The organism is Polaromonas sp. OV174 (assembly GCF_900112285.1).
Classification (GTDB): domain Bacteria; phylum Pseudomonadota; class Gammaproteobacteria; order Burkholderiales; family Burkholderiaceae_C; genus Polaromonas.
On sequence record NZ_FOKZ01000005.1, the window covers coordinates 112,428 to 169,085 of the forward strand.

Sequence of the window (56,658 nt, forward strand, 5' to 3'; positions counted from 1 at the left end):
GCGGGTCTTGCACCAGGGCGCGGGCAATGGCCACGCGCTGCTGCATGCCGCCCGACAATTCGGAAGGCCGCTTGGCCATCGCATTCGCCAGGCCCACCGCGTCCAGCAGCTCGCGGGCTCGCGCCAGTTGCGGGGCGCTGACTCGGCCTTCGGTCATCAGCGCGGGCAGGGTCACGTTTTCCAGCGCCGTGAAGGCCGGCAACAGGTGGTGAAACTGAAAAACAAAGCCCAGGGTTGTGCGGCGCAGCATGGTCAGCTCTCGGTCGTCCAGCGCCTGCACTTCCTGGCCCTGCAGGCGATAACAGCCTGATGTGCTGCGCTCAAGCAGTCCGACGATGTTGAGCAAAGTGCTCTTGCCCGAACCCGAAGGGCCCATCAATGCGATGAACTCACCGCGCATCACTTGCAGCGTCACGCCGTGCAGCACCTCGGCCTCATTGGGCTGACCGACGTTATAGCTTTTGCGCACCTCGGCGAGCGCTATCAGCGGCTGTGAAGCATTGGCGGTCGTCATGTTCACAGCCTGATGGCTTGCGCCGGGTCCATGGCCGCCGCCCGCCGCGCCGGTGCAATCGCCGCCAGCACGCCGCACACGGTGGCCAGCCCCGCCACCTGCAGGGCCGTGCCCAGCTGCAAGGTGATGGCGAACAGCGGCAAGCCATCGGCGCCGCGCACCAGCGCCGTGAACAGCCAGATCAGCAGCACCGCCAGCAGCACGCCCAGCACGGAACCCAGCGCCCCCACCACGGCGCCCTGCAGCAGAAACACCCTGAGAATCTGGCCCCGGGTGGTGCCCATGGCGCGCAAAATACCGATCTCGCGACGTTTTTGCACCACCGACACCACCAGCACGCTGGCAATGCCCAGCACCACCACAATCAGGACAACGCCCCGTATCACTGCCGTGCTGACGGACTGGGCATTGAGTGCCGACACCAGCTGGGCGTTGCTTTCCTGCCAGCTCTCCACCTTGTAGGGCAGGCTCTGGCGCAAGACCCGTGCGGTGGCTTCGGCCGCCCAGACATCTCTTACCTGCAGATCCAACTCCGTGACGCCCCCGGGCAAGCCCAACAGGCTTTGCGCGGCGCGCAGCGGCACGATCACGGTGCGGCGGTTCAGGTCCTTGACGCCCAGATCCACCAGCGCCGTGACGCGCAAGGCATCGCTGACTGTGCCCGTGTTCACCGTCAGCCGGTCACCCACACGAATGCCCAGATCGCTGGCCAGCTCCCGGCCAATGATGGCCTCGCCCGGCGCCAGCCGCGCCGTCCCGCTGACCACCTTGCCGCGCAGGCCGACGATGCGGTCGTAGCGGTCCAGATCCACGCCCTGCAGCGCGATGGCCTGCGAGGCTTCGCCGCGCAGGGCCAGGCCGCCGCCCGACACCATGGGCGAGACCGTGAGCACATCCGCGCGCTGCTCCAGCACGGGCAGCAGCGCCTGCCAGTTGGCCACCGAACGCAAGCGCTGGGCTCTGGCCTGGGTGTCGGACAAGGTCGTGACGCCGGAGGCGGGCGTCCACGCGGGCGTCACCACGTCGTCAGGCGCCCGCAGGCTGATGTGGGCCTGCGCCCCCAATGTTTTGGCCAGGGTATTGCCCTGCAGGCCGGTGATCAGGGCCGAGATATAGGCAATGACGGCCACACCGGCCGCCACACCCACCACGATCAGCACGGTCTGCATTCGCCCTTCGCGCAGGAAGCGCCAGGCCACACGCATTTCAAATCCTAGCCATCCCGACATGGCCAGCCCGTCAACGCCCGATGGCGTTGGTCATGGTGGCCGCCGCGTCTTCCCGCGCTGCCCCCGATATGCCGGAGCTGGCGCGAAACGCTACTTCCCGGGGCCTGACCCGCGCACCGGCACGAAGTTCGTTGCCCAGCAGCACCGTATCGCCTTCGTGCAGTCCTTCCAGCACCTCAACCGCGCCCAGGGTGCGCAGGCCCAGGCTGACGGCCTGCTTGCGGGCGCGGCCATGGTCTGCCACCAGCACCGAGGCCGTGGCGCCCGCTGCCGTTTCCTGCAGCGCCGCCAATGGCAACACCAGGGTCTTGTCACGCCGGCCGGTTTCCACCTCGACCGACAAGGTCATGTCTTCTCGCAAAAAGGCGGGCGCCGCACCGGCGAGCGACAGCTTGACTTCGATCGCTCCGCGCTGGGCATCGACCGCCGGCGCAATCGACAAGACCTGCGCCGCAAAGGGCTGGCCGGCAAAGGCGTCAGCCACCACCGCCGCTGCCTGCCCGACTCGCAACTGGTCCAGAAAACGCTCGTCCACCTGCGCCACCAACTGGGTCGGACCGGCAAGGGCCAGACTCATCAGGGCCGCACCGGGTTGCACGATCTGCCCCGGCTCAACGCTACGCGACAACACGCGCGCAGCGGTGGGCGCCCGCACCGTCGCCTGCTCCAGGCGTACCTGCGCCGACTGGCTTGCGGCGCGTGCCTGTGCCAGCTGGGCTTGGGCCTGCACCACGTCGCTGCCCTGATCTTCATTAGCCCGAGCTTGGGCCTTCGCGCCCAGCAGCTGGGCTTGCGCCACATCGACGCTGCGGCGAACCTCGTCCAGCCTGGCGTCACTCAAAAACCCCTGAGCCACCAATTGCTGCGTGCGTTTGAGATCAGCATCGGCGGCTCGCACGCTGGCCTGCGCCTGTGCGACCTGGGCGCTGGCAGCCGTGCGCCCGGTGCTGCGCAGACCCACCACGCGGGCGGCGGCCTGACGCTCGGCGCCCTGCGCCTGGCCCAGCGCCGCCTGAAGCTCTGCGGTTTCAAGTTGCACCAGCACCTCGCCCTGCCGCACTTGCGCGCCTTCATCGACGACCACGGACGCCACGCGCCCCGTCACGGTGCTGCCCACGCTGACGCGCGACAAGGTGGCCACCCGGGCCGAGAACTGCAAGGTGCGAACCAGCGGCATGGATTGCAGCACTACGGCATCGACCTGCGGCGCGCGCCAAGCGCTCCAGGCCCACAACACCAGCAAGGCCAGCACCAGCCCAGCGCCCCCCCAAAGCCAGCGGCGCTTCATGAGCGGGGCCAGGGCGGGCATGACATGTTCCGGTTCAGAGTTCAAACAGGCCGCTTGCCGCCTGCGGCGGCGTCACGCCGAGGTGGCGATAAGCGGCCAGCGTGGCCACACGGCCGCGCGGCGTGCGCTGCAAAAAGCCTTGCTGAATCAGATAAGGCTCGATCACATCTTCAATCGTGCCGGGTTCCTCGCCAATGCTGGCGGCGATATTGTCCAGACCGACCGGGCCGCCGTCGAAACGGTGAATGATGGCCTCCAGAAATTTGCGGTCCATCACGTCAAAGCCCTGCGGATCCACATCCAGCATGGCCAGCGCCCGGTTGGCGATGTCCAGCGTGATCTGGCCGCTGCCCTTGACGTCGGCGTAATCGCGCACCCGGCGCAAGAGGCGGTTGGCAATGCGCGGCGTGCCGCGTGAACGGCGTGCGATTTCAAAGCCGCCCGCCTCGTCCATGGGTGCGTTGAGCAGGCCGGCACTGCGTTTGACGATACGGGCCAGCTCCTCGGGGGTGTAAAACTCCAGCCGGGCGACGATGCCAAAGCGGTCGCGCAGGGGATTGGTCAGCATGCCGGCACGCGTGGTGGCGCCCACCAGGGTGAAAGGCTGCAGATCGAGCTTGATGGAGCGCGCCGCCGGGCCTTCGCCAATCATGATATCTATCTGGTAGTCCTCCAGCGCCGGGTAGAGGATTTCCTCGACCACCGGGCTCATGCGATGGATTTCGTCGATGAACAGGACGTCGTTCTTTTCCAGGTTGGTCAGCAGCGCCGCCAGGTCTTTGGGCTTTTCCAGCACCGGCCCCGAGGTCGAGCGCATGTTCACGCCCAGCTCGTGCGCAATGATGTGCGACAGCGTGGTCTTGCCCAGGCCGGGCGGGCCGAACAGCAGCACGTGGTCGAGCGCCTCGCTGCGTTTCTTGGCAGCGCCTATGAAGATCTCAAGCTGCTCGCGCGCCTTGGTCTGGCCGACGTAGTCGTCAAACAGCTTGGGCCGCAGCGCCCGCTCGATCGCCTCTTCCTTGGGCGAGGCGGGCGCGGCCGACATCATGCGCCGCTCGGGCGTCAGGCCGGGCATGTCGAAGTCGTCGGTCTGTATGCTCATAGAGCCCCCACGCTTGTCACTGCGTGTACTGCGCTGCCCCCCGAGGGGGCCGCTGCGCCTGCGGTCCGGCGGAGCCGGTTCCGCGGCCCTGGCTGGCTTGAATTCAAGCTCAGCATATTTGTCGCTTCATGCAGGGCGATCATTTGGCCAAGGCCTTGAGCGCCAGCTTGATGCCGTCGCTCACGCCAATGTCCTTGGGCAAGGCCTTGAGCGCCAGCGCCGCGTCCTTGTCGCTATAGCCCAGCGCCACCAGCGCCTGCAGGATGTCGGATTGCGCGTCGTCGGCCACGCTGAGCGGCAGGCCCATGTCGGCGCCCAGCTTGCCCTTGAGCTCCAGCAGCAGCCGCTCGGCAGTTTTCTTGCCTATGCCGGGCACCTTGATGATGCGGCCGGCTTCCTGGCGCGTCACGGCCTGGGACAGGTCTTCCACGCTCATGCCGCTGAGCACGCTGAGCGCGGTGCGCGGGCCGACGCCAGTGATCTTGATGAGCTGGCGAAAGGCGGCGCGCTCGGCCGTGCTGCCAAAACCGTAGAGCAGTTGCGCGTCTTCGCGAACCACGAAATGCGTGAACAGGCTGATTTTTTCGCCCAGGCCCGGCAGGTTGTAAAAGGTGCTCATGGGCACCAGCACCTCATAGCCGACGCCATGGCAATCCACCAGGACTTCCGGTGGATTTTTTTCGGCCAGCTGGCCAGTAAGTCTTCCTATCATGGGCAAATCTTATCAGCCGGGTCACCGGCGCTATTTAGGCGGACAATTGCCTTCCGATTCATTTTTCTACCGCTTTTCAGGAAAACCCTCGCCTTGATTCTTCGCCACACCTTCACGCCGCCCAACAACACCCGCATGGCGCATCTTTGTGGGCCCATGGACAGCCACATACGCACCATAGAGGCGGGGCTGCAGGTGACTATTGCGCACCGTTTCGAGCAGTTCAAGATTGACGGCTCCAAGGTGCGGGCCACCCAGGCACTGGAAGTACTGCAGGCGCTGTATGAAATCGCCCAGCGCCCTATCGAGCCGGAAACCGTGCAACTGATGCTGGCCGGCGACATGGCGCTGAACTCGGTGGATGGGGGCATCTCGCTGACGACCCGCCGCGCCGACCTGCGCGCCCGCACCGCCAACCAGGGCACTTACCTGGAAAACATCGCCACGCACGACATCACTTTTGGCATTGGCCCGGCCGGCACCGGCAAAACTTATCTGGCGGTGGCCTGCGCCGTCGATGCACTGGAGCGCAGCACGGTGCAGCGCATCGTGCTGACGCGTCCGGCGGTCGAAGCCGGCGAGCGCCTGGGCTTTTTGCCCGGCGACCTGGCGCAAAAGGTCGACCCTTATCTGCGGCCGCTCTATGACGCACTGCACGAGCTGATGGGCTATGAGCGCGTGCAAAAAGCCTTTGAGCGCCAGCAGATTGAAATTGCGCCGCTGGCCTTCATGCGCGGCCGCACGCTCAACCACGCTTTCGTGATCCTGGACGAGGCGCAAAACACCACGCCCGAGCAGATGAAGATGTTCTTGACGCGCATAGGCTTTGGCAGCAAGGCGGTGGTGACCGGCGACGTGAGCCAGATTGACCTGCCCAAGACCCAGCTCAGCGGGCTGATAGATGCCGAGCGGGTGCTCAAACGCGTCAAAGGCATCGCCATTACCCGACTGACCAGCATTGACGTGGTGCGCCATCCGCTGGTGGCCCGCATTGTGGATGCCTACGACAAGCCGCAACAGGCCATCGAGGCCATCGAGGACATCCAGGAAACTACAAAATCAATAGCGCCTACCGCACGCCCATCAAGGGCAAAAAGCAAAAATGTCTCTTAATACCCTGAGTTTGTCTCTGCAGTTCGGCGGACTGGCCGACGCCGCAGCGCATCGCGCCGCACTGCCGCGCCACGGCGTCAGCCGCTGGATACGTCATGCCCTGCAAAGCGATGCCGAAATTACCGTGCGCATTGTCGATGCCGAGGAAGGCCAGACGCTGAACCGCGACTACCGGGGCAAGGACTACGCCACCAATGTGCTGACCTTTGACTACACGCAAGCCCCCTTTGTGACCGCCGACCTGGTGCTGTGCGCACCCGTGGTGGCCCAGGAGGCCAAAGACAGCAACAAGACCTTGCAGGCGCACTACGCCCATCTATTGATTCACGCCACGCTGCACGCCCAGGGCTACGACCATGAAACCAGCGAGCGGGACGCGCTGGAGATGGAGACGCTGGAGATTTTGTTGCTGGGCGCGTTGGGCTACGACAACCCTTACTAAGAGATTAGATACGGGCGGCTCGTTCACGGTTTCCAGCCTCAGGAGACGCACCATGCACACCCTTCATCAGCACCTGTTCAAAACCGAGCTGCAGGGACTGCGCCCGACCCAGATCACCGTGGGCTACGCCGAGGTCGAGCAAAAGCGCGGCCTGTGGAGCGGACTGGGCAAGGGCGAGCGGCAGAAATTCCTGGACAGCCACTGGTTTCCCGCGGTGCGCGGCCCCAAGGACAGCTTCTACATCGTCGACCATCACCACCTGGGACTGGCCCTGCTCGAAGAAGGCGTGAGCCAGTGTTTTGTGGTGCTGCTCAAGGACCTAGCGCTGCTGGCCAAGGACGAATTCTGGACCGTCATGGACCACCATCAATGGGTGCATCCCTACGACGCCAAGGGCAGGCGCCGCCCCGTTGCCGACCTGCCCAAGGCGCTGGGCGACTTGGCCGACGACCCTTACCGCAGCCTGGCCGGGGAGGTGCGCCACGCCGGCGGTTTTCCGAAAGACGCCACGCCCTTCGCCGAATTCCTCTGGGCCGATTTCTTTCGCCGCCGCATCAAGTCCTCGCAACTCCGGCGCGACCCGGATGTCGCCCTGCAGGCGGCGCTGACGCTGTGCCACGGCGCCGAGGCCGCCCACCTGCCGGGCTGGTCGGGCGCGGAGTCACCGGCCTCGGTGCTCCTTACCTGAGCCGGCCATGCAGGCCAGCCCCCCGGGGAAAGACGCGCACTGGGGCACGGAGCTGCTGGCCGGCATTTCAGTGGCCGGGGTGCTGCTGCCCGAAGCCGTGGCCTATGCGGCCATCGCGGGCGTGGAGCCCCTGCACGCGCTGCTGGCCACGCTGATTGGTCTGTGCGTCTACCCCTGCCTGGGCAGCAGCCGCTTTGCCATCGTCAGCCCCACCTCGTCGGCGGCGGCGGTGTTCGCCTCCGCCGTGGCGGTTGGCGGGCCGGCCATGGGCTACGCGCTGGTCGGCCTGACCGGCGCGCTCTTTCTGGTGGCCGCCGCGCTGCATGCGGGTTTTCTGGGCGCCTTCATCTCGCGTCCGGTGCTGCGCGGTTTCGCGTGGGCGCTGGGCTTGAGCATCATGATCAAGCAGCTGCCGCACATCGCCGGCCTGCCGGTTCAGGCATCGCAGGTCGGGCCACTGCTCTGGGAATTGCTGGGCCACGCCGCGCAATGGCACCGGGCCAGCGCGCTGCTGGGCACGGCGGCGCTGCTGCTGTGGCTGGCGCTGCATCACGGGCTGCGGCGCTGGCTGTTCGTGCCGACGTCCTTTCTGGTGCTGGGGCTGGGCGTGGCACTGTCGGCCCTGCTGGATCTGGGCGCGCAGGGCGTGGCGCGGGTTGGTGACATTGCCTGGCAGGCGCTGCCCTGGAGCTGGCCTAGCCTGGACAGCGCGCGCTGGCTGCATGCCATGGAGTTGGCGCCGGCCCTGCTGCTCATCCTGTTCGCCGAGTCCTGGGGTGCGGTGCGCTCGCTGGCGCTGCAAAACGGCGACCGTATCGACGCCAACCGCGAACTGCTGGCGCTGGGCGCGGCCAACCTGGCCAGCGGCCTAGTGCAAGGCCTGCCGGTGGGCGCGGGTTTTTCCGCCGCAGCCGCCAACCATGCGGCGGGCGGGCGCAGCAAATGGGCCGGCGTGGCCGCCGCGCTGGCGCTGGCCTTGCTGCTGTGGCTGGCGCGCCCCTGGCTGGCGCTGCTGCCCTTGCCGGTGCTGGCCGCCGTGGTAGTGGGCATACTCTCGCACAACTTCTGGCCACGCGCGGTGCTGACCTCGCTGCGCCTGGGGGGCGACGCCTGGCTGGCCCTGGTGGCGGCCGCGGGCGTCTTTGTGCTCGGCGTGCTGCCCGGCATGGTGCTGGCGGTGGCACTGTCGCTGCTGCTGGCGATACGGCGCTTTGCCCAGCCGCTGGTCACCGAGCTAGGCCTTCTGCCGGGCACACGCGACTACCTGGACCGGCGACGCCACCCTGAGACAACCGCAGTCGCCGGCACGCTCATCATGCGGCCCGAGGAGCCGCTGTTTTTCGCCAATGCCGAGCAGGTGCTTCAGTTCATCAGCCGGCGCGTTGACGCGACACAGGCCAGCACCGTCGTGCTCAGTCTGGAAGTCTGCGACGACCTGGATAGCACCGCCGTGGAGGCGCTGGCCGAATTTGCCGCCAGCCTGGCGCAGCGGGGCACGGCCCTGCTGCTGGCGCGCGTCAAGGACAGGCCGCGCGAAGCCTTGATGCGCATGGGCCTGACCGACGCAGCCGTGGGCGGCGTGGCCCTGTTCTGGAGCGTGGATGACGCGGCGCAGGCCGCTAGCTCACTTGCAGCGGAATCGTCACCGGCCCGTCATTGACCAGATGCACCTGCATGTCGGCGGCGAACTGCCCGGTGGCGACCTGTGGGTGCGTCGCTCGCGCCTGCGCCACAAAGTAATCGTAAAGCCGCCGCCCCTCATCGGGCGCCGCCGCCCGCGTGAAACTGGGGCGATTGCCGCCCGAGACATCCGCCGCCAGCGTGAACTGGCTGACGATCAGCAGACCGCCGCCGCAATCCTGCACGCTGCGATTCATCTTGCCGGCGTCGTCAGAAAAAATGCGCAACTTCAAAAGTTTGGCCAGCAGCTTGTCGGCCTGCACCTCGCTGTCGCCGCGTTCCGCGCAAACCAGAACCAGCAACCCGGCACCGATCTCGCCGACCACCTCGCCCCCCACCACCACGCGCGCCTGGCTCACCCGCTGAATCATGCTGATCAAATCAAATTCCCCTCATCAATAGGCGTGAAAAACCTCCGCCTGGACCTGAGGTCGCGTGCCGACGGAAAACTCACGCGGTGATTGTCAACGAAGCGGCGCCTAGCCTCGTGCAAGAATACGTTCATGCTCCAAGCATTGCGTCGTCATTGGCCGTGGATCCTGGCGTGGTGCGTCCTCACCCTGTTGGGCGGCTTGGCATTGGCGCGCCATGAAATGAACCGCTTGCGGGAGGACTTCGAAACCGACGCACGTATCGCCCATCGCCTGCTCAGCCAGCGCGTGGTGCAGCAAGATGCCGTCATGGCCACCTTGTCGCTGCTGCAGCCGGCCGAAGATGGCTCCCACCCGGAACAGCGGCTGGCGTCGGTGTATCCGCAAATCCTCGGCGTGCAAAGCCGCCAGCGCCATGCCAACTGGCCCAACGCGCAACTTCTGGCCGCCGAAACCCTGTCCCGCGCCTTGCGGCGCCCCGCCCTGGCCGGGGTGGATTTCGCCAGGGGCCGCTACCAGCTGGTGCTCGCGTCCGAGCCCGCCAGCTATGCGCTGGACATTGACCTGCGCAGCGCCGTGCCCTGGAGCGAATGGCCTATGGCCGCCGACAGCAGCCCGGTGCGCGTCACGCTGGAACACGAGGGCCAGACCTTCGTGATCCAGCCTGGCCGCCTGCGTGAAGGCGGCTGGCAGTTTGAGTTTCACAAGCATCTGGCGGCCGCCAGCCAGCCCTTCGACATGGTCGCCGTGCGGCAAGTGGGCATGGCCGATCTGCCCTGGGGCTGGATGTTGCTCTGGGGGCTCGCGGTAGCCGGGGCACTGGCGGCGCTGCTGGCCCTGCAGCGTCAGCGTGCAGAGCGCCGGCGCGCCGAAGAACTGCTGCGTCTGGGCCAGGTCGCGCGCCTCAACACCCTGGGCGAACTGGCTGCCGGCATGGCGCATGAGTTGAACCAGCCGCTGACCGCCGTACTGGCCAACACCCAGGCCGCCAGCCGACTGCTGGCCGACGACCCGCCCGATCTATCCACGGCACGCCACGCGATGGCCCAGGCCGCCCAGCAGGCACGCCGCGCCTCGGACGTGGTGACGCGTTTGCGCCGCGCAGTGGAGCGCCCCGACCTGTCCGCGCAGCAACAGGCCTTGAGCCTGCAAGATGCCGTGGACAATGCCCTTTATTTGCTGGAGCCCGAGCTCAAGCGCCGTGAAGTGGCGACGCTGGTGACGCCCTCAGCCATGCCGCCCATGGTGCAGGCCGAACCGGTGGCGCTGGAACAAATCATTCACAACTTGCTGATGAATGCGCTGCAAGCGCTGGAGCAGGTTCCCGCCGCCGAGCGGCAGCTGACTATCCGCCTGGTCACGGAGCGCCAACATGGCGTGCTGGTCATCACCGACAGCGGCGCTGGCATTGCGGCCGACGTATTGCCGCGCATCTTTGAACCCTTTTTTTCCACGCGCGACGGCGGCCTGGGGCTGGGCCTGAGCCTGTGCGAGACACTGGCCGCCAGCATGGGCGGCAGCCTCAGCGCCGCCCCTCACAGTCCGCGCGGCATGGCCTTTAGCCTCAGCCTGCCGCTGGCCAAAAACACCGCATGAACACCACCGCATCTCCGCTGTCGCCCCTGGTCCATCTGATCGACGACGATGAGGCGGTGCGCAACGGCCTGGCCCTGCTGATAAGCACCGTGGGCCTGCGCGTGCAACCCTGGGCCGATCCTCAGGCCTTTCTCGCACAGTTCGACCGGCAGTCGATAGGCGCCATCGTGCTGGATGTGCGCATGCCTGGCATCAGCGGCCTGACCGTGCTGGACACGCTGGCCGCCCAGGGCGTAGACCATCCGGTGATCATGCTGACCGGCCACGGTACGGTGGAGATGTGCAGGCGGGCCTTCAAATCCGGGGCGATGGAGTTTCTGGAAAAACCGGTCAACGACGAGCAGCTCATAGATGCGCTGCAAAAAGCCGTGCGCCAACATGTGAAATCGCGCGACCGGCGCCAGGCCGACCGCTCGGCGCGCGAACGCTACGCGCAACTGTCCGAGCGTGAACGCGAAGTGCTGGGCTTGATCGTGGCGGGGCTGACCAACAAGGAAATCGGCCGCGCCCTGGACCTGTCGCCACGCACGGTGGAAAGCCACCGCGCCAGCCTGTTTGCCAAGCTAGAAGCCGAGTCGCTGGCCCAGTTGATCCGGCAGTATGCGACGCTGGCAGACGAAGCCGACGGTCTATAGCGAGTCACCGAAAGCCAGTCCAAGCCGCGAAATAGCCTTCGCCAGACTGCAGGCGCCCCCTCGGGGGCAGTATTTCTACGGAGTCCGGCGCGTAGCCCTACGAATGGGCAAACCCAGCGCCATTTTTTAAAGTTCTCCCACGGTCGAATTTGAAGCCCCCACGCTTGCTACTTCGTGTGCCGCGCAGCAGCTAAACCGTTTCAACAAACCAACTTATGGAGAACACCCATGCGCAACATCATCAAGGTTTCCGCTCTTGCCCTGTCCCTGGTGGCCGCCGCTGCCAGCGCCCAGTCGGTTCGCATCGAGAAAAACATGTCTCTCGAACTGGCCAACCAGATCGCAGCCGCCAGCGTGGCAGCTTGTGCCGCCAACGGCTATGCCGTGGGTGTCACCGTGGTGGACCGCGCCGGCACCGTGCGTGCCGTGCAGCGTGCTGACAATGCCGGCCCGCACACCCTGGGCGCCAGCCTGCAAAAAGCCTTCACCTCGGCCTCGGCAAAAAACACCACGCTGGCCATGATGGAAGGCGCACAGAAGAACCCGGCGGCAGCCAACCTGGTTAACATCCCCGGCTATTTGCTGCTGGGCGGTGGCGTGCCCGTCAAGGTGGGCAACGAAGTCATAGGCGCAGTAGGCATAGGCGGCGCACCAGGCGGCCACCTCGACGAACAATGCGCGATGGTCGCACTCGACAAGGTCAAGGACCAGCTTAAGTAAGCACGGAACGCACAAGCTCTCCTCGAGGAGAACCCCATGCGTCGGAGCTCTCTTTATTCGTGGCGACCTCTTGCAGCGGCTGCCGCATTTGGCTTGGCGACGGTCATCGGCGGTCCGGCCATGGCGCAGACGGCGCCCAGCGCAGCTGAAGCGGCGGCCTATACGGGCTTGCATGCCGCAGCCCAAAAAGGTGACATGGCCAAGATCGAAAAGCTTGCCGCAGCCAGGGCCGAGCTCAACGCACGCGACGGCAATGGCCGCACGCCGCTGCATGTTGCCGCCTTTGCCAGGCAGCGCGACGCGATTCGTGCGCTGGTCAAGGCCGGTGCCGACATCAAGCTGCTGGACAAGGACAGGAACGACGGCGTGACGATTGCATCGGTGGCCGATGATGAAGAAACCCTGCGCGTGCTGCTCGCCTCGGGCGCCAGCGCGAAGCTGGTGACCAGCCGCTATGACGGCACCGCGCTGATTGCGGCGGCGCACCTGGGCCACGACGGCGTGGTGAAGCAGCTGATCGCCGCCGGCGCACCGCTGGACCACGTCAACAATCTGCACTGGACGGCCGTGATCGAGTCCGTCGTGCTGGGCAATGGCGGGCCGCGCCACCAGGAAACCTTGCGCGCGCTGATCAACGCAGGGGCAAGCCTGCAACTCAGCGACCGGCAAGGCAACACGCCCCTGCAGCTGGCAAAGTCACGCGGCTACCGTGAGATGGTGCAACTGCTGGAGCAGGCCGGCGCACGTTAGAGCCCGGGGTCCCAGGGCTTGCAAAGACCTCGCCAAGCCCGCTAAGGGTTGTTACCGGCGCGGCGGCCTGACGGCATCGCTACGATGACTTGCGCACGCTAGCGTTGCTGTGTGCGACTCAAACAACCCTGAGGAGATGACAACATGAATATTCACAAACGCGGCGCAGCCATCGTGCTCGGCGGCCTGCTCACCCTGGCGGCTGGTGGCCTTTTTGCGCAGGCCTCTGGCCTTACCCGTGTCATGGTCGGCAAGGCCGATGTATCCATGCCCGGGCGTGAGGCCGTGGTTGCCCGCGTGGACGTTGCGCCCGGCGCCAAGGCCGGCCGCCACACCCATCCCGGTGATGAAATCAGCTATGTACTGGAAGGCGAAGCCACGCTGCTGGTAGACGGGCAAGCCCCGCGCCAGGTCAAGGCGGGTGAGTCTTTTGTGGTGCCCGCCGGCGTGGTGCATGACGCACACAACAATGGTTCCAACCCTATCAAGCTGATCGGCGTGTATGTCGTTGAGAAGGGCAAACCGCTGGCAACGCCAGCATCCTGAGCATCGCGCCGGGGACCAGCGGCATGGGTGGGATGGTCGCCACCCATGCGCTGACGGATAGCCCGCGTCAGAAACCTTCACCAGCCGCGCGAATGCCGCCGGTGATCGTCAGCGAATCCACGGTGCCGTGCAGTTCAAGCGGGTTGATGCCGGGGCCATGGGTGGTCAGGCCACCCGCAATACTGACCTCGCGCGCCCAGGCGCCCGACTTAAAGCTCAGGGCGATGGCTGACAGCTTGACCACCACGCCCTTGACCAGTGAGTCACCGGTCCCTCCGAACGTTTCGATGCCGCGGTGCACCACGATGCTGCCCACCGGCTGGCTGATCTGCATGCCTACCGCGCCATCGGCATGGGTGACCACGCGGTCAAACTCGGCCGAATGCACCGTGCCAGCATAAACGTTGTAGCCGCGCGAGCCCTGGCCAAAGGTTTCTATGGGGGCGTTGACCACCAGCTCATTAACCGTGCCGAAGTTGACAAAACCAATGCCGCTGGGGCCGTAGGAGGTGATCTTGTCTTCGGCCACCCAGCTGTCCACCGAGCCCCAGTTGTCCAGCACCATGTCATTCTGGCCGTAGGTCGTCACCGGACCCAGGTTGTGCACGCTGTCCACGAAAGCGCCATAGACGGTGAACACGCCGCCGGAAATACGGTTGGCCACGCCCGGTGCGATGCCGCCATGGCTGTATACCGCGTCGGTTTCCAGCAGGCTGACCACCATGCGACCGCCCACGTCACCCGCACCGCTGACAAAAATACCACTGCCATGCACAGGCGCGCCGGCGCGGCCCGCCGACAGGCCCGTCAACTCGGCGGTGATGGTGACGGCTTTGTCGGGCTGCTGGTTCCACAGCGTGAAGGCGCCGGGAATCACTTCCACCCCAAAACCCGCGGGTCGCACCTCGTAGCCACGCGCATCGGCGGCCACAATGTCCACGTCATGCGCCTCGACATGACCGCCACGCACCTTGTCACGCGCCAGCAAGAGCACCACGCCATGCACGACCAGGCTTTGCAGCAGGAGACGGCCCAACTGGTCAACCCCGGTGTCGTTGAAGACCGCCCATTTGTCGATGTCAGTCACCAGTTCCAGGTTGTCCACGCAGTTGTCTGTCGACAACTGGAGCCCGTTCTGGCCGGCGACAAAACGCAGAGTGGTTTGCGGGTCCGCGCCTGTCAGGGTCTGGCCGGGTGAGAGGCGCAGCGTGGGCACATCGGCCAGGCTTTCGGTCACGGTGATGTGGCGGACACTGGTATCGGCGGCTGCTGCCAGTAAAGCGGCCGCAGTGGAAACCTGGCGATGTTGCTTGGTCATGGCAAACACTCCATTTTTCAGGCCCGGCGCTGGCAGCGCCGGCTAAACCTGAATTTTTGCCTGCCAGTATGAACCGGACTAAGGCGTTTTGCTTACGAAAGTGTCACGCGCGCAAACTTGCGTTTGCCGACCTGGACCACATAGGTCCCGGCATCGAGCTTGAGGGCCTTGTCGCTGATCACGCTGGAGTCGATCCGCACGCCGCCACCATCGATCAGACGGCTGGCTTCGCTGCCCGAAGGCGCCAGTCCGGCAGCCTTGAGCAGCGCGCCTATGCCCAGGGGCGCGCCCGACAGGGAGACTTCGGGGATCTCATCGGGCACGCCGCCCTTGCTGCGGTTGATGAAGTCCTGCTCGGCCGCATCGGCCGCGGCGGCCGAATGAAAACGTGCCGTGATTTCCTTGGCCAGAGCCACCTTGGCATCCTTGGGATTGCGCCCGCCGGCAACCTCGGCCTTCAGCGCGGCAATCTCGGCCTCGCTCCTGAAGGACAACAGGGTGTACCACTTCCACATCAGCACGTCGGAAACCGACAGCACCTTGGCAAACATGTTGTTGGCCTCTTCCGAGATACCAATGTAATTGTTCTTGCTCTTGGACATCTTTTCGATGCCATCCAGCCCCTCCAGCAGCGGCATAGTGAGTATGCACTGCGGCTCCTGGCCATACTCCTGCTGAAGATGACGACCCATCAGCAAGTTGAACTTCTGATCGGTGCCACCCAGTTCCAGGTCGCTTTTGAGCGCCACCGAGTCATAACCCTGCATCAGCGGGTAGAGAAACTCATGCACGCTGATGGACTGACCGGCCTTGAAGCGGTCATGAAAATCATTGCGCTCCATCATGCGGGCCACGGTGTAGCGCGAGGCCAGCTGGATCATGCCGCGCGCGCCCAGCGGATCGCACCATTCGCTGTTGTAGCGAATTTCTGTTTTGGCCGGATCCAGCACCAGGCTGGCCTGGCGGTAATAGGTTTCGGCGTTGACCTTGATCTGCTCGGGCGTGAGCGGCGGCCGCGTCGTGTTGCGGCCGGACGGGTCGCCTATCAGGCTGGTGAAATCACCAATCAGGAAGATCACCGTGTGGCCCAGATCCTGCAGCTGGCGCATTTTGTTCAGCACCACGGTGTGGCCGATGTGAATATCGGGCGCGGTGGGATCCAGCCCCAGCTTGATGCGCAGCGGCACACCGGTGGCCTCGCTGCGGGCCAATTTCTTGACCCAGTCCTCTTGGGGGATCAGCTCATCGCAGCCCCGCAGAGTGACGGCGAGAGCCGTCTTCACACCATCAGTCATAGGGGTATTTGTAACAAGCTCTTGATTCATAAGGGTTTTTCACATGTCGGGATCTTGTCCGACAGATATAATTACTGATTTTCTGTATCAGCTGGCCATTTTAGTTGGCCTGTCATTTGCTGATCAGTACCAGAATATTTTTGTCCGATGGCCCCTGCACCTAAGGGTGGGCTGGCTACCGGTGTCCTTATATCGCAGTCCGGCGCTTTTTGCGGCCCGATGCACTTTATTTGGGAATCCCGCTTTGCGCCTTTCCGGTCCACTCACCCTCTCTGGCCTGCTGTCCGCCCTTGCCGACAGCCTGCGCCGCCATCCCAAACGACTCACTACCAGCCTGGCCGTGCTGCTGCTAGGAACGGGCGTGACTGCCTTCGGCGTCGCCCCACTGGCGCCCGATGCGGCCGATTTGCCGGTTCATCAAATTCTGGAAAGCGTACAGCCGCTGCCCACGCAAGCCCAGACTGACACGCTCAGCGATTTCAGCTTCAATCTGTTTCGCACAGAAAGCACCCGCAGCAGCGACACCGCCGCCACCTTGCTCAAACGCCTGAATCTGGACGACACGAGCGCCGCCGCCTTTTTGCGCACCGACCCCAACGCCCAACTGATACTGGCTGGCCGCCCGGGAAAGAATGTCACGGTAGAGGCCAGCGACAGCCAGCAGTTGCTCAAACTCAGCATGCGCTGGCCCAGCGACGACGAGGCGCTGTTCAAACGCCTGGTGATAGAGCGCACCGCCACCGGCTTCAGCTCACGCATAGAGACAGCGCCCTATACCAGCTCGGCCCGCCTGGCCAGCGGCGCCATCCAGACCTCGCTCTTTGCCGCCACCGACGATGCCCGCATTCCCGATAGCGTGGGCGTGCAACTGGCCGAAATTTTCTCGGGCGACATCGATTTCCGCCGCGCTCTGCGCAAAGGCGACCGCTTCAATGTGGTTTACGAAACGCTGGAAGCCGACGGCGAAGCCTTGCGTACCGGCCGCGTGCTGTCGGCAGAATTTGTCAACGCCGGCAAGGCCTACCAGGCCATGTGGTTCCAGCCACCCGGCAAGGATGCGACCGGCGCTCCCAGCAAGGGCAGCTACTACACGCTGGACGGCCAAAGCCTGCGCCGCGCCTACCTGAGCTCGCCGGTCGAGTTCTCGCGCATCAGCAGCGGCTTTTCCATGCGCTTTCACCCCATTTTGCAAAAATGGCGCGCCCATCTGGGCACCGACTTTGCCGCCACCACCGGCACCCCTGCGCGCACCGTGGGCGACGGCGTGGTGGAATTTGCCGGCGTGCAAAACGGCTATGGCAACGTGATCTTCATCAAGCACCGCAGCGGCCACGAAACCGTCTACGCCCACCTGAGCAAGATCATGGTGCAGCGAGGCCAGAGTGTCAGCCAAGGCCAGACGGTCGGACTCGTCGGCTCGACCGGGTGGGCCACAGGCCCGCACCTGCATTTTGAATTCCGCGTCAACGGCACCCAGCAAGACCCCATGAGCATTGCCAAGCTGGGCGGCGACGCTTCGCCAGTGCCAAGCGCGGCCCTGCCGCAATTCAAGCAGCTCGCTGCTGGCGTCAAAAATCAGCTGCTGGCGGCAGCCAGCATCAACCAGACCCGGGCCGAGTAACGGCCCCCACGTTCGCTCACTTCGTGTAGCTCCCGCCCCCCGAGGGGGACGAAGCCGGTTCCGCGACCCCTACTGGTGGAAGATGCCCCTTGTCGAAGAGCCAGGGGAACAAGTAATTGGCGGCCACACTGCGGCAAAATAGCCGCATGCAGGATTACTACATTGGCCTGATGTCAGGCACCTCACTGGACGGCGCAGATGGCGTGCTGGTGGATTTTTCTAGCCCCACACTACGGCTGGTGGCCACCGCCAGCGAACCGTTCACCGATATCTTCCGGGCCGAACTGCTGGCGCTCAACACCCCCACACACAACGAGTTGCACCGGGCCGCCCTGGCCGGCCACCAGCTGGCAGCGGTCTATGCCCGCGTGGTTCACACACTGTTGCGCGAAGCCGCCGCGCAAGGCATTGCCGCCAGCCAGATTCAGGCCATAGGTGCGCACGGCCAAACCGTCAGGCACCAGCCCCAAAGAACTTCCGCAGACATGGCTGGCGTCGGCTACACGCTCCAGCTCAACAGTCCCGCCCTGCTGGCCGAACTGACCGGCCTGGACGTGGTGGCCGATTTCCGCAGCCGTGATGTCGCCGCCGGCGGTCAGGGTGCGCCGCTGGTGCCGGCCTTTCACCAGGGGGTTTTTGGCTGCGTCGATGCCAGCGTAGCGGTGCTGAACCTGGGCGGCATTTCCAACCTCAGCATCTTGCCCCGCGATCCGCGCTCGCCAGTGCTGGGCTTCGACTGCGGGCCGGGCAATGCCTTGATGGATGCCTGGTGCCAGCACCACACCGGTCAGCCCTTTGACGCGGGCGGCGCCTGGGCGGCCAGCGGCCAACTCCTGCCAGCACTGCTGGCCAGCTTGCTCGATGAGCCCTATTTTTCGCAGCCGATTCCCAAAAGCACCGGGCGCGACCTGTTCAGCCTGGCCTGGCTGGCAGAAAAACTGCGGCCCTTCGCCACGGAACGTCCGCAGGACATTCAAAATACACTGACAGAATTCACCTCCAGGGCATGTACAGCAAGCGTCAAAAGCTATGGAAAAGATAGCAAAGAACTGATCGTCTGCGGCGGCGGCGCATTTAACCAGCACCTCATGCAGCGCCTGCAAGCCGGCTTACCAGCACTTCGCGTCAGCAGCTCGGAGCAGCACGGCTTGCCGCCGCTACAAGTCGAAGCCGCCGCCTTTGCCTGGCTGGCGCGTCAAGCCGTCACACGCCAAGCCGGCAATCTGGCCAGCGTCACCGGTGCCGCCGGACCACGCGTGCTGGGTGCGCTCTACCCAGCCTGATGCCGGCTTGAAGCCGGCAGCTAGGCCTGGCCCGACGTCTCAGCCGACTCGGCTTTTTTCACCACCCTGACCTCGGGCGACAGCTGCCAGAAAATACCGGCCGAGGCCAGCGTGATCAGCCCCATGCAGGCAAAGGTAGCCTGAAAAGCGTGCAGTGTCTGAAGCGCTTCGGCGCTGCCAAAAAAACCGGTAAAACCCGCCAGCACCGCGCCCGCCGCAGCCACGCCCATACTCATGGCCAGCATTTGCACCATGGACAGCAGGCTGTTGCCGCTGCTGGCCATGTGGCTGTCCAGATCACGCAAGGTGACGGTGTTCATGGCCGTGAACTGCATGGAGTTGACGGCACCAAACAAGGCCAGTTGCACGATATGCAGCCACAAAGGCTGACTCGGTGCGACAAAGGCGAAGCTGGCCATCGTCAGCCCCACCAGCGCCGTGTTGGTGACCAGCACCCGGCGATAACCCAGGCGGGTAATCAGCGGCGTGGTGATGCGCTTGGTCAGCATGCTGGCCACCGCCACCGGCACCATCATCAGCCCCGCCTGCATGGGCGAGTAGTCCAGGCTGACCTGTAGCAGCAAGGGCACCAGAAACGGCATGCAGGAGCTGCCCAGGCGGGAAAACAGATTACCCAGCAGGCCTATGCTGAGCGTGGGAATGGAAAAAAGATGCGGGGAAAAAAGCGGATCCGGTCGCCTGGCCGCATGCAGCCAGTAGGCCGTCAGACTGGCCATACCAAACACCAGCAACACCAGCACGCTGGCCTGCTTGAGGCCCAGCCCCGACAGGCCATCGACCGCCAGAGACACCGCCACCATGCCAAAAGCCAGATACAGATAGCCCGCCAGGTCAAAGCGCGGCACCTTGAGACGGGGGTTGTCCTCCATGTAATACACGGTGGCGACGCAGCCCAGCAGTCCCACCGGAATGTTGATGAGAAACACCCAATGCCAGGTCGCCACCTCCACCAGCCAACCACCCAGGGTGGGGCCTATCAGCGGGCCGACCAAGCCAGGGATGGCAATAAAACTCATGGCCTGCAGGAAGCGCTCACGCGGAAAGGCGCGCAGCACCGCCAGCCGCCCTACCGGCAGCAGCAGCGCACCGCCCATGCCCTGCAGCACGCGCGCCGCCACCAGTTGAGCCAGGTTTTGTGACAGCGCGCAGGCGATGGAACCCAGCACAAACAGGCTAATGGCACAGATATACACCCGCCGCGTGCCAAAGCGGTCGGCAACCCAGCCGGAAGCGGGAATCAGCATGGCCATGGTCAGCGAATAAGCCACCACCACCGACTGCATGCGCAGCGGACTTTCGCCAAAGCTCCTGGCCATGGCGGGCAAGGTGGTGTTGACGATGGTGGCATCCAGGGTTTGCATGAAAAACCCGACCGCCACCAACCAGAGCAACATGCGCAGTGATTTTTCTTCTGCTGGCTTCATGGGAACCCGTGTGTAGAGTGGCAGTTTGTCCGTTATTGGAAAAGCGGGCAGCAAAAAGCCGCCTCCAAGGGCGGCTTTTTAAGAGGTCCAAGCCGGCTAGCTAACAAGGGCCTCAGGCCGAGAAACTGGAGCCGCAACCGCAGGTGCTGGTGGCATTGGGGTTCTTGATCACGAACTGCGCACCTTCAAGATCATCCTTGTAGTCAATCTCGGCGCCTATCAGGTATTGGTAACTCATGGCATCGATCAACAGCGACACGCCATTTTTGGTCATGGTGGTGTCGTCTTCGTTGGTGATCTCATCAAAGGTGAAGCCATACTGAAAGCCGGAGCAGCCTCCACCCTGCACAAACACACGCAGCTTCAGGTCAGGATTGCCCTCTTCGGCGATCAGCTCGGCCACTTTGGCGGCCGCGCTGTCGGTGAAAACAAAGGGGGCGGGCATCTCGGTCTGGATGTTTTCGGCAACTGCACTCATGGGGAACTCCGTTATTCAATACTCAATTAATAAATAGTACAGCAAATCGATCAACCATAAGAGCCATGCGTCTTAGGGCCAAATCAATGGTGAGCGCTTACCCACTTGATTTGCCAGCAGACTCCATGTTTTCAAGGTGCCAAGTTTAAAGTTGGCCTATTTTCCCGCAGAACGGGTCACGCCCATAAAAAAAAAGCCGCCAGGGCAAACCATGGCGACTTTTTTCGAGCAGAACAGCTCGGTAAGCGAAATTAACGCTTGCTGAACTGCTTGCGACGGCGAGCTGAACGGAAACCGACTTTTTTACGTTCGACTTCACGTGCATCGCGCGTAACAAAACCAGCCTGGCTCAGGGCCGGCTTGAGTGCTGCGTCATAGTCAATCAGCGCACGGGTAATGCCGTGACGCACTGCACCTGCCTGGCCGGACTCGCCGCCGCCGTGAACGTTGACCATGATGTCAAACGTTTCGACGTGGTTCGTCAGAAACAGGGGCTGGCGGCAGATCATGATCGAGGTTTGACGACCGAAGAACACCTGGATGTCCTTGTCGTTAACCGTGATCTTGCCAGTGCCTTTTTTCAGAAACACGCGGGCGACGCTGGATTTGCGACGGCCGGTGCCATTGTTCCATTCACCAATCATCTCAAGGCTCCTTAAATTTCCAGCACTTTAGGCTGTTGGGCGGTGTGCGGATGCTCTGCACCACCGTACACCTTGAGTTTCTTGATCATGGCGTAGCCGAGCGGGCCCTTGGGCAGCATGCCCTTGACGGCTTTTTCCAGGGCGCGGCCAGGAAACTTGCTTTGCATGTCACGGAAGCTGGTGGCAGTGATGCCGCCTGGATAACCGGAATGGCGATAGTAAATCTTGTCGGTCGATTTGGCACCGGTCACGCGCAGCTGGGCTGCGTTGATGATGACGATGAAGTCACCGGTATCGACGTGAGGCGTGTAAATGGCCTTGTGTTTGCCGCGCAAACGGAGAGCAACTTCGCTGGCTACTCGTCCGAGGACCTTGTCGGTCGCGTCAATCACAAACCACTCGTGCGTCACGTCAGCGGGTTTTGCGCTGAAGGTTTTCATGAGTTTCTCTTTTAACAAAGGGTTTGTCGGGCTCTTTTCCACGGTCGGCGTTCCTCTGATGAGAACCTCTTAGGTGGTGATTTACCCGCAAGTACCACCCGGAACAAGTCCGAAAAGCGCCTGGCAAGCAACTCTGCCGCGGAGCCGCTTGGCGCTGCAGAGCCTTGGATTATATGAAAAATCAAGGGCTTACGTCAATTCCCCTGCCTTATCCGCTGCAAGAAGGTACGATAGACCCATGTTTTCCTATCGCCACGCCTTCCACGCAGGCAATCACGCCGACGTTCTCAAGCACACCACGCTGATTGCGTTGATGAAGTATTTGACCCAAAAAGACACGGCGCTGACCGTGATAGACACCCACGCCGGTGCCGGCCTGTACCGGCTCGACGGTGATTACACCGAAACCAGCGGCGAGGCCCAGGAAGGTATCTTCAAGCTGCTTTCGGCATCAAAAACCACCGAAGCCCAAGCACCACGCCCATCATCAGCTACCAAAAAAGTAGCGTCCGCTACCACTTCCGACGCCAAGGTCACGCCCCCCGCCAACGGCTATGCCTGGGCACCGGCGCTGCAGGATTACCTGGACCTGTTGCGTGGACTGAACCCGCACTTCGCACAGACGGGCGACCCGGCGCATCTCAAAATTTACCCAGGCTCACCCTTTATTGAGCAGCAGTTCCTCAGCGGGCGCGACAAGCTCAAGCTGTTTGAGCTACACCCCACAGATTTCAAATCGCTGTCGGGCAACATTGAGCAACTCGGTGTGGGCCGCCAAGTGGCGGTCTCTCGTGAGGACGGCTTTGAAGCCCTCAAGACCTTTTTGCCGCCGCCGGCTCGCCGTGCCATGGTGCTGTGCGACCCAAGCTATGAAATGAAGAGCGACTACGGCCGCGTGGCCGTCTACATGGCCGACGCCGTCAAGCGCTTTGCCACCGGCACCTACGTGGTCTGGTATCCCATCATTCCGCGCCCCGAAGCGCACGATTTGCCACGCAAGCTCAAAACCCTGGCCGTCAAGGCCGGGCGCAGCTGGCTCAACGCCACCTTGACGGTGAAGTCGAGCAAGTTGACGACCGATACCGAAGGCGAAGTGGTCCGACCCGGCCTGCCCGCCAGCGGCATGTTCGTCATCAATCCGCCGCACACGCTGAAGGCCGAGTTGCAGGCCGCCCTGCCGCAAATGGTGGCGCTGCTTGGGCAGGACCGCAACGCCGGCTTCACGCTGGATCACGGCGGCTAAAGTAAAACGGCAGAACGGCGCACTGGGCGCCGTTTTCAATGATCCGGCACGCTCACAGGGCATGCCGGATTTTCCATGTCGGCCTTAATACTTCAGCGCGGTGCTCTTGCCCCAGAACACCCGGTAGGCAAAGATCGTGTAACCCACAATTACCGGCAACACCACCAGGGCGCCGACCAGGATGACGCCCATGGATTCGGGCGCAGAGGCCGACTGCCAGATCGTCAATTTGTCGATCACCAGCCACGGGAAGATGCTGTAGGCCAGGCCGTAAAACGCCAGCAGGAACACGCCCACCGTCGAGCCAAACGGCACCCAGACGCCGTATTCATTGCCCTGCGCCAGCCGCACCGGCAGGCGCTGCAGGCTGCGGAAAATGATCCAGAACAAAACCGCCGTGGCCACCGGAATCGGCAGCAGCAGCACGATGTTCGGAAACGAAAACCACTTGGCAAAAATGCTGGCGCTGACCAGCGGCGTGGCAATCGAAATCGCGGCTATGCCCGCCATGGTGAACCACAGGCTGGCGCGCGCCCAGCGCACCGCCCGCAGCTGCAACTCGCCTTCGGTCTTCATGATCAGCCAGCCCGCGCCCAGCAGACAATAAGCCGCCACCAGCGCCATGCCTATCACCGCGTTAAACACGATGTTCCAGGTGCCGGAGGCAAAGCCGGTGATCAGCGCGCCCAGCATGTAGCCTTGACTCCAGCCGGCCAGCAGCGAACCGCTGTAGAACAGCCGATTCCACAAAGGCTTGTGCGCCGCATGCGCCTTCACCCGGAAGTCAAACGCCACACCGCGCAGGGTCAGACCTATCAGCATCATGGCCACCGGCAAATACAGCGCGCCCAGGATGATGCCGTAGCCCTTGTGAAACACCGTGAGCAAGATACCGACGCCCAGCACCAGCCAGGTTTCATTGGCGTCCCAGAAGGGGCCTATGCTAGCCACCATGGTGTCCTTGTCCTCATCGCTGGCGCGGCGCATCAGCACACCCACGCCCAGGTCGTAGCCATCGAGGATCACATAAGCCAGCATCGCCAGGCCCATGACCACCAGAAACACAATCGGCATCCAGCCGGCGGCCTGCGTCAGATCGGGGGCGAGATCAAGCATGGGAGGCTCCTTCTTTTTCTGGATAGTTCAGAACATTGAGCTGGTCTTCCAGCCGCTCGCCCTGGGGTTTGGGCCGCGCCAGGTAAAACACCACCGAGATGTAGGCCACAAACAGCGACAGATACAGCGTGAGGTACAGCGCCAGCGTCAGCGCAATCCGCGGCGCCGGCACCTTGGAGGCCGCATCGGCCGCCGTCAGCACACCGCTCACCAGCCAGGGCTGGCGCCCTATCTCGGTGACGTACCAGCCGGCGACCAGCGCCACCCAGCCGGCAAAGGTCATGGCCACCAGCACCCGGGCGTGCCATACCGTCAAGTCACGGGTCTGGCCTTTCTTCCACGGTGCCAGTTGGAAAGTCGTGGCCCAGCTCACGGCCAGCATCAGCAGGCCAACCCCGACCATGATGCGAAAGGCCCAGAACACCGGGGCCACCGGCGGGTGTTTGCCTTCAAACTGGTCCAGGCCCTTGACCTCGCCGTCCCAGCTGTGCGTCAGGTACAGCGAGGCGAGTTTAGGGATGGCGATTTCATAACGGTTCTCTTTGGCTTTTTCGTCAGGCAAAGCAAACAGCACGGCGGGCACGCCTTTTTCGGTTTTCCAGATGCCCTCCATCGCGGCCAGCTTGGCCGGCTGATGTTCCAGGGTATTGAGGCCGTGCGCATCACCGGCCAGGATCTGCAGCGGAATCAGCACCGCCGCCAGATACACGCCGGTTTTCAGGCTGGCCATCACGTCGGCGCCGCGCTCCTGGCGCAACCAGCGATAGGCCGATATACCCGCGACTAGAAAGGCCACCGTCAGCCCCGAGGCCAGCAACATGTGCACCAGGCGGTAAGGAAACGAAGGATTGAAGATCACCTCAAACCAACTGGTGACATGGGCCTGACCGTTGATCATTTCAAAGCCGGCCGGCGTCTGCATCCACGAGTTGAGCGCCAGAATCCAGAACGCCGAAAGCGTGGTGCCACCGGCCACCAGCCAGGTCGCCACGGTGTGCGTGGTTTCACTGACGCGGGAACGCCCGAACAGCATCACGCCCAGCATGGTTGCCTCCAGAAAAAATGCCGTCAGCACCTCGTAGGCCAGCAGCGGCCCGGCGATGTTGCCCACCGTTTCCATGAAACCCGGCCAGTTGGTGCCGAACTGAAAACTCATGGTGATGCCGCTGACCACCCCCAGCGCAAAGGTCAGCGCGAAAATCTTGACCCAGAACTGGTAGGCATCCATCCAGTGCTGCTGCCCGGTCTTGACAAAGCGCAGCTTGAAAAACAGCAGCACCCAGCCCAGTGAGATACTGATCGTCGGAAACAGGATGTGAAAGGTGATGTTGGCCGCAAACTGGATGCGGGCCAACAGGAATGCGTCAAGACCATCCATCATTAACTCCTGTTGTCGTCGGGAAGTCGGGCCGGCTGCGCTGCCACTTTGGGGGGTGAACCCCGTCCTGTCAACCCAGCCTTGACCGTGCTGCTCACCTTGTCCTTGACTTCCAGCAGCTTTTGCACCTTGGCCCCCATCTTCATCAGGCTCACCAGGGTTGCCGAATCCATCTTCTGCACATCGGCCAGCCAGCCCGTCATCAGCTCGATCAGGTCATGCATCTGCTTCATGCGCGCCTGGGCGTGGATGTCGTCTTCATGAGCAGGCTGCGCCATCAGCGCATCACGCAGCATGGACAAGGTCGGATCAATCTCGCGCTTGCGCCGCTCCTCGGCCAAGGTGCGAAAGATGGCCCAGACGTCTTCAGGCGCCTGGAAATACTCGCGCCTGTCATTGGGCAGATGCTGCAGCCGCACCAGATTCCAGGACTGCAACTCCTTCAAGCCCATGCTGACATTGGAGCGCGAAAAAGCCAGCGCCTCGCCAATGTCATCGGCATTCAGGGCGCGCGGCGAGACATACAGCAGGGCGTAAATCTGGCCAACGGTGCGGTTGATGCCCCATCGGCTGCCCATTTCACCGAAATGCAGGACAAAACGCTGGGTCAGGGGGGCTAAGTTCATGGCGGCTCGCTTTTACTGAATTTTCAGGAATTACTGAAAGTATAGTAAGTTAAAGTTGATTGCAGCAGCCATGAAGGCTTGCCGCACCATGGCGTGAGGCTATTGCGGCCGCAGTCCGAAAACAGGGGAGAGCACCTACCCAACGAAAGATACCCATTGCGTGAGCAGCACCTAGACTCGGAACTGCCGGGTTTTGCAGCGCGGGGTTAGACCGCAGTGCTTGCGGTATAAATTACGTAAGCCACCTCGAGAGGTAACCGTCATGAGCTATCGCGCCTTGATCATCACAGCACTTACGGCGGTGTTCGTCACCGCGGCGAACGCGGATCCGATTGACCCCTGCTCGCTTCTCTCAGGCGCTGAGATGGCCGAACTAGGCTTATCGAAAGAGTCTGTGTCCTCCCGCGAGTCTCAGCCGGGTGGAGTGCAGGCTTGCAAGTATCAATTCCAATCTGCCGGTACCGGCTCTGACGGCATGGTGTCAATCATCCTCTCACAAGCGGAGCCCGACCGTGTCCGCCAAGTTCGCGTGCTGCAAGCCAAGGCGCAAGAAGAAAGCACACCGATGCAACAGCAAGCACGCGGTGAATACTTCCAGGACAAAGTCATGTGCAAGGTGGTTCTGGTGTCTCAACAGGAAACCAGCCAATGCCTCGGCACTTCAGAGCAGTCCGTTGTCGCTTTGGCAGTGTCGCGGCCAAACCTCACCAGTGAAGTGAGCTACCCTGCTTTGCAACTACGGATCATCGCCACATTGGTCTCACGCGTCACGTCGAAAGGTGGCTGACCCTTGCATGAGCAGTTCGGGCTGGGTCCACGCCTTGAAAAGCTTGTCGCGCGGGGCGGCAATCAGGCGGGTCCATACCAGCTCGGGGTACGAGGCGGGGGCGGCCGCTGGTTGGGTCAAAGCAGTCATGGGCAAACTGTCAATTTCATCCAAAATTTCGTCAAGCCGCAGTTTTTCGCTGGCAGCGCTGGTGAGCCGCGGCGCCTCGCCCTGCAAGGCGCCAGGCTCAACGCCTCGCCGGTTTGCGCTTGATGGCACGCGAGCGTTTTTTGACCACAGTCCGCTTGGACTTGACCACCTGTGGCGTGGACTCAGGCACCAGCAGCTCAACCTCTTTGACGCCCCCGTCCAGCATGCCCAGCTCTTCGGCAGCGGCGCGGCTCACATCAATCACCCGGCCCGCGGTAAACGGTCCGCGGTCATTGATGCGGACCTCGATTTCATGTCCGGTCGCCAGGCTGCGCACGCGCACCAGCGTGCCAAAGGGCAAGGTTTTGTGGGCCGCTGTCAGCGCGTACATGTCGTAGCGCTCGCCGCTGGCCGTGAGCCGGCCGTGAAAACCCGGGCCGTACCACGAAGCCTGGCCCTGCTCCAGCAGCTTGACGGCCTCGCCGCTCAGTTCGTATTGCTCTTTATTCGCGCTCTCATCCTGGGCCTGTGCAGCCGGGTCAGAGGCCGCTGGTCTAGGTTTGGCCGGTGTCTTGATGGCCGGCCTGGACTTGCTGGGCGCGGGCGGCGCAGCCGAAGCGTCGGGCGATGTCGGTACGGTCGGCGATGGCAAGGTGCTACAGCCGACCAGTACCGCCAGCAAGCTGGCGGTGAAACCGTATTTGATGGAGCGCCGCAACATCACACCCGCGCCTATGTTCAAGCCGGCGTCAGGCGCCGAATGATTTCGGTCGTCGCCGCCGCCTGATTCATCGTATAGAAATGAATCCCCGGCACGCCAGCCTGGCTCAGCTGCTCGCACAAGTCGGTGATCACGTCCAGGCCAAAGCTCTTGATGGAGGCCGTGTCGTCGCCAAAGCCCTGCAGGCGCAAGCGAATCCAGCGCGGAATTTCGGCGCCGCAGGCGTCGGAAAAGCGCATCAGCTGGGTCGAGCTGGTGATGGGCATGATACCGGGCACCACCGGCACGTCCAGGCCCATTTTTTGCACATCGTCGACAAAGCGGAAGTACGCATCGGCGTTGAAAAAATACTGGGTGATGGCCGAGTTGGCGCCGGCCCTGACCTTGGTGGCAAAGGCCTGCAGGTCGGCATCGGCCGACTTGGCCTGCGGGTGAATCTCGGGGTAGGCCGCCACTTCAATGTGAAAAGCGTTGCCGGTTTCGGCGCGGATAAAGGTCACCAGGTCGCTGGCGTAATGGAACTCACCGCCCATGCCGTAACCGCTGGGCAGGTCGCCGCGCAGCGCCACCAGGCGCTTCACGCCCATGGCCTGCAGCTGCGCCAGTTGCTGGCGCACCGTGGCTTTCGTCGCACCGACACAGGAAAAATGGCAGGCGGCAGACACGCCCTCTTCCAGAATTTCCTTGACGGTGCCGAACGTGCCTTCCTGGGTGGAGCCGCCGGCCCCAAAAGTCACCGAACAAAACTCGGGCTGGTGGGCGTACAGCGCCTGGCGGGTCTGTTGCAGCTTCTGTGCGCCTTCCGGCGTCTTGGGGGGGAAAAATTCAAAGCTGATCGGAAGATTCATCACGGGTCTCAATCCTTCTTCAGTTGTCTTCGCTATCTTTATCGCGGCGCTTGCTGCGGGCCGGGCCATGCTGGCCAGCATGTGCTGCTTCCGAGTCTTCGTGTGGCTCGCGCCAGGCTCTCAACTCGCTGCGGGGAATCCGTTTGCTCACCTTGCGGGCCGGCGCAGCGGCCAGTGGCTGGTCCTCGCCCGCTGTCTCCAGACTTTTTTTGGCCTGGATGAAAAACTCGCGATTGCCGTCGCCGCCGTCAATCGGCGAAGCCAGCCAGGCTTTGACTTCCAGCCCCAGGCCGGCGCAGGCATCGCGCAAGCGCTTTTCCACAAACTCAAACAGGGACGCGTCACGCACAATGCCGCCCTTGCCCACCTGACCAGGCTGCAACTCGAACTGCGGCTTGACCAGCATCAGCAAATCGCCGCCGGGCTTGAGCAGGCGCACCACGGCGGGCAGCACCAGGGTGAGCGAGATAAAGGACAGGTCACCGGTCAGGAAGTCAAAACCGGCTTCGATGGTGACTTCCTCCTGCGCCTCATCTTCATCATCAAAATCGCCGTCAGCGCCCATGTCATGGGCGTCACCAGCTATCAAATCAGCAGCAGTCATGGCGCGCGCATTGACGCCCTCTATGCAGACCACGCGAGCGTCCTCGCGCAGGCTGGCGTGCAGCTGGCCATGGCCCACATCCACGCCCACCACCTGAACGGCGCCGTGCTGCAGCAGGCAGTCGGTGAAGCCCCCGGTGGACTGGCCGATATCGAGGCAGCGCAAGCCGCTGACATCCAGGCCGGTGCTCTTGAGCGCGCCTTCGAGCTTGAGCCCGCCGCGTGAAATGTATTTGGCCTCGGTGTTGTCGAGCACCTGCACCTCGGCGGCATCAGGCAGTTCGTCACCGTTCTTGGCGACACGTTTCCACGCCGGCATCACATCGGTATCGACGAGCACGCGCCACTGCACCCCTGCGGCAATCAGGCGCTGGGCCTGCGAGCGGGTGGTGGCAAAGCCGTGTTCAACCAGAAATAAATCAGCGCGCAAAGGAAATCTCCAATTTTTGCCACGCCGCATCAGGCGGCGTGGCGAAGGGCTCAAGCGCCCATTAATAACGGTAGCTATTGGCCTTGTACGGACCGGCCTTGCTCACGCCGATGTAGGCGGCTTGCTCGTCGGTCAATTCGGACAACATGGCGCCGACCTTCTTCAGGTGCAGACGCGCCACTTTTTCGTCCAGATGCTTGGGCAAGACGTAAACCTTGCCGGCTTCGTATTCGGACTGCTTGGTGAACAGTTCGATCTGGGCGATGGTCTGGTTGGCAAAGCTGGACGACATGACAAAGCTGGGGTGACCGGTGCCGCAGCCCAGGTTCACCAGGCGGCCCTTGGCCAGCAAGATGATGCGTTTGCCGTCCGGGAAGATCACGTGATCGACTTGCGGCTTGATCTCTTCCCACTCGCATTTTTCCAGCGAAGCGATGTCGATTTCGTTGTCGAAGTGGCCGATGTTGCAGACGATGGCCTGGTCCTTCATGGCGGCCATGTGCTCGTAGCGGATCACGTCCTTGTTGCCGGTGGTGGTGACGAAAATATCGCACTTGTCGGCGGCGTATTCCATGGTCACGACCTTGTAGCCTTCCATCGCGGCCTGCAGGGCGTTGATCGGGTCGATCTCGGTGACCCAGACTTGCGCCGACAGCGCGCGCAGGGCCTGGGCCGAGCCCTTGCCCACGTCGCCGTAACCGGCCACGCAAGCGACCTTGCCGGCGATCATCACGTCGGTGGCGCGCTTGATGCCGTCCACCAGCGATTCGCGGCAGCCGTAGAGGTTGTCGAACTTGGACTTGGTGACCGAGTCGTTGACGTTGATGGCGCGCAGGGCCAGCGTGCCCTTGGCCGACATTTCATTCAAACGCAGCACGCCGGTGGTGGTTTCTTCCGTCACGCCGATGATGTTTTTCAGGCGGCGGCTGTACCAGGTCGGGTCTTGCGCCAGCTTGGCCTTGATGGAGTTGAACAGGCAGGTTTCTTCTTCGCTGCCGGGCTTGGAGATCAGGCTGGCATCGGTCTCGGCGCGGGTGCCCAGGTGCATCAGCAGGGTAGCATCGCCGCCGTCGTCCAGAATCATGTTCGGACCTTCTTCGGGCGTGCCTTTGGCGCCGCTGAATTCGAAGATGCGGTGGGTGTAGTCCCAGTAGTCGGCCAGGGTTTCGCCCTTGATGGCGAACACCGGCGTGCCGGTGGCGGCGATCGCGGCGGCGGCATGGTCTTGCGTCGAGAAGATGTTGCACGAGGCCCAGCGCACGTCGGCGCCCAGGGCTTTGAGGGTCTCGATCAGCACGCCGGTCTGGATCGTCATGTGCAGCGAGCCGGTGATACGCGCGCCCTTGAGCGGCTGAGCCTTGGCGAATTCTTCGCGGATGGCCATCAGGCCTGGCATTTCGGTTTCGGCGATCTTCAGTTCCTTGCGGCCCCAGGCGGCAAGGCCGATGTCGGCAATGATGGAATCGGTAGTGGGTTTCAGGACGGCGCTCATACGGTTCTCCAGATTTCAAACGTCAATTGGGCAATATCGCCACGGCACGTTGCTTTGAGGATCGGGGATGTCGTTCGGTCACCCGGCTTCTCAGCACATGCGGGTGAGCGTGGTTGCAAATGAAAGTCCTGAGCCTAGACCACATGTCGTGGGTTGCAACGCTCCTCAGGGACCCGCTATTGTACAGAAGCCGCCCAAAAGCCATCCGAAACCCGGCGCCGGGGGAAAAGTGGCGTGCGAAAATTCCCGCATGCAAGCACTGACTCACTGGCCACTGGAAGCCCGCCGCCGCATCACCGGCGTGTTGACCGACATCGACGACACCCTGACCACCGAGGGCGCCATCACGCCCGAGGCGCTGCAAGCCCTGGCCGCCCTGAAAGCGGCCGGTCTGCATGTCATCCCCATTACCGGCCGCCCGGTCGGCTGGAGCGAGCCCTTTGCCCTGGTCTGGCCGGTGGATGCCATCGTGGCGGAAAACGGCGCCGTCGCCCTGATTTCAAGCAAAAAAGGCCTGCAGCCCTTATCTGACGGGCGCAAGCAGCTATCAAGACGATATCAACAAGATGAAGCCACGCGTCTGGCCAACTACGCGCGCATGCAAGAGGTGGCGCAGCGCGTGACCCGCGAGGTGGCAGGCGCCGTGCTGGCCGAAGACAGCCCGGGGCGGGAAACCGACATTGCCATAGACCACAGCGAATTTGTGCAGCTGCCGCCCGAGCAGATCACCCAGGCGGTGCAGATCATGCGCAGCGAAGGCATGAACGCCACCGTCAGCTCCATCCACATCAACGGCTGGTTTGGCGCCCACAACAAACTCGAAGGCGCGCGCTGGATAGTGCGCGAGCTGCTGGGCCGCGAGCTGGACCAGGAAATGGAACAGTGGGTGTACGTGGGCGATTCGACCAACGACCAGCTTATGTTCCAGGCCTTTGCCAACTCGGTCGGGGTGGCCAATGTGCGGCGCTTCGAGGCACAGCTCAGCCACAAGCCGCGCTACATCACCGAGGGTGAGCGCGGCGCGGGTTTTGCCGAAGTGGCCGCTGCCGTGCTGGCGGCGCGCGCCGGCTAGCCGCGCATATTTCAGCGGGGCGTTCAAGTCATCTAGCCCCATCGCCCCTATAAAAAAGGGAAAAAGGGCGCAGATCGCTACTTATTCAATAGCCGTCGGCGCCCTCACTTTTCAGCTCACGCTCAGCGCTCAGACCAAAGCACTGGCTTCATCTTCCTGCGACGCACAGGCCACGATGGCGGCCACGTCGATGATGTACATCTGCCGCTGCGACTCATGCACGGAGTCTATGCAGACCTGCTGGCCGTCCCGGCTCCAGCGGGGGTGCAGGTCGCAACGGTTCTCCTTTTTCAGATCGGGCGTGGCGTAAAAGCTGCCCAGATCATGCCGCTGCCCGGTCTGCATGTCGAACAGGAAAAGAATGCGCTCGTGCGTCGTCGAGTCGGGATAGGTGTCGCTCAGCAGCCAGCGCTTGTTGACTGGCGAAAAGGTCATGTGGCCGTTCTCCACCAGCACGCCCTTGCCGACCACTTGCACCGCGCCCTTGCAGCGGTCCTCGTAGAGGTGGTAATGGATGCTGCCCTGGTGAGGGCCCCAGACGATGATGTGATCGTCGTCCTGCCAGAGCGGGTGCGAGATCTGGTACTCCGACTTTTCATAGTCGAAAGTGCCCACCGCGTTCGGGTCGAAATTATCTTGCAGCTGCGGCAGCGGGTGATCCGAACACTCGAGCAGACGCAAATCGGAGCCATCCGGGTTGACCGTGATCAGACGGTGCAGGAAACAGGTTTCGTCCTCGACCCGCTCGGTCCAGCGGTGCAACAACAGCACGCGCGAAGACGAGGGATTGATCTCGATGTGGCTGACCCAGTGGATGGCTTTATCCATGGATTTTTTGGGCTGGAAATCGCGCAAATTCTGGTAGCTCAGAATCAGCCGCGCCTGCCCCGTCGCCAGGTCCATGCAGTGGATGCCATCGTCCGCTGGCGCCAGCGGCACGGTGAATGGGCCACCGGCCTCGCTATAGCCGATGGTGGGATGGGTGATGAAGAGCCGGCGGTAATCCACGCACAGCGCGTAGCGGCTGTTGGGTGCCACCACATACACCGGCATGGGCAGGGTTCGGCTGCGGCCGGTCTCGACATCATGGATGGTCGAGCCCAGACCGGGATAGAAGGCGGCGGCATCGTCGCTGCGGCTGTTGTAGATCACCTGCCGGCCGGACGCGCCATCCAGCCATTGCAGCTGGCTGCCCATTTGCCAATTCCAGGCCGTGGTTTCACCCAGGCGGTGAAAGCGGTCCTGGTCTTGCAGGTCAAAAAAACCAATCCCGGCGCCCAGTTCGGGCGTCAGCCTGGCATCCATCACGGGCACCTGCTGCGCCAGCAGATAGCGGCCGCTGCGGTCCCAGGTGCTCTTGTTGTAGTAGCCAAAAAAATGATGCTGGCTGCCGCTGCCGACACGGCGGCAAGGACTGGCTGGCGCGCTCGCTTGCGCCCCCTGATGAATACTTAAAACCATTGATTCGATTCCTGCTGAGTCAACTTTCTAGCCAGCGGCTCATGCCGCTGGCGCACGTTCTTCAATCGGCCGTGAGCTGGCCCTGCTGGATGACCTTGTCCCAGCGTACTTTTTCTGCCACCACCAACTGTTTGGCCTGTTCTCGCGTGTTGGCCACGGGCGTCATGCCCAATTCCATCAGCCCCTTCTGGAACTCGGGCGTGGCGACAACTTTGCGGATGTCGGCGTTGAGCTTGTCGGCAATCGCATCGGGCACATTGGCACCGACCGCCACCGTGGTCCAGGACGTGGCGACAAAGGCCGGGAAGCCCGCCTCGGCCGCGGTAGGGACTTCCGGCAGTGCCGACGAGCGGGTCTTGCCCGTCACGGCCAGGGCCTTGAGCTTGCCGGCACGGATATTGGCCAGCGTGGTCGGCGGGTTCTCAAACATCAAATGAATCTGCCCGCCTATCAGGTCGTTCATGGCTGCGGAACTGCCCTTGTACGGGACATGCGTGAGCGGGGCATCGGCCGTCAGCTTGAACAGCTCGCCAATCATGTGTACCGAAGAGCCAACGCCCGCTGAGCCGAAATTCAGCGCTTTGGGATCCTTGCGTGCTTGCGCCACCAGTTGCTTCAGGTCAGTCGCCGGCAGGCCGGCGTTGGCCACCACGACATGCGGCATTTCTGCAAGCACGGTGATGATCTTGAAGTCGGTGGCCGGGTTGTAACCCAGCTTCTTGTAAACGCCATAGGTGGCGTGCAGCCCTATGGAGCCCAGCATCAAGGTGTAGCCATCTGGAGCGGCATCGACAACCGCCTTGCCGCCAATGTGACCACCGGCGCCGGGACGGTTCTCCACCACCACAGACTGCTTGTACAAGCGGCCCAGCCGGTCCGCCAGCATGCGGGCCTGCACGTCCGAGCTGCCGCCCGCCGTGAAGGGAACGATGATGCGGATCATCTTGCTGGGATAGTCCTGCTGGGCCTGCACGCCCGACATGGCGCTCATGCCGCAGGCCAGTGCCAGCGCTCCAAGCGCCATTCCCCTGCGGGACAACTGCTGTTTCATATATGTCTCCTATCGCTCATTGCTGTGTTGGTGGGTCGACGAATAGGGGCAGTTTAGAAGCCTAAAGGCATTCTGGAAAATTCTATTTCTTCGAGTATCTATGCATAAAAGATATACACTCGGCGCGCCTGCCCGCGGGGCAGCCACAGAGATTCCACGCATGTCACGCCCCCTGAACTTTCGCCAGATCGAAGCCTTTCGCGCCGTCATGCAGACCGGCACCACCACCGCGGCGGCAGCCATGCTTCACACCACCCAGCCATCGATCAGCCGCTTGCTGGCGCAAATACAAAGCGCCACGCAACTCAAGCTCTTTGATATCCAGAAAGGCCGGCTGCGACCGACGCAGGAAGCACGACAGCTGTTTGAGACGGTGCAGCGTCACTTCCTGGGACTGGACCGCATCGAGCAGAGCGTGGCCGTCATGCGCAAGTCGGGCACGGGCTCGCTGCGCCTGGGCTGCACCCCGGCACTGGGCCTGAGTGTGATGCCGCAGGTGGTGCAGGCGTTTTCGCGCCTTTATCCCGATGTGCACGTCAACCTGCAAACGATAGGCGCCCATGCCTTGCGCGAAGGTCTGCTGCATGGCCTGTACGACCTGGTGCTGACCACCACGCCAATAAGGGACCCACAGCTAAACGCCGCCATACTGCATCGTGGCAATGCCGTTTGCGTCATGCATCCCAAACACGCGCTGGCGCATAAAAGCAGCCTACATGTGCGCGATCTGCAAGACCAGGTGTTGCTGACCCTCAATGCCGACGACGAGATTTTTCTGCAGTTTCAACACACCATGCAGCAGCACGGCATAGAGGCGGCCGCAACGGTGGAGACCAGCTATTCCGTCACGATTTGCATGATGGCCATGCAAGGCACCGGCATAGGTATCGTCAATCCCTATGTGGCCTCGGTCTTCGAGCGCGACCTGCAAATTCTGCCCCTGAGCCCGCGCTGCCCGGTGGAGGTTTCCATGGCGTTTTCAGGGCAAACCGCACCGTCGGTGATCGCCGAACAATTCGCAACACTACTGAAAAACCATTTCCGCGATTTCGGGCGCCAAAAGGCCAAGCCGGCGCACTGAAACCGCCACGCCGCAAACGCAGCGCTGGCGGCCCAGGGAGCGGCTCAAGCTCAGCTGCGGCTCAACACGGGCGCCAGCGCCCGCCCGGTATGCGTGCCCAGCGCCACCACCGCTTCCGGCGGCGCCGAGGCCACCACCTGGCCGCCGGCATTGCCGCCGTCCGGCCCCAGATCAATCACCCAGTCGGCCTCGGCAATCACGTCCAGGTCGTGCTCGATGACGATGACACTGTGGCCGCCATTGACGAGACGGTGCAGCACATGGATCAGCTTTTCCACGTCGGCCATATGCAGACCTACCGTGGGTTCGTCCAGCACATAAAGCGTGTGCGGCGCTTTCTGGCCGCGCCGCGTGATGTCGTCACGCACCTTGCTGAGCTCGGTCACCAGCTTGATGCGCTGCGCCTCGCCGCCACTCAGTGTGGGTGAGGGCTGGCCCAGCGTGAGATAGCCCAGGCCGACATCCTTGAGCAATTGCAGCGGATGGCCGATGTTGGGCATGGACGCGAAAAACTCGACGGCTTCATCGACCTCCATTTTCAGCACATCGCCAATGCTTTTGCCGCGCCAGGTGACGGCCAGCGTTTCGGGATTGAAGCGCGCGCCGTGGCAGGTTTCGCACAGCACTTTCACGTCGGGCAAAAAGCTCATGCCTATGGTGCGCACGCCCGCGCCCTCGCAGGTCGGGCAGCGACCTTCGCCGGTATTGAAACTGAAACGCCCGGCGCTGTAGCCGCGCGCACGGGCTTCCAGCGTGTCGGCAAACAGCTTGCGAATCGTGTCCCAGAAACCGATGTAGGTGGCCGGGCAGGAGCGAGGTGTCTTGCCTATAGGGGTCTGGTCGACTTCAAGCACGCGGTCGACGCGCTCGTAGCCCTCTATGCGTTCGCAGCCAGTCCAGGCCGGGTGCTGACCCGCCTCGTCCGCGTCGCGCCCGGCCTTGGTCGAGCGCAGCATGACGCCGGCATGCACATTGCTCAGCAGCACGTCGCGCGCCAGCGTGGACTTGCCTGACCCCGACACCCCCGTCACCGCCACCAGGCGATGCAGCGGCACCGTGACAGTCACCTGTTTCAGGTTGTGCAGATCGGCCTTGACCACCGTCATCCACGAGGTGAAGGGGCTGGCGGCGGTAGGCGCTGCGTTGTGCAGCGCACTGGCGCTGGCGGCCGCTGCTTTCAGGGCCTGGGCCTTTAGCGTCGCCGCCTTCTGCTTGCCCGGCGCTTTGACCTCTGCGGCGACCGTTGCCGCCAGCACGGCAGCGGGCGCAGCGCCGCTGCGGGTTTCGCGGCGCAGCTGCAAGGGGTGAATCAGGGGATTGGCCAGGTATCGCCCGGTCAGGGAATCGGCCACCGTGGCCAGATGCTCCGCCGTGCCCTGCGCCACCAGCTGGCCGCCGCGCTTGCCGGCGCCTGGGCCTATATCAATGATGTTGTCGGCGCGGCGAATCGTGTCTTCGTCGTGCTCCACCACCACCAGGGTGTTGCCGCGCTCACTCAGCTTGCCCAGGGCACTGAGCAAAATCTGGTTGTCGCGCGGGTGCAAGCCTATGGTGGGCTCATCCAGCACATAGCAAACGCCTTGCAGATTGGAGCCCAACTGCGCCGCCAGCCGTATGCGCTGGGCCTCGCCGCCCGACAGGGTGGGCGCGCCGCGGTCCAGCGTGAGGTAGCCCAGGCCGACATCCTCCAAAAACTCCAGCCGGCTCTTGATTTCCGGGATCAGGTCGCGGGCAATGCCGGCCTCACGTCCGGCCAGCGCCAGCTGGTCAACCCAGCGGCGCACGTCGGTCACCGACAGGTGGGCAATGTCGGCAATTCCGACGCCCGCGAATTTGACGGCGCGCGCCTGCCCATTGAGACGGGTGCCCGCGCAGCCCGGGCAGACCTGATCCAGAATGTCGTCGGTTTCCGGCTCGCCAAAAGTCTGCTCGCGGCCCTTGTTGTCGTCGGCGCCCAGCACCGAATCGTCAAACACCTTGCGCTGCTCCTTGCTGAGCTTGACGCCCGTGCCCACGCAGTCCGGGCACCAGCCGTGCTTGCTGTTGTAGCTGAAAAGGCGCGGGTCCAGCTCGGGGTAAGAGGTGGCACAGACCGGGCAGGCCCGCTTGGTCGAGAAGGCCTCAAGCCGGCCAATCCCCAGGGTGCTGCGGCCGTCTTGCATGGCGGCCTTCAGGCCGTCCAGCGGCGCCAGCACATGCAGCACGCCCTTGCCATGCTCCAGCGCGGTGGCCAGGGCCTGGCGCAAGGCGGCCTCGTTCTCGGGTGTGACCTGCAGGTCGGCCACCGGCAGCTCGACCGTATGTTCCTTGAAGCGATCAATGCGCGGAAAGCCGGTGGTCGGCAAGAACTCGCCGTCGATGCGCAAATGGCTGTAGCCACGCGGCCGCGCCCAGTCGGCCAGCTCGGTGTAAACACCCTTGCGATTGATCACCAGCGGCGCCAGCAGGCCTATGTGCTGGCCGCGATAGTTTTTCAGCAGCTGCGCCGCAATGGCGTCCAGGCTTTGCGGCATGACGGCTGCGCCGTCCTTGGTGCAATGCTGTATGCCCAGCTTGACGTACAAGAGGCGCAGGAAGTGCCAGACCTCGGTGGTGGTGCCGACGGTGGACTTGCGGCCGCCGCGCGACAGGCGCTGCTCAATGGCCACCGTCGGAGGAATGCCGTAGACCGCGTCCACTTCAGGCCGGCCGGCCGGCTGCACAATGCTGCGCGCATAGGCATTGAGCGACTCCAGATAGCGGCGCTGCCCTTCGTTGAACAAGATGTCGAAGGCCAGCGTGGACTTGCCCGAGCCCGACACGCCGGTCACCACATTGAACTTGCCGCGCGGAATATCGACCGACAGGCTTTTGAGATTGTTTTCCTTGGCGTTGACGATCTGGATCAGATTGGAAAAAGCGGGCCGGGTCTTCCAGGCCTTGGGCCGTTGCTCTTCAACCTGACAGGTCTGGCCCATGGCCAGCTCGTACTCGCGCAGCGCCAGCGCCGTGTGCGAGCTCGGGTGCTGGCGCACCTCCTCGGGCGACCCTTCAGCCACCAGCAGGCCGCCGGCTTCACCGCCCTCGGGTCCCAGGTCAATCAGCCAGTCGGCCGAACGGATCACATCCAGGTTGTGCTCGATGATGATGAGCGAGTTGCCGGCTTCCAGCAGCTTGCGCAGCGCCCGCATGAGCTTGGCAATATCGTCAAAGTGCAGCCCGGTGGTGGGCTCATCAAACAGGAACAGCGTGCCGCGATTGGGCGACTTGAGCGCCAGCGCCTGCCCGTTGGCGCTGCGGCTTTTGCCAGCCGTTTTGCTGGCGCCGGCCAGAAAGCCCGCCAGCTTGAGCCGCTGGGCCTCGCCGCCCGACAGCGTGGGAACCGGCTGGCCCAGCTTCACATACTCCAGGCCCACATCGACGATCGGCTGCAGCGCCCGCAACACCTCGCGGTCTTGCGCAAACAGCTGCACGGCTTCGCTGACGGTCAGGTCGAGCACGTCGGACACATTGAGCAGCTTGGGCCTGAGCTGGCCTATGGCCTGGCGCTCGATGGTGACCTCCAGAATCTCGGGCCGATAGCGCTTGCCGTCGCAGTCGGGGCAGCGCAGATAGACGTCGCTGAGAAACTGCATTTCCACATGCTCGAAACCGGAGCCGCCACAGGTCGGGCAACGCCCGTCGCCGTTGTTGAAACTGAACTTTGATGCGGTATAGCTGCGCTGTTTGGCCAGCGGCGCCAGCGCAAACAGATCGCGCAAGGCATCCCAGGCGCCCACATAGCTGGCCGGGTTGGAACGCGCGGTCTTGCCTATCGGCGACTGGTCTACAAACACCACGTCGGTCAGGTGGTCTGCGCCCATCAGCCGGTCATGCACGCCCGGCGTTTCGGTGGCCTTGCCAAACTGCCGCAGCAATGCCGGCGCAAGAATGTCCTGCATCAAGGTCGATTTACCCGAGCCGCTGACGCCGGTGACGCAGACCAGGCGCTGCAGCGGAAACTCCACCGTCAAATTCTTCAGGTTGTGGTCGCGCGCGCCTTCCAGAATCAGGCGCGGTGTGCTGTCGGTCACCGGCCGCTTCAAGCCCATGCCGACCCGCTTGCGCGCGCCCAGGTAGGCGCCGGTCAAGGTATCGGCATGCCTGAGGTCGTCGGGCGTGCCGTCAAAGACGATCTGGCCGCCCTTCTCGCCCGGACCAGGGCCCATGTCTATCATGCGGTCGGCGGCCAGCATCACGGCCGGGTCGTGCTCGACCACCACCAGCGTGTTGCCGGCGTCGCGCAGCCTGTGCATGGCCTGCGTGATGCGGTTCATGTCGCGCGGGTGCAGGCCTATGGACGGCTCGTCGAGCACAAACAAGGTGTTGACCAGCGAGGTTCCCAGCGCAGTCGTCAGGTTGATGCGCTGCACCTCGCCGCCCGACAGCGTGCGGCTTTGCCGGTCCAGCGTGAGATAGCCGATGCCGACATCACAGAGGTATTTCACGCGGGTACGGATTTCCTCGAACAACGATTTCAAGGCCTGCTTCTCCGCGTCCTCACCCATCACATCGAGCGACAGGCTGCCGAAAAATTTCGCCAGTCTGTCTATGGGCAGTTGCATCAGGTCATGCACGCACAAGCCTGGCAGAGCCTGGAGTTGCGCACGGCTCCATTGCACGCCCACCGGCATGAAACGCTGCGCGGGCGGCAGCACCGCATCGGCGGCATCTTTGGAGCCCAGGCGCCAGAGCAGGGGTTCGAGCTTGAGGCGCGCGCTGCCGCAGGTCTCGCAGGGCGTGTAGCTGCGGTACTTGGACAGCAGCACACGGATGTGCATCTTGTAGGCCTTGCTTTCAAGATACTCAAAGAAGCGCTTGATGCCGAACCAGTGCTGATTCCATTTGCCGTTCCAGCTGGGTGAGCCGTTGATGACCCAGCCTTGCTGCTCGGGCGTGAGCTTGTACCAGGGCGTGTCGCGCGGAATACCGGCAGCTTCGGCATGGCGCATCAGGTCGTCTTGCGCTTCCTTCCAGGCCGGTGTCTGCATGGGCTTGACGGCACCGGCACGCAAGGTGAGCTTGTCATTGGGAATCACCAGCCCGTAGTCGACGCCAATGACGCGGCCAAAGCCGCGGCAGGTCTCACACGCCCCCATGGCCGAATTGAAGGAGAACAGCGATGGCGTGGGCTCGGTGTAGCGCAGGTCGCTGTCGGGACTGTGCAAGCCCGTCGAGAAGCGCCACATGTCGTCGGGCTCACCGCCGCCGTCGGCGCCTTGCTGCACATAGACATTCAAGCGGCCACCGCGTTTGAGCGCGGTTTCAATGGCTTCAATGACACGCGCTTTTTCCGCGCTGTGCAGACGAAAGCGGTCGGCTACCACATCCAGCAGCTTGTGCGGCCCGACCGGCGTGCTGATTTCACGTTCCGCGTGGATGCGCGTGAAGCCGCTGGCCGACAGCCACTGCGCCATCTGCTCCTCGCTGGTGTTGCCGGGAAGTTCGACCGGAAAAGTCACCACGACTCTTGGATCACTGGCGGCCGTGCGCGCCATCAACTCGGCGTAGATGGACTCTGGGCTGTCATGCCGCACCGCTTGTGCCGTCTGCTTGTCAAACAGCTGCGCCGCCCGCGCATAAAGCAGCTTCAGGTGATCATTCAACTCGGTCATGGTGCCCACAGTGGAGCGCGAGCTGCGCACCGGGTTGGTCTGGTCGATGGCAATGGCGGGCGGCACGCCCTCGACCTTGTCCACGGCCGGCTTGTCCATGCGGTCCAGAAACTGCCGGGCATAGGCAGAGAAGGTCTCGACATAGCGTCGCTGGCCCTCGGCAAACAGGGTGTCGAACACCAGCGAGGATTTTCCCGAACCGCTGGGCCCGGTGACCACCGTCATCTCGCCGGTACGTATGTCCAGGTCCAGGTTTTTGAGGTTGTGCTGACGCGCGCCGCGAATGCGGATAATTCCCTGGGCCATCGGTGAAGGTCTTTCCTGAAGAAGTCGAACATTCTAGGCAGAAGCACGACGGTTACCAGGTGTGGGGGTTAAGCCCCTGGGCGAGAACGCGCGCGGCGCCAGCGTGGCGCAAGTTTTCCCCAACAAGCGCGCCATCTCCCAGCCCCGGGCCAAGGAAGCCATGGAGCGGTCCAAAGCAAAAGGGAATAGTGGCGCCGGTCTGAAGACGACCCGGCAGCAAGCCTGAATTTCAGTCGTACAGAGCGCTTTCCAGCGCCTTGAATTTCTCGGCACCAACGGCTTCCTTGATTTTTGGCGCCAAATCCCGCAGCCTGGCAACATCCCCGGCGGCTTCAACCGCCAGATTGAGCCGAAAGCCACGCAGGCCCAACGCCGCGGTAAGCCTGATGGCTATGGGATAAGCCTTTGAGTATTGCGCCTGCGCATCTTTCTGCGGGGCTGGGGCTGCAATGCTTTCAGCGGGGCTGGACGCTGGCTGAGGCAGCGCTGCGGCAGAGTCCGCCAGCAGCCCCAGCGCCACCAGGTGGCTCACATCATCCGTCGTCACCCCCAAACCGGCGGTTGCCTTGAGTACGTCTTCGGTGCTGCGCTTGCCATCAAACATGATGAAGGCCGAACGCTGCCTGGGGCTTAGTGCGATAGAGCGGTTCTGCAAGGCGGCCTGGCCCAACTCCGTCTTGGAAAAAATCATTGGCTTGTCTCCATGAAATGCACTATCAGCGCGGCCTCAGGGTATGAGGTGGTTTTTCAGAGACGATTGTGGTTTTTGTTTTTTCGCTCCAGCCCCAATTTAACCCATTTCACGATCGCACTCATTCCAGGCAATGCCACAAGACGCATGACAAAAAAAGAGGCCGCCGGCCGGCGCCCGCCCCGACTCAGGTCGCGGGGCCGTATGCGACACCCACAGTGGCGACAGCCGGCGCATTCAGCTGCAAAGCACCATGCTTTTCACCGCCCATATCAATATCGCCGCCCTTGCTCAACAGCCACAGCGCAACCCCGGCAAACGCGATGAATCCGACAACAATTTTCCACATCTTCTTGCTCCAAAAAAAAAAGCCCTCGGCACATGATGACGAGGGCCCTAAAACTCTCACAAGGCCCGGATCGGGCCGTTACCTCCGCTAAATGACTTATCAGTCGTTGGCGTAGATGTCGACGTCCTTGGTTTCCTTGATGAACAAGGTACCGACCACGACGGTGATGCCGGCAATGATGATGGGGTACCACAAGCCGTTGTACATATTGCCGGTCTGCGCGACGATGGCAAAGGCTGTCGTTGGCAGCAGGCCGCCAAACCAGCCGTTGCCGATGTGATACGGCAGGCTCATGGAGGTGTAGCGGATACGGGTCGGGAACAATTCAACCAGCATGGCGGCAATCGGGCCGTACACCATGGTGACCAGCAACACCAGATAGAACAGGATGGCCGTCACCATGACTTTGTCCATCTTGGCTGGGTCGGCCTTGGTCGGATAACCGGCGATCTTCAGGTCGTCGGCCACCAGTTTCTTGAACTCGGCATCTTTCTTCTTGGCCTCATCGGCGCTCAAGCCCTTGGCGCTGTAGCCAGGAATGACCGTGTCGCCAATCTTGATGGTCGCCACAGTACCGGCGGGTGCAGCAACGTTGTCATAACTCACCGAAGCTCCTGCCAAAACCTGCTTGGCAATATCGCAAGAACTGGTGAACTTGGACGTGCCGGTTGGGTTGAACTGGAATGAGCACTCTTTCGGATCAGCCGTCACGATCACCTGGTTCTTGGCCTGCGCCGCAGCCAGGTCAGGATTGGCCGCCTTGGTCAGCGCGCCAAACACCGGGAAGTAGGTCAGCACGGCCAACAGGCAACCCGCCATGATGATGGGCTTGCGACCGATCTTGTCGGACAGTGTGCCGAACACCACGAAAAATGGCGTACCCAGAATCAGCGAGTAGGCCACCAGAATGTTGGCCGTAGGACCGTCCACCTTGAGGGCCTGGGTCAGGAAGAACAATGCGTAAAACTGGCCCGAATACCAGACCACAGCCTGGCCGGCGGTCAAACCGATCAGCGCCAGAATCACGATCTTCAGGTTTTTCCATTGACCAAAAGATTCGGACAAGGGCGCCTTGGAGGTCTTGCCCTCAGCCTTCATTTTCTGGAAAGCCGGCGACTCATTCATGGACAAGCGGATGTACACCGACACCGCCAGCAGCAAGATGGACACGATGAATGGAATGCGCCAGCCCCAGTCGGCAAAAGCAGCCTCGCCGATGGCGGTACGCACACCCAGAATGACCAGCAGGCTCAGAAACAGGCCCAGCGTGGCCGTGGTCTGAATCCAGGAGGTGTAAGCACCGCGCTTACCGTGAGGAGCGTGCTCCGCGACGTAAACTGCCGCCCCACCGTATTCACCGCCCAATGCCAAACCTTGCAACATGCGCAAAGCGATCAGGATCACCGGCGCTGCCACGCCGATGGAGGCGTAGCTTGGCAGCAGGCCGACGATGAAGGTCGACAAGCCCATGATCACGATGGTGACCAGGAAAGTGTATTTACGGCCAATCATGTCGCCCAGGCGCCCGAACACGAGTGCGCCAAAGGGTCGAACGATAAAGCCGGCAGCAAAAGCCAACAGCGCAAAAATGAAGGCTGAGCCGGAGTCCAGTCCGCTAAAGAACTGCTTGGCAATAATCGCCGCCAGTGAGCCGTAAAGGTAAAAGTCGTACCATTCAAATACGGTGCCTAGCGAGGAGGCGAAGATCACTTTCTTCTGCTCCGCTGTCATGGGTCTGTTATCGACTGCAATGGCCATGTCAATGTCTCCTTCGTTAATTTAGCTTGACCACCCAGAACAGGTGATAAGCCTCACTATCCCGGCCGGTGCTGACCCGGTTCTGACACTCAGCCAACAGCAGCTGACGCAAAACTGAATGTCAGCTTACAAACCAGGCATTAACCCTTAGTCATTTTTTTCCATTGCAATAAATCGGGGCCGCAGACTGCCCCTGCCCGCATTTTCAAGGCTCATAAACCGAGGGAAATTCCTTAGGAAATTTTCTGTTCGGGCGCACCAAGGCAGGTGCACTCCGCTGCAACAAGCGGCAAAAAAAAGCCTCAGGTCCGCTGAGCGCCCGTGCCCACCTGGGCTACGACCTGCCAGTCAGGGCCGTCAAACCAGGCATCGCCAAGCAGGTAGGCCCGCAGCATGGGCAAGGAATCCAGGCCCCAAAAATGTTTGTCATCGACCGCAAAAAAAGGCACGCCAAAAGCGCCGAGCGCTATGGCCTCTTCGGTATTTTTTTTCAGCTGCGCCTTCACTTCATCGCTTTGCAAGTCGCGTGCTGGGGCCAGCTTCTGCATCAGTGATTCAAGACGCTGGGCATCGGCGGCTTCGGCGCCGCCCCGCCAGACATGGCGAAAAATGCTTTCGCAGACATAGCGGTTGGGTGATCCAGGCATTGCCTCTTGGCTGCAGGCCAGCGCCAGCCGCAACAAGGGCAAGGGATTGAATGGGTGACTGGCCGGCATCTGCAGGGGAATGCCCTGCTGGTGAGCAAGCCACAACACATGGCGGTAAGTCCAGTCGCGCTTGGGCACGATCTCGGCCGGTCCCAGTTGGCCAAAATGTTTAAGCATGCCGGCAAACAGCAGCGGCTTATAGCTGACGCTGTAGCTCAGCCCCTTCAAGGCTTCAGGCAGGTGCTCAAACGCGAGATAGGCATAGGGCGATATGAAGTCAAGATAAAACGTGATGTGCTTCAGCTCGCCGGCCAATGCCGAGCTTGCCGGTGGCTGCTTCCCCATGCTTGTCACTCCTTCAATGCAGCCATGCGCTGCTCAATGACTTGCCAGATTTTCCGCTTGCTGGCGTCATCGGCCCGGCTCCAAATCGCGATCTCGTCACGGGTACGAAAGCAGCCCTCGCACAGCCCCGTCGTGGCGCTCATGCGGCAAATTGAAATGCAGGGTGATGGCACATCGGCCTCAGCGTCCAGCGTACGGGCGCGTAGCGTGACCAGGCTGATGGCGCGTTGCAGAGCGAGTTTTTCCTCATCGACAGCCAGCGCCAGATCGGCCACAGGCGCGCCCGTCAGGGTTTGCAGCTGCCGCGGCGACAGCTGGAACACCCCATGCGGATGCCCGGCCGCGGCCCATATTTCGTCAAAGCGAAACAGCGACTCGTCAATCAGCGTGACCGAAGGCGTGACATGGGCCAGCGGCGACACACCACCTATCGAAAAACCGGTACGGGCTTTGACAAACTCCGCATCGGCCCGGCCCAGCCGCTTGCCGTCAAGGCAGACCAGGGCCTCGACTTTTTTCTCATCCACCCGCTGGTCACCGGACGTGACGACCAGCACCGCCGCGTCATCGGACTTGCGGCGAAAAATAATGCTTTTGGCAATCTGGCCCACGGCGACACCCAGCACGTCCGCCGCCTGCTGTGCCGTGCGCGCGGCGTCATCGAGCATGACGGGCGCGTGGGCGTGGCCCTTGGCCTGCAATACAGCGGCGACACGCTGCACACCTTCAGGCAAGCTCTTCAACTCAGCCCCGCACACGGTTAAGACCCCCAGGCTTTTCACTTCGTGTCAGACGCTGCCCACCGAGGAGGCTAATTTTCCTTGGGGCGGCCCGGCGGAAAATTGTCATTCCGCTTATCGCTTTGCTTACAGCGCTCATCAATCCATCCTTTTGTTGAGCAAGGCCGTCGCGGCCCGGGAGTTGGGTTTGCGCTGCAGAAAATCGCTGATGAATTTTCCAGCGTCTATCAATTTTTCCAGATCAATACCGGTGTCTATTCCCATGCCGTGCAGCAGATAGACCACGTCCTCGGTGGCCACGTTTCCGGTCGCCCCCTTGGCATAGGGACAGCCGCCCAGTCCGGCGGATGAGGCGTCAAATTGCCACACGCCCATCTGCAAACTGGCCAAGGTGTTGGCCAGCGCCTGTCCATAGGTGTCGTGGAAATGACCGGAGACGTCATTGAGGTCGTAATGCTTGAGCGCCGCTTCCATGGCGCGCTGCACCTTGAGCGGCGTGCCCACGCCAATCGTATCGGCCACGCCGACATGCTGCACACCAATTTCCTTCATCAGGCGCGCCACCAGCTCGACCCTCTCGGGTGCGATCTCACCCTCGTAAGGACAGCCGACGGTGCATGAAATGGCGCCGCGCACATAAATGTTGTTGCTCCGGGCAGCCGCCACCACCGGCCGGAAGCGCTCAATGCTTTCGGCAATCGAGCAATTGATGTTGCGCTGGCTGAAAGCCTCGCTGGCCGCGCCAAAGACCACGATCTCGTCGGGCCACAGCGCACGATCCGGAGCGATCGCGGCCTCAAAGCCTTGTATATTGGGCGTGAGCACGGAGTAGCGCACGCCAGGTTTGCGCTGGATACCGGCCATGACCTCGGCGTTGTCGGCCATCTGCGGCACCCATTTGGGCGAGACAAAACTGGTGACTTCGATATCTAGCAGACCGGCATCCTGCAGGCGATGCACCAGTTCGATTTTGACGGCGGCGGGGACAGGGTCTTTCTCGTTCTGCAAACCGTCTCTGGGGCCGACATCAACGAGCTTGACTTTGGAGGGAAGTTTCATGGGCATCCTTCAGGAGATAGGGTGGTCGCGAGCCGGTGAGCGGTTGTCAAGCAAGCAGGGGCCGCGGAACCGGCTTCGCCGGGCCGCAGGCGCAGCGGCCCCCTCGGGGGGAAGGGAGTTACGCGAAGCGAACGACCGTGAGTTCAACATCAGTATCCTTGTTTCAAGTCAACCACACCGGCGATGCTGGCAAGGGCTGCGCCATCTTGAAGCGCCCGGATTTTCCCGGCGATCTGCGCAATGCTTTCCTCGCGCAGCGTGCGGGCCGAGGTATGCGGCGTCACGGTAATTTTTGGATGGGCCCAGAAAGGATGGGCCGCTGGCAAGGGCTCGGTGCGAAACACATCCAGCATGGCGCCCGCCACATGGCCGTTGTCCAGCAGCGCCAGCAAGTCATCGTCGACCAGATGGCGGCCGCGCGCCACGTTGATGACATAAGCCCCCGGCAGCAGGCGGGACAGCGTGTCATGCCGCATGATGTTTTCGGTGTCCGGCGTCAGCGGCAGCAGGCACACCAGAATGCGGGTCGCGGCCAGAAATTCCTTGAAGCCATCGTCACCCGAAAAGCACTGCACGCCGTCTATGGCTTTGGGCGAACGGCTCCAGCCCAACACAGGAAAGTCAAACTGGGCCAAAGTCTGGCTCACGCGTTCGCCCAGCACGCCCAGGCCCATCACGCCGATGGGGTAGTCCGTGCGCATTCGCGGCTTGCGGTAGGACCACTGACCCTGGGCAACATCAGCGTCGTAGCCATCGAACTCACGGAAATGGCGAATCACTGCATGAGAAACATATTCGGCCATTTGCACCGACATGCCGGCGTCATCCAGCCGCACCACCGGCACACCGGCCGGCAAGCGCAACTTCATCAAGGCATCGACGCCTGCGCCTATGTTGAAAACACCCTTGAGCCGGGTCTGCTCGTCAAAAAACGCCTGGGGCGGCGTCCAGACCACCGCGTAGTCTGCAGGCGCGGCCCCTTCAGACCAGGGTTCTACCGTCGCGCCGGGCAGTGCGGCGCGCAAGCCCTCCAGCCAGGGCTGGGCTTTGGTATCGGTACAACAAAAACTAATATTCATTCCATTCGATCCTGAGAAGTTCAAGCGCCTATTTTCAACAACTCGGAACCTTCCGTCACTTGGTCGCCAGGCGCGTAGAGCAACTCCAGTACCACGCCGTCGGCAGGCGCCGCGATGGTGTGCTCCATTTTCATGGCCTCCATCACCGCCAGCGGCTGGCCCTTGCTAACCTTGTCGCCCGCCTTGACGGCAAAGGAAACCACCTTGCCCGGCATGGGCGCCGTCAGGCGGCCGCCCTCGGCCTGGGTTTCGCCCGCATGCGCCAGCAAGTCAATCGCCGTGATCTGCGTCGCGCCGCGTGCCGCAAACACGTGATCCACCTCGCCTTGGGTAAAAACCGCCGCCGTCAGGCGCTGGCCGGCAAACTCGATATCAATGCCCTGCTCGCCTCTGGAGAAAACCAAGGGCCCAGACAGCTCGCCAACCTGCAATTGCAAAGTGCCGTCATGCCGATAAGTCAATGCCGCCTTGGCCGACTCGCCCCGGAATTCAAACTCAAAAGGCCGGACCGTGACACCATGCGTTTGCCAGCCGTCGCGGCGACTGAAAGGGTCTGTGCCTTCTCTGGCCTTTTCGTTCAGCAGCGTCTGCGCAATGGCACTGGCTGCCGCCAGCGGCAGGCCAATAGTCTCCTGCTTGAAGAGCAGCGCCTCTTCGCGCTGAATCAGCGCCGTGTCCAGATTGGCCTGGGCAAACGAGGGGCTGCGAACCACATGGCGCAAAAACTGCACGTTGGTGCTCAGGCCAACAATGCGGGTTTGCGCCAGCGCCTCGTCAAGCCTGGCCAGCGCCTCTTCACGCGTCTGTCCATGCACGATGAGCTTGGCCACCATGGAGTCGTAGAAGGGCGAGATGGTGTCACCTTCGCGCACGCCATCATCAATACGTACCGTGCCCCGTTCAAACGTGGCGCAGGACGGCTTCTGGTAGACATGCAGCGTACCGGTGGCGGGTAGAAAATTGTTGTCCGGGCTTTCGGCGCAGATACGCGCCTCTATGGCGTGGCCTTGGATAGACAGCTGCTCCTGCTTCAAAGGCAGCGCCTCGCCACTGGCCACGCGCAATTGCCATTCCACCAGGTCCAGCCCGGTGATGGCTTCGGTCACGGGATGCTCGACCTGCAGCCTTGTATTCATCTCCATGAAAAAGAAATTCATGGCTCCGCCTTCGCGCTGCTCAACGATGAATTCCACCGTGCCGGCACCCACGTAGTTGACGGCGCGCGCCGCTGCCACGGCGGCCTCGCCCATCTGCTGGCGCATGGCCTGGCTCATGCCAGGTGCTGGCGCTTCCTCCAGCACCTTCTGGTGGCGCCGCTGCACCGAGCAGTCGCGCTCAAACAGATAAACATAGTTGCCCAGCGTGTCGCCAAACACCTGGATTTCGATGTGCCGCGGGCGCTGCGCGTACTTTTCGACCAGCACCTTGTCGTTGCCAAAGCTGTTGATGGCTTCGCGTTGGCACGAGGCCAGCGCGGCCGCGAAGTCTTCTGACTTGTCCACCGCACGCATGCCCTTGCCGCCGCCGCCGGCGCTGGCCTTGATCAATACCGGATAACCGATGCGATCGGCCTCGCGCTGCAACAGTGCCGGTGACTGGTCACTGCCGTGATAGCCAGGCACCAACGGCACACCGGCTTTTTCCATCAATTGCTTGGACTCGGCCTTCAGGCCCATGGCCTTGATGGCGGAGGCCGGCGGGCCTATGAAGACCAACCCGGCATCAAGGCAGGCCTGGGCAAACTCCTCGTTCTCGCTCAAAAAACCGTAGCCGGGGTGAATTGCCTCGGCACCGCTGGCTTTGGCCGCCGCGATGATTTTTTCCCAGCGCAAATAACTGTCCTTGGGCGCGCTGCCGCCTATGTGAATGGCTTCATCGCAGAAACTCACATGCTTGGCGTTGACATCGGCATCCGAATACACGGCAACGGTTTTGATGGCCATGCGGCGGGCCGTGGCGGCGACACGGCAAGCGATCTCGCCCCTGTTTGCAATCAGTATTTTTTTAAACATGTTTGTCATTCTTTGAAAAAGGGGACTTCAGGGTAAAAGCGGGCGACAGGCCTGGATCGGACTTGCCGCTGAAAATGCGCGCCACGCGGGTAAAAAGCTGTTTCAAAAAGCGCCAGCAAACACGGATCAGCCAGACACTGAGCACCAGCATCACGACCAGCAGGGGAATAAAAATCAGGGGATGAGCCAGCGCCAGCCACAGGCCGGCCGGAACCAGGCTGTCTTCAACCAGAGAGGTGCCGACATTGGTAAAGGGCTCGGGCGAGGTATTGATGGCGGCGCGGGTCGTGGCCTTGGCGGCATGGCTGGTCGCGGCCAGCGTGCCACCAACCAAGGCGGCCACCAGCCCCATCGCGCTGCTGTCGGCACCAAACACACCGGCCGCCAGCGCCGCGCCGGCAGGCACGCGAATCACGGTATGAACCACATCCCACAGCGAATCCAAACCCGGAATCTTGTCGGCAAAAAACTCGACAAACACCATGAAACCGCTGGCGCCCAACACCACCGGGTTGGCTAGCAGATGCAGGCCTTGGGGCAAGGGAATCCAGCCCAGATAACCCGCCAGCCCGGTCAGAAAAACCACCAGGTACAAACGAACGCCGCTGGCCCAACCCAAAGCGCCGGCCAGGGCAATCAGCTGCGCGGTATCGAGTGTGTTCATAAAGCCCCCACGCTTTTGGCTACGCCGCTCTCCGAGAACACTTCGTGTAATACGCTGCGGCCCGGCGCGGCGCTCATGTGCGGGCTCACTTCAGCCTCCCAGCCAGGACGGCTTGCGCTTTTGCAGAAAGGACTGCACGCCTTCCCGGCCTTCGCTGCTGGTGCGAATGTCGGCAATGCCTTCGACGGTGCGACCTATGAGGGTTACATCGATGTCGCGGCCAGCCACTTCCTGCACCAGCATCTTGCAGCTGCGCACGGCGTTGGGGCTGGCGTTGACCAGGGCGTTCGTCAGCTCTGCCACCTTGGCATCGAGCTGGTCGGCGCTGACCACCTCATGCACGAAACCTATGCGCTGCGCTTCCTTCGCATCAAAGCGCTCGGCGGTCAAAAAGTAGCGGTGCGCCGCGCGCGCGCCCATGGCGCGAATCACATAAGGGCTGATGGTCGCCGGAATCAGCCCCAGCTTGACCTCGCTCAGGCAGTAGTTGGCCGTGTCCACGCTGACGGCCATGTCGCAGGCCGCCACCAGCCCCATGCCGCCGGCGTACACATCGCCCTGGATGCGGGCAATGGTGGGCTTGGGGCATTCATACATCACGCGCAGCATCTCGGCCAACTGCGCCGCGTCGGCCAGGTTTTCGGCGCGGCTGTAGTCGGCCATGCGGCGCATCCAGTTCAGGTCGGCGCCGGCGCAAAAGGCCGGGCCCTCGGCGGCCAGCACCACCGCGCGCACGTCGGCGCGGCTGGCGGCATCCTGGAAGGCGGCGGTGATTTCGGCAATCACCTCATCGTTGAAGGCATTGCGAACGTCGGGGCGGCTGAGCGTCAGCGTCAGCACGGCGCCTTGTTGAGTGGTGGTGAGTGCTGTCATGGCTTACATCCTGAACAGGCCGAATTTGGTCTCCGGAATCGGCGCGTTCTGCGATGCGCTCAAGCCCAGCGCCAGCACGCGGCGCGTGTCGGCCGGGTCAATCACGCCGTCGTCCCACAGGCGCGCGCTGGCGTAGTAAGGATGACCCTGATGCTCGTACTGGCTGCGAATCGGCGCCTTGAAGGCTTCTTCTTCGGAGGCAGACCAGGCGCCGCCCTTGGCTTCAATGCCGTCGCGCTTGACGGTGGCCAGCACGCCGGCGGCCTGGTCGCCGCCCATCACGCTGATGCGCGCGTTTGGCCACATCCACAGGAAACGCGGCGAGTAGGCGCGGCCGCACATGCCGTAGTTGCCGGCGCCAAAACTGCCGCCAATGATGATGGTGAACTTGGGAACCGCCGCCGTGGCCACCGCCGTGACCATCTTGGCGCCGTTGCGGGCAATGCCTTCGTTCTCGTATTTGCGGCCGACCATGAAGCCGGTGATGTTCTGCAGGAACACCAGCGGAATCTTGCGCTGGCAGCACAGCTCGATGAAGTGCGTGGCCTTGAGCGCCGACTCGCTGAACAAGATGCCGTTGTTGGCGATGATGCCGACCGGCATGCCTTCGATGTGGGCAAAGCCGCAGACCAGCGTGGTGCCGTAGCGCGACTTGAACTCGTCAAACTCGCTGCCGTCAACGATGCGGGCGATGATTTCGCGCACATCGAAAGGCTTGCGCACGTCCACAGGAATCACGCCATACAGTTCTTCTGCTGCAAATTCAGGAGCTACCGGCGCCCGTCCTGATTGGGCTGGAGGCTTGTTTCTATTCAAATTCTTGACGGAAGCGCGGGCCAGCGCCAAGGCATGCATGTCGTTTTGCGCCAGGTGATCGGCCACACCCGACAGCCGGGTATGCACGTCGCCGCCCCCTAAGTCTTCGGCCGTCACCACTTCGCCGGTAGCAGCCTTCACCAGCGGCGGGCCGCCGAGGAAAATCGTGCCCTGGTTTTTCACGATGATGGACTCGTCGCTCATGGCCGGCACGTAGGCGCCACCGGCCGTGCAACTGCCCATGACCACGGCGATTTGCGCCATGCCCTGGGCGCTCATATTGGCCTGGTTGTAGAAGATGCGGCCGAAGTGGTCGCGGTCGGGAAACACCTCGTCCTGGTTGGGCAGGTTGGCGCCGCCCGAGTCGACCAGGTAGACGCAGGGCAAGTTGTTTTGCTGGGCGATTTCCTGGGCGCGCAAATGCTTTTTAACGGTGAGCGGGTAGTAGGTGCCGCCCTTCACGGTGGCGTCGTTGCAGACGATCATGCAGTCCACGCCGCTGACCCGGCCTATGCCGGCAATCAGGCCGGCGCAGGGTGCATCGCCGTGGTACATGCCCAGCGCGGCCAGCGGCGCGACTTCCAGGAAGGGCGTACCAGGGTCCAGCAGCATCTGCACCCGGTCGCGCGGCAGCAGCTTGCCGCGCGCCACATGCTTGGCGCGGGCGGCTTCACCGCCGCCGGCGGCGGACTTGGCGAGCTGCACATGAAGATCGTCCACCAGCGCGCGCATGGCGCTGGCATTGGCCTGGAAGTCGGCGGAACGGGCGTTGAGTTGGGTGGTAAGCGTGGTCATTAATCCGTTTTCTTTCAGGCGGTTTTATCTTCTTCCAGCCCGAGCTGGTTTTTCATTTCGTCGCGAATCTTGAACTTCTGGATCTTGCCGGTCACCGTCATGGGGAAACCGGACACGAAGCGAATGTAGCGCGGCACCTTGTAGTGCGCAATCTTGCCCTTGCAGAAGTCGCGCACCTCGTCTTCGCTCAGCGTCTGCCCCGGTTTGATGACGATCCAGGCGCAGAGCTCCTCGCCGTAGCGCTTGTCGGGCAGGCCGACGACCTGCACGTCCTGCACCTTGGGGTGGCGGTAGAGAAACTCCTCGATCTCCCGCGGGTAGATGTTTTCGCCGCCGCGTATCACCATGTCCTTGATGCGGCCGACGATGTTGACGTAGCCTTCGCTGTCCATGGTGGCCAGGTCGCCGGTGTGCATCCAGCCGTCGGCGTCAATCGCCTCCTGCGTGCGGGGCGCGTCGTCCCAGTAGCCGTGCATGACCGAATAGCCGCGCGTGCAGAGTTCGCCCGACACGCCGGTCGCGACGATGTCGCCGCTCTCGGGATCTATGATTTTGATTTCCAGGTGCGGCTGCACCAGGCCGACGGTGGAGACGCGCTTGTCCAGCGGCGTGTCTATGGAGCTCTGGCAGCTGACCGGACTGGTTTCCGTCATGCCGTAGGCAATCGTGATCTGGCTCAGGTGCATCTGCTCCACCACGCGCTTCATGACCTCGGTCGGGCAGGGCGAGCCGGCCATGATGCCGGTGCGCAGCGTGGACAGGTCGAACTCCTTGAAGCGCGTGTGGTCCAGTTCGGCGATGAACATGGTGGGCACGCCGTGCAGGCCGGTGCATTTTTCTGCTTGCACGGTTTGCAACACGCTCAGTGCATCAAAACCGTCGTTCGGATAGACGATGGTGGCGCCATGCGTCAAACAGGCCAGGTTGCCCAGCACCATGCCAAAGCAGTGGTAGAGCGGCACCGGAATGCAAAGACGGTCGGCCGGCGTCAGCTTCATGGCCTCGCCTATGAAATAGCCGTTGTTCAGGATGTTGCGATGCGTCAGCGTCGCGCCCTTGGGGAAACCCGTGGTGCCGCTGGTGAACTGGATATTGATGGGGTCGCTCGCCTGGAGCGTGACGGCAATGGCGGCCAGCCGCGCATCGTCGGGGTCGCCGCTGGCCAGCAGGCTGGAGAAGCGCATCAATCCGGGCTGCTCCTCGCCCTGCCCGGCCTCGTCGATCCAGATGACGGTTTGCACATGCGGCAGCGCGCTGGATTCGAGCAGGCCAGCCTGGCCATGCGCCCACTCGGGCGCCAGCTCGCGCAGCATGCCCAGGTAGTCGCTGGTCTTAAAGCTCGCCATGCTGACCAGCGCCTTGCAGTTGACCTTATTCAGTGCGTACTCGACCTCGGCGGTGCGGTAGGCCGGGTTGATGTTGACCAGAATCAGGCCGACCTTGGCCGTGGCCAGTTGCAGCAGCAGCCATTCGGCATTGTTGTGCGACCAGATACCGACGCGCTCGCCGGGCTGCAGGCCCAGGCCCAGCAGCGCGCTGGCCAGGCGATTGGCCTCGCGCTGCAATTCACGGTAGCTGTAACGGCGGCCCTGATGAACACTGACCAGCGCCTCGTGCCCGGGCTGGTGCGCGGCAATGGCATCAAAAAAACCGCCCAGCGTCTGCTCTATCAGTGGCACATCGGTGCTGCCGCGCGCATAGCTGCGGCTGAGAGTGGGCGTTTCGGGACTGGCTGAGGATAGCTCGGCGCTCATGGTGGTCTCCTTGCGGCCGCCAGCTCGGGCGGATGTCACAGTATGGCGCACACCGGGTGATGCGGCGTCCTTTCGAGAGGCCACGAAGGTTGCAAATCGCGCCACCTACTGGCACACTTCACGCCATGTCAAGCGCCCCGCCCGCAGCCGCCGTCACACCCATAGCCTTTGTGCAGGCCATTGTTTTTGCGTATGAGAAGCGGGATATGAATCCAGCCAATGCACTGACACAGGCACAAATCGCGCCGTCTGCATTGCTCAATGCGTCCGCACGCATTACCGCCTGGCAGATGGAGCGCATCTCTGGGGCCGCCATGCAGGAACTGGACGACGAGGCGCTGGGCTGGTTCAGCCGGCGCCTGCCCTGGGGCAGCTATGGCATGCTGGCGCGCGCCTGCCTGAGCGCGCCCAGCCTGGGCGTGGCGCTCAAGCGCTGGTGCCGGCACCACGGGTTGATTACCGACGACATCACGCTCAAGCTGAGCACGACGGGCAACACGGCGCTGCTCACCATCGCCGAGCATCGCGACCTGGGGCGCTTGCGCGAGTTCTGCCTGGTGTCAGTGCTGCGCAACATCCTGGGCCTGGCCTGCTGGCTGATCGACTCGCGCATTCCGCTGCAGGGCGCGCAGTTTCCCTTTGCCGCGCCGCCGCACCAGAGCGCCTACGGCGTGCTGTTTTCAGGCACCACGGCGTTTGATGCCGCGCCGGCCGGCCTGCGCTTTGACACCCGCTACCTGGCCTTGCCGCTGCGGCGTGATGAGAAGGCGCTGCAGCAGATGCTGCAGCGCGCCTTGCGGCTCACGGTGCTGCCTTACCGGCGCGATCGGCTGCTGGTGCAGCGCGTGCGCCAGGCGCTGGCCAGCCATCCGGCGCAAACCCATAACGCCGATGCGCTGGCGGCGCTGCTGCATGTCTCGCCGCGCACGCTGCACCGCCAGCTAAAGGAAGAAGGCGCCTCGCTGCAGACGCTGAAAGACGAAGTACGGCGCCAGCGCGCGCTGGACCTGCTGCTGCGCACCAGCCGCCCGATCAAGCAAGTCGCCGAGGCCGCCGGCTTTCAGAACGAAAAAAGCTTTATGCGCGCCTTCAAGGGCTGGACCGGCCAGTCACCGGCGGAGCTCAGGCAGGGCAAGCCGCCGCTGGCCTGATCGGTCCCTTTTCCAAACCGGCCAACAGGCAGGCGCAC

Annotated in this window: 52 protein-coding genes and 1 riboswitch (1 of these 53 cut by a window edge); of the genes, 17 read left to right on the forward strand and 35 right to left on the reverse strand. The window is 62.8% G+C overall.

Going from position 1 to position 56,658, the window contains the following annotated elements; genetic code table 11:
* From BM160_RS06570 to ruvA, 5 genes are all read right to left on the reverse strand, one after another.
* On the reverse strand, positions 1 to 514 hold the 5' portion of the coding sequence (locus BM160_RS06570; protein WP_092002397.1) for an ABC transporter ATP-binding protein. 221 nt of this gene lie to the left of the window's left edge; 514 of the gene's 735 nt are visible here — the first part of the coding sequence; it begins with the start codon at positions 512 to 514; the stop codon falls past the left edge of the window.
* 2 nt (positions 515 to 516) lie between these two features.
* Complete coding sequence (locus BM160_RS06575) at positions 517 to 1,719, reverse strand: ABC transporter permease (RefSeq protein ID WP_255368700.1); 1,203 nt, start codon at positions 1,717 to 1,719, stop codon at positions 517 to 519.
* 34 nt (positions 1,720 to 1,753) lie between these two features.
* Positions 1,754 to 3,052 (reverse strand): efflux RND transporter periplasmic adaptor subunit, encoded by a 1,299-nt coding sequence (locus BM160_RS06580; RefSeq protein ID WP_092002403.1) that lies wholly within the window; start codon positions 3,050 to 3,052, stop codon positions 1,754 to 1,756.
* A 13-nt stretch (positions 3,053 to 3,065) separates the two neighbouring features.
* Positions 3,066 to 4,133 (reverse strand): Holliday junction branch migration DNA helicase RuvB, encoded by a 1,068-nt coding sequence (ruvB, locus tag BM160_RS06585; protein ID WP_092002406.1) that lies wholly within the window; start codon positions 4,131 to 4,133, stop codon positions 3,066 to 3,068.
* Between the two features lie 139 nt (positions 4,134 to 4,272).
* Complete coding sequence (gene ruvA / locus BM160_RS06590) at positions 4,273 to 4,845, reverse strand: Holliday junction branch migration protein RuvA (protein WP_092002409.1); 573 nt, start codon at positions 4,843 to 4,845, stop codon at positions 4,273 to 4,275.
* 93 nt (positions 4,846 to 4,938) lie between these two features.
* Here ruvA and BM160_RS06595 point away from each other — a divergent pair, with 93 nt between their 5' ends.
* From BM160_RS06595 to BM160_RS06610, 4 genes are read left to right on the forward strand one after another with little or no spacing between them, the layout of a single operon-like run.
* Positions 4,939 to 5,958, forward strand: coding sequence for a PhoH family protein (locus BM160_RS06595; protein ID WP_177218941.1), 1,020 nt, complete (start codon positions 4,939 to 4,941; stop codon positions 5,956 to 5,958).
* Positions 5,948 to 6,400 carry an rRNA maturation RNase YbeY gene (gene ybeY / locus BM160_RS06600; protein ID WP_092002415.1) on the forward strand — a complete coding sequence of 151 codons (453 nt, stop codon included), beginning with the start codon at positions 5,948 to 5,950 and terminating at the stop codon, positions 6,398 to 6,400. Before BM160_RS06595 ends, ybeY begins: the two co-directional genes overlap by 11 nt.
* Before the next feature lie 52 nt (positions 6,401 to 6,452).
* Positions 6,453 to 7,088: a ParB-like protein gene (locus BM160_RS06605; RefSeq protein WP_092002417.1), complete on the forward strand. Its 636-nt coding sequence runs from the start codon at positions 6,453 to 6,455 to the stop codon at positions 7,086 to 7,088.
* 7 nt (positions 7,089 to 7,095) lie between these two features.
* Positions 7,096 to 8,748 (forward strand): SulP family inorganic anion transporter, encoded by a 1,653-nt coding sequence (locus tag BM160_RS06610; protein ID WP_092002420.1) that lies wholly within the window; start codon positions 7,096 to 7,098, stop codon positions 8,746 to 8,748.
* On the opposite strand, the gene dtd is transcribed toward BM160_RS06610, so the two are convergent.
* Positions 8,708 to 9,148 carry a D-aminoacyl-tRNA deacylase gene (dtd, locus tag BM160_RS06615; RefSeq protein WP_092002423.1) on the reverse strand — a complete coding sequence of 147 codons (441 nt, stop codon included), beginning with the start codon at positions 9,146 to 9,148 and terminating at the stop codon, positions 8,708 to 8,710. The genes BM160_RS06610 and dtd overlap by 41 nt on opposite strands.
* A gap of 123 nt (positions 9,149 to 9,271) precedes the next feature.
* Between dtd and BM160_RS06620 the strand changes: the two genes are divergently transcribed.
* From BM160_RS06620 to BM160_RS06640, 5 genes are all read left to right on the forward strand, one after another.
* Complete coding sequence (locus BM160_RS06620; RefSeq protein ID WP_092002426.1) at positions 9,272 to 10,735, forward strand: sensor histidine kinase; 1,464 nt, start codon at positions 9,272 to 9,274, stop codon at positions 10,733 to 10,735.
* The gene (locus tag BM160_RS06625) at positions 10,732 to 11,370 is read left to right on the forward strand and encodes a response regulator transcription factor (RefSeq protein WP_092002428.1); all 639 of its coding nucleotides are present in this window, start codon (positions 10,732 to 10,734) and stop codon (positions 11,368 to 11,370) included. Before BM160_RS06620 ends, BM160_RS06625 begins: the two co-directional genes overlap by 4 nt.
* 228 nt (positions 11,371 to 11,598) lie before the next feature.
* Positions 11,599 to 12,090: a GlcG/HbpS family heme-binding protein gene (locus BM160_RS06630; RefSeq protein WP_092002431.1), complete on the forward strand. Its 492-nt coding sequence runs from the start codon at positions 11,599 to 11,601 to the stop codon at positions 12,088 to 12,090.
* Positions 12,091 to 12,126: 36 nt separating this feature from the next.
* Positions 12,127 to 12,840, forward strand: a complete 714-nt coding sequence (locus BM160_RS06635; protein ID WP_177218942.1) for an ankyrin repeat domain-containing protein — start codon at positions 12,127 to 12,129, stop codon at positions 12,838 to 12,840.
* 144 nt (positions 12,841 to 12,984) lie between these two features.
* Complete coding sequence (locus BM160_RS06640) at positions 12,985 to 13,386, forward strand: cupin domain-containing protein (RefSeq protein WP_092002434.1); 402 nt, start codon at positions 12,985 to 12,987, stop codon at positions 13,384 to 13,386.
* Positions 13,387 to 13,453: 67 nt separating this feature from the next.
* On the opposite strand, the gene BM160_RS06645 is transcribed toward BM160_RS06640, so the two are convergent.
* Both BM160_RS06645 and tyrS read right to left on the reverse strand, forming a co-directional pair.
* Positions 13,454 to 14,704: a hypothetical protein gene (locus BM160_RS06645; RefSeq protein ID WP_143093195.1), complete on the reverse strand. Its 1,251-nt coding sequence runs from the start codon at positions 14,702 to 14,704 to the stop codon at positions 13,454 to 13,456.
* A gap of 92 nt (positions 14,705 to 14,796) precedes the next feature.
* The gene (tyrS, locus tag BM160_RS06650) at positions 14,797 to 16,029 is read right to left on the reverse strand and encodes a tyrosine--tRNA ligase (RefSeq protein WP_092002440.1); all 1,233 of its coding nucleotides are present in this window, start codon (positions 16,027 to 16,029) and stop codon (positions 14,797 to 14,799) included.
* A gap of 214 nt (positions 16,030 to 16,243) precedes the next feature.
* On the opposite strand from tyrS, the gene BM160_RS06655 reads away from it, so the two are divergent.
* Entirely contained in the window at positions 16,244 to 17,620 is a 1,377-nt protein-coding gene (locus tag BM160_RS06655; protein ID WP_092002443.1) for a M23 family metallopeptidase, read from the forward strand.
* A gap of 146 nt (positions 17,621 to 17,766) precedes the next feature.
* Positions 17,767 to 18,903 carry an anhydro-N-acetylmuramic acid kinase gene (locus BM160_RS06660; RefSeq protein WP_092002645.1) on the forward strand — a complete coding sequence of 379 codons (1,137 nt, stop codon included), beginning with the start codon at positions 17,767 to 17,769 and terminating at the stop codon, positions 18,901 to 18,903.
* A 20-nt stretch (positions 18,904 to 18,923) separates the two neighbouring features.
* On the opposite strand, the gene mdtD is transcribed toward BM160_RS06660, so the two are convergent.
* The 4 genes from mdtD to rplM form a co-directional block, all read right to left on the reverse strand.
* Positions 18,924 to 20,348, reverse strand: a complete 1,425-nt coding sequence (gene mdtD, locus BM160_RS06665; RefSeq protein WP_092002446.1) for a multidrug transporter subunit MdtD — start codon at positions 20,346 to 20,348, stop codon at positions 18,924 to 18,926.
* 112 nt (positions 20,349 to 20,460) lie between these two features.
* Positions 20,461 to 20,826: an iron-sulfur cluster insertion protein ErpA gene (erpA, locus tag BM160_RS06670; RefSeq protein ID WP_092002449.1), complete on the reverse strand. Its 366-nt coding sequence runs from the start codon at positions 20,824 to 20,826 to the stop codon at positions 20,461 to 20,463.
* Positions 20,827 to 21,077: 251 nt separating this feature from the next.
* A complete protein-coding gene (rpsI, locus tag BM160_RS06675) occupies positions 21,078 to 21,470 on the reverse strand; it encodes a 30S ribosomal protein S9 (RefSeq protein ID WP_092002452.1) in 393 nt (130 codons plus the stop codon).
* A gap of 11 nt (positions 21,471 to 21,481) precedes the next feature.
* Positions 21,482 to 21,910, reverse strand: a complete 429-nt coding sequence (gene rplM, locus BM160_RS06680) for a 50S ribosomal protein L13 (protein ID WP_092002455.1) — start codon at positions 21,908 to 21,910, stop codon at positions 21,482 to 21,484.
* A 238-nt stretch (positions 21,911 to 22,148) separates the two neighbouring features.
* On the opposite strand from rplM, the gene BM160_RS06685 reads away from it, so the two are divergent.
* Positions 22,149 to 23,153, forward strand: coding sequence for a 23S rRNA (adenine(2030)-N(6))-methyltransferase RlmJ (locus tag BM160_RS06685; protein ID WP_092002458.1), 1,005 nt, complete (start codon positions 22,149 to 22,151; stop codon positions 23,151 to 23,153).
* A gap of 84 nt (positions 23,154 to 23,237) precedes the next feature.
* Here the strand turns inward: BM160_RS06685 and BM160_RS06690 are convergent, their stop codons facing one another.
* The 3 genes from BM160_RS06690 to BM160_RS06700 are packed head-to-tail and all read right to left on the reverse strand — an operon-like array spanning position 23,238 to position 26,273.
* Positions 23,238 to 24,269, reverse strand: a complete 1,032-nt coding sequence (locus BM160_RS06690; protein ID WP_092002461.1) for a cytochrome d ubiquinol oxidase subunit II — start codon at positions 24,267 to 24,269, stop codon at positions 23,238 to 23,240.
* Entirely contained in the window at positions 24,262 to 25,647 is a 1,386-nt protein-coding gene (locus BM160_RS06695) for a cytochrome ubiquinol oxidase subunit I (protein ID WP_092002464.1), read from the reverse strand. The genes BM160_RS06690 and BM160_RS06695 overlap by 8 nt, the downstream gene beginning before the upstream one ends.
* Before the next feature lie 2 nt (positions 25,648 to 25,649).
* Positions 25,650 to 26,273, reverse strand: coding sequence for a GbsR/MarR family transcriptional regulator (locus tag BM160_RS06700; protein ID WP_092002466.1), 624 nt, complete (start codon positions 26,271 to 26,273; stop codon positions 25,650 to 25,652).
* A gap of 262 nt (positions 26,274 to 26,535) precedes the next feature.
* Between BM160_RS06700 and BM160_RS06705 the strand changes: the two genes are divergently transcribed.
* Positions 26,536 to 27,060 carry a hypothetical protein gene (locus BM160_RS06705; RefSeq protein ID WP_092002469.1) on the forward strand — a complete coding sequence of 175 codons (525 nt, stop codon included), beginning with the start codon at positions 26,536 to 26,538 and terminating at the stop codon, positions 27,058 to 27,060.
* On the opposite strand, the gene BM160_RS22155 is transcribed toward BM160_RS06705, so the two are convergent.
* From BM160_RS22155 to ahcY, 5 genes are all read right to left on the reverse strand, one after another.
* Positions 27,034 to 27,189, reverse strand: a complete 156-nt coding sequence (locus tag BM160_RS22155) for a hypothetical protein (RefSeq protein WP_218156593.1) — start codon at positions 27,187 to 27,189, stop codon at positions 27,034 to 27,036. The genes BM160_RS06705 and BM160_RS22155 overlap by 27 nt on opposite strands.
* Positions 27,190 to 27,286: 97 nt before the next feature.
* Positions 27,287 to 27,931: a septal ring lytic transglycosylase RlpA family protein gene (locus tag BM160_RS06715; RefSeq protein WP_255368702.1), complete on the reverse strand. Its 645-nt coding sequence runs from the start codon at positions 27,929 to 27,931 to the stop codon at positions 27,287 to 27,289.
* Entirely contained in the window at positions 27,928 to 28,758 is an 831-nt protein-coding gene (metF, locus tag BM160_RS06720) for a methylenetetrahydrofolate reductase [NAD(P)H] (protein WP_092002478.1), read from the reverse strand. Before metF ends, BM160_RS06715 begins: the two co-directional genes overlap by 4 nt.
* A gap of 19 nt (positions 28,759 to 28,777) precedes the next feature.
* The gene (locus tag BM160_RS06725; protein WP_092002481.1) at positions 28,778 to 29,791 is read right to left on the reverse strand and encodes a TlyA family RNA methyltransferase; all 1,014 of its coding nucleotides are present in this window, start codon (positions 29,789 to 29,791) and stop codon (positions 28,778 to 28,780) included.
* 61 nt (positions 29,792 to 29,852) lie between these two features.
* The gene (gene ahcY, locus BM160_RS06730) at positions 29,853 to 31,283 is read right to left on the reverse strand and encodes an adenosylhomocysteinase (protein ID WP_092002486.1); all 1,431 of its coding nucleotides are present in this window, start codon (positions 31,281 to 31,283) and stop codon (positions 29,853 to 29,855) included.
* A gap of 98 nt (positions 31,284 to 31,381) precedes the next feature.
* Positions 31,382 to 31,456: riboswitch (S-adenosyl-L-homocysteine riboswitch) on the reverse strand.
* A gap of 77 nt (positions 31,457 to 31,533) precedes the next feature.
* Here ahcY and BM160_RS06735 point away from each other — a divergent pair.
* On the forward strand, positions 31,534 to 32,355 hold the full coding sequence (locus tag BM160_RS06735) for an HAD-IIB family hydrolase (RefSeq protein WP_092002489.1): 822 nt from the start codon (positions 31,534 to 31,536) through the stop codon (positions 32,353 to 32,355).
* Between the two features lie 129 nt (positions 32,356 to 32,484).
* On the opposite strand, the gene BM160_RS06740 is transcribed toward BM160_RS06735, so the two are convergent.
* On the reverse strand, positions 32,485 to 33,816 hold the full coding sequence (locus tag BM160_RS06740; RefSeq protein ID WP_092002491.1) for a hypothetical protein: 1,332 nt from the start codon (positions 33,814 to 33,816) through the stop codon (positions 32,485 to 32,487).
* 61 nt (positions 33,817 to 33,877) lie between these two features.
* Positions 33,878 to 34,867, reverse strand: a complete 990-nt coding sequence (locus BM160_RS06745) for a Bug family tripartite tricarboxylate transporter substrate binding protein (RefSeq protein WP_092002493.1) — start codon at positions 34,865 to 34,867, stop codon at positions 33,878 to 33,880.
* A 160-nt stretch (positions 34,868 to 35,027) separates the two neighbouring features.
* Here BM160_RS06745 and BM160_RS06750 point away from each other — a divergent pair, with 160 nt between their 5' ends.
* A complete protein-coding gene (locus tag BM160_RS06750; protein WP_092002495.1) occupies positions 35,028 to 35,948 on the forward strand; it encodes a LysR substrate-binding domain-containing protein in 921 nt (306 codons plus the stop codon).
* Positions 35,949 to 35,998: 50 nt separating this feature from the next.
* Here the strand turns inward: BM160_RS06750 and uvrA are convergent, their stop codons facing one another.
* Positions 35,999 to 41,887 carry an excinuclease ABC subunit UvrA gene (uvrA, locus tag BM160_RS06755; RefSeq protein ID WP_092002498.1) on the reverse strand — a complete coding sequence of 1,963 codons (5,889 nt, stop codon included), beginning with the start codon at positions 41,885 to 41,887 and terminating at the stop codon, positions 35,999 to 36,001.
* 61 nt (positions 41,888 to 41,948) lie between these two features.
* Between uvrA and BM160_RS22550 the strand changes: the two genes are divergently transcribed.
* A complete protein-coding gene (locus tag BM160_RS22550; RefSeq protein ID WP_177218943.1) occupies positions 41,949 to 42,113 on the forward strand; it encodes a hypothetical protein in 165 nt (54 codons plus the stop codon).
* 3 nt (positions 42,114 to 42,116) lie between these two features.
* Here BM160_RS22550 and BM160_RS06760 read toward each other — a convergent pair whose 3' ends face one another.
* The 12 genes from BM160_RS06760 to BM160_RS06810 form a co-directional block, all read right to left on the reverse strand.
* Positions 42,117 to 42,578, reverse strand: coding sequence for a hypothetical protein (locus tag BM160_RS06760; RefSeq protein WP_092002501.1), 462 nt, complete (start codon positions 42,576 to 42,578; stop codon positions 42,117 to 42,119).
* A 187-nt stretch (positions 42,579 to 42,765) separates the two neighbouring features.
* Positions 42,766 to 42,927 (reverse strand): hypothetical protein, encoded by a 162-nt coding sequence (locus BM160_RS22555; RefSeq protein WP_177218944.1) that lies wholly within the window; start codon positions 42,925 to 42,927, stop codon positions 42,766 to 42,768.
* Between the two features lie 99 nt (positions 42,928 to 43,026).
* Positions 43,027 to 44,685, reverse strand: a complete 1,659-nt coding sequence (locus tag BM160_RS06765; protein ID WP_092002504.1) for an MFS transporter — start codon at positions 44,683 to 44,685, stop codon at positions 43,027 to 43,029.
* Positions 44,686 to 44,987: 302 nt separating this feature from the next.
* Positions 44,988 to 45,635, reverse strand: coding sequence for a 2-hydroxychromene-2-carboxylate isomerase (locus BM160_RS06770; protein ID WP_092002649.1), 648 nt, complete (start codon positions 45,633 to 45,635; stop codon positions 44,988 to 44,990).
* A gap of 47 nt (positions 45,636 to 45,682) precedes the next feature.
* The gene (locus BM160_RS06775; protein ID WP_255368704.1) at positions 45,683 to 46,420 is read right to left on the reverse strand and encodes a YbaK/EbsC family protein; all 738 of its coding nucleotides are present in this window, start codon (positions 46,418 to 46,420) and stop codon (positions 45,683 to 45,685) included.
* 135 nt (positions 46,421 to 46,555) lie between these two features.
* Positions 46,556 to 47,476, reverse strand: a complete 921-nt coding sequence (locus BM160_RS06780; protein WP_092002507.1) for a hydroxymethylglutaryl-CoA lyase — start codon at positions 47,474 to 47,476, stop codon at positions 46,556 to 46,558.
* A gap of 149 nt (positions 47,477 to 47,625) precedes the next feature.
* Positions 47,626 to 48,555 carry a 2-hydroxyacid dehydrogenase gene (locus BM160_RS06785; protein ID WP_092002509.1) on the reverse strand — a complete coding sequence of 310 codons (930 nt, stop codon included), beginning with the start codon at positions 48,553 to 48,555 and terminating at the stop codon, positions 47,626 to 47,628.
* Between the two features lie 20 nt (positions 48,556 to 48,575).
* On the reverse strand, positions 48,576 to 50,567 hold the full coding sequence (locus BM160_RS06790; RefSeq protein WP_092002510.1) for an acetyl/propionyl/methylcrotonyl-CoA carboxylase subunit alpha: 1,992 nt from the start codon (positions 50,565 to 50,567) through the stop codon (positions 48,576 to 48,578).
* Positions 50,560 to 51,231 (reverse strand): DUF4126 domain-containing protein, encoded by a 672-nt coding sequence (locus BM160_RS06795; protein ID WP_092002511.1) that lies wholly within the window; start codon positions 51,229 to 51,231, stop codon positions 50,560 to 50,562. The genes BM160_RS06790 and BM160_RS06795 overlap by 8 nt, the downstream gene beginning before the upstream one ends.
* Positions 51,232 to 51,321: 90 nt before the next feature.
* Positions 51,322 to 52,104: an enoyl-CoA hydratase/isomerase family protein gene (locus BM160_RS06800; RefSeq protein WP_092002512.1), complete on the reverse strand. Its 783-nt coding sequence runs from the start codon at positions 52,102 to 52,104 to the stop codon at positions 51,322 to 51,324.
* 3 nt (positions 52,105 to 52,107) lie between these two features.
* Positions 52,108 to 53,715, reverse strand: coding sequence for a carboxyl transferase domain-containing protein (locus BM160_RS06805; RefSeq protein WP_092002513.1), 1,608 nt, complete (start codon positions 53,713 to 53,715; stop codon positions 52,108 to 52,110).
* A gap of 14 nt (positions 53,716 to 53,729) precedes the next feature.
* Complete coding sequence (locus BM160_RS06810; protein WP_092002515.1) at positions 53,730 to 55,469, reverse strand: AMP-binding protein; 1,740 nt, start codon at positions 55,467 to 55,469, stop codon at positions 53,730 to 53,732.
* A 125-nt stretch (positions 55,470 to 55,594) separates the two neighbouring features.
* Between BM160_RS06810 and BM160_RS06815 the strand changes: the two genes are divergently transcribed.
* Entirely contained in the window at positions 55,595 to 56,620 is a 1,026-nt protein-coding gene (locus BM160_RS06815; RefSeq protein WP_092002517.1) for an AraC family transcriptional regulator, read from the forward strand.
* Positions 56,621 to 56,658: the final 38 nt, after the last annotated feature.

Coding starts and splice junctions, on each gene's coding strand:
- mdtD (WP_092002446.1), bottom strand. CDS start 20,348: ATGAAGCCAGCAGAAGAAAAATCACTGCGCATGTTGCTCTGGTTGGTG.
- BM160_RS06810 (WP_092002515.1), bottom strand. CDS start 55,469: ATGAGCGCCGAGCTATCCTCAGCCAGTCCCGAAACGCCCACTCTCAGC.
- metF (WP_092002478.1), bottom strand. CDS start 28,758: ATGAATCTTCCGATCAGCTTTGAATTTTTCCCCCCCAAGACGCCGGAA.
- uvrA (WP_092002498.1), bottom strand. CDS start 41,887: ATGGCCCAGGGAATTATCCGCATTCGCGGCGCGCGTCAGCACAACCTC.
- rpsI (WP_092002452.1), bottom strand. CDS start 21,470: ATGATTGGTGAATGGAACAATGGCACCGGCCGTCGCAAATCCAGCGTC.
- BM160_RS06765 (WP_092002504.1), bottom strand. CDS start 44,685: ATGGCCATTGCAGTCGATAACAGACCCATGACAGCGGAGCAGAAGAAA.
- BM160_RS06640 (WP_092002434.1), top strand. CDS start 12,985: ATGAATATTCACAAACGCGGCGCAGCCATCGTGCTCGGCGGCCTGCTC.
- BM160_RS06740 (WP_092002491.1), bottom strand. CDS start 33,816: ATGGTTTTAAGTATTCATCAGGGGGCGCAAGCGAGCGCGCCAGCCAGT.
- BM160_RS22555 (WP_177218944.1), bottom strand. CDS start 42,927: ATGTGGAAAATTGTTGTCGGATTCATCGCGTTTGCCGGGGTTGCGCTG.
- BM160_RS06580 (WP_092002403.1), bottom strand. CDS start 3,052: ATGCCCGCCCTGGCCCCGCTCATGAAGCGCCGCTGGCTTTGGGGGGGC.
- BM160_RS06690 (WP_092002461.1), bottom strand. CDS start 24,269: ATGCTTGATCTCGCCCCCGATCTGACGCAGGCCGCCGGCTGGATGCCG.
- ybeY (WP_092002415.1), top strand. CDS start 5,948: ATGTCTCTTAATACCCTGAGTTTGTCTCTGCAGTTCGGCGGACTGGCC.
- rplM (WP_092002455.1), bottom strand. CDS start 21,910: ATGAAAACCTTCAGCGCAAAACCCGCTGACGTGACGCACGAGTGGTTT.
- BM160_RS06625 (WP_092002428.1), top strand. CDS start 10,732: ATGAACACCACCGCATCTCCGCTGTCGCCCCTGGTCCATCTGATCGAC.
- BM160_RS06645 (WP_143093195.1), bottom strand. CDS start 14,704: ATGACCAAGCAACATCGCCAGGTTTCCACTGCGGCCGCTTTACTGGCA.
- BM160_RS06750 (WP_092002495.1), top strand. CDS start 35,028: ATGTCACGCCCCCTGAACTTTCGCCAGATCGAAGCCTTTCGCGCCGTC.
- BM160_RS06785 (WP_092002509.1), bottom strand. CDS start 48,555: ATGAATATTAGTTTTTGTTGTACCGATACCAAAGCCCAGCCCTGGCTG.
- BM160_RS06815 (WP_092002517.1), top strand. CDS start 55,595: ATGTCAAGCGCCCCGCCCGCAGCCGCCGTCACACCCATAGCCTTTGTG.
- BM160_RS06575 (WP_255368700.1), bottom strand. CDS start 1,719: ATGCGTGTGGCCTGGCGCTTCCTGCGCGAAGGGCGAATGCAGACCGTG.
- BM160_RS06795 (WP_092002511.1), bottom strand. CDS start 51,231: ATGAACACACTCGATACCGCGCAGCTGATTGCCCTGGCCGGCGCTTTG.
- BM160_RS06790 (WP_092002510.1), bottom strand. CDS start 50,567: ATGTTTAAAAAAATACTGATTGCAAACAGGGGCGAGATCGCTTGCCGT.
- tyrS (WP_092002440.1), bottom strand. CDS start 16,029: ATGAATCAAGAGCTTGTTACAAATACCCCTATGACTGATGGTGTGAAG.
- BM160_RS06735 (WP_092002489.1), top strand. CDS start 31,534: ATGCAAGCACTGACTCACTGGCCACTGGAAGCCCGCCGCCGCATCACC.
- BM160_RS06620 (WP_092002426.1), top strand. CDS start 9,272: ATGCTCCAAGCATTGCGTCGTCATTGGCCGTGGATCCTGGCGTGGTGC.
- BM160_RS06760 (WP_092002501.1), bottom strand. CDS start 42,578: ATGATTTTTTCCAAGACGGAGTTGGGCCAGGCCGCCTTGCAGAACCGC.
- BM160_RS22155 (WP_218156593.1), bottom strand. CDS start 27,189: ATGACTGCTTTGACCCAACCAGCGGCCGCCCCCGCCTCGTACCCCGAG.
- BM160_RS06780 (WP_092002507.1), bottom strand. CDS start 47,476: ATGAAACTTCCCTCCAAAGTCAAGCTCGTTGATGTCGGCCCCAGAGAC.
- erpA (WP_092002449.1), bottom strand. CDS start 20,826: ATGAGTGCAGTTGCCGAAAACATCCAGACCGAGATGCCCGCCCCCTTT.
- BM160_RS06660 (WP_092002645.1), top strand. CDS start 17,767: ATGCAGGATTACTACATTGGCCTGATGTCAGGCACCTCACTGGACGGC.
- BM160_RS06685 (WP_092002458.1), top strand. CDS start 22,149: ATGTTTTCCTATCGCCACGCCTTCCACGCAGGCAATCACGCCGACGTT.
- BM160_RS06800 (WP_092002512.1), bottom strand. CDS start 52,104: ATGACAGCACTCACCACCACTCAACAAGGCGCCGTGCTGACGCTGACG.
- BM160_RS06745 (WP_092002493.1), bottom strand. CDS start 34,867: ATGAAACAGCAGTTGTCCCGCAGGGGAATGGCGCTTGGAGCGCTGGCA.
- BM160_RS06695 (WP_092002464.1), bottom strand. CDS start 25,647: ATGGATGGTCTTGACGCATTCCTGTTGGCCCGCATCCAGTTTGCGGCC.
- BM160_RS06630 (WP_092002431.1), top strand. CDS start 11,599: ATGCGCAACATCATCAAGGTTTCCGCTCTTGCCCTGTCCCTGGTGGCC.
- ahcY (WP_092002486.1), bottom strand. CDS start 31,283: ATGAGCGCCGTCCTGAAACCCACTACCGATTCCATCATTGCCGACATC.
- BM160_RS06700 (WP_092002466.1), bottom strand. CDS start 26,273: ATGAACTTAGCCCCCCTGACCCAGCGTTTTGTCCTGCATTTCGGTGAA.
- BM160_RS06805 (WP_092002513.1), bottom strand. CDS start 53,715: ATGACCACGCTTACCACCCAACTCAACGCCCGTTCCGCCGACTTCCAG.
- BM160_RS06610 (WP_092002420.1), top strand. CDS start 7,096: ATGCAGGCCAGCCCCCCGGGGAAAGACGCGCACTGGGGCACGGAGCTG.
- BM160_RS06605 (WP_092002417.1), top strand. CDS start 6,453: ATGCACACCCTTCATCAGCACCTGTTCAAAACCGAGCTGCAGGGACTG.
- ruvA (WP_092002409.1), bottom strand. CDS start 4,845: ATGATAGGAAGACTTACTGGCCAGCTGGCCGAAAAAAATCCACCGGAA.
- ruvB (WP_092002406.1), bottom strand. CDS start 4,133: ATGAGCATACAGACCGACGACTTCGACATGCCCGGCCTGACGCCCGAG.
- BM160_RS06705 (WP_092002469.1), top strand. CDS start 26,536: ATGAGCTATCGCGCCTTGATCATCACAGCACTTACGGCGGTGTTCGTC.
- BM160_RS06635 (WP_177218942.1), top strand. CDS start 12,127: ATGCGTCGGAGCTCTCTTTATTCGTGGCGACCTCTTGCAGCGGCTGCC.